We start from the raw sequence: 57,671 nt of genomic DNA, 5'->3' as shown, positions 1-57,671 counted from the left end.
GAAAGGTCGGCGACAGAGGCACCATCCGGATCGCCATTACCGTGTCCTGCAGTTCATGAGTCAATTTTTGCAGTTGCCGGGCCGATTTATAAAAGCTATCCAGCGGCAACCCTGCTAATTCGCGGTTCTGCGTTACCATTGCCTGGGTAATCACCAACTCGCCAACCACATCCATTAGCTTATCCAGCTTGTCCACGCTGACACTGATCATGCTTTGGCAAGTAAATCCGGCCGTATTCGTTTTGTCAATCCGGCAGACAGCACTCTCCAACGGGGCCTCCGGCTCATCCAGCAGAATCTGCCGCGGCGGTCCCGGCCGCCGGGACTGCTCCGGCATACCGTCCCATTCGCTTAGCTCCAGACGGCTGATAAAGGCCGTCTGCATCAGAGTCGTCTGCAGGTCCTTCTTATTCTGATCGGACGCAAACATCATCGTAAAACCGTTCTGCCTGATCACCTCGGCGCTGGCTTCATTAGCGATGATGTCCTCCGGATCGTAAACCAGGTCTTCCGTTACTCCCTTTAAACTGTGTACGATAGCAAAAGCCCGGACGTTTTCCATCTCACAACCGTCTTCAAAAAAGATAACGGCTTTATAGTATTGCTTGGCAGAAACCTCCTGCCGGTTCGACGGAATATAATACTGCTGCTTCGGGGAAGGTTCCCTCGGTCCAATCGGCAAGCCGCCACCGGGCTGACTGGCCTTTAGTTGCTCCAGAAATACCTTTACCGTATCCAACAGCGCCGTCGCCTCCCGGTCGCTCAGCCTGCCCTTTTGAATCTCGTCCATTTCCCCTTTTATGTAGTCAACACATTCCAGAACAATGTCGGTCAGGCCCGAATGGTCAATCGTATCCGGCTTATTCTCCCGGATAAAATAAAACAGGTCTTCAGTCGCATGAGCCAGGGAAGAAATGTTTTTAAACAGCATCATCGCAGCAGAGCTTTTGATCGTGTGCATAATACGAAAAATCTGGTTGATGGCCGCAATCGAGAATCCCTGATCCCGCTCACTGCTCAGCACTGCCTGCTCAAGCTGCTCCACTAACTGGACCGTTTCAAAAATAAACATTTCTAACATGGGCTCACGATTTATACCGTCTGACATCCAACCACCTCTCTGCTTTTCATCATCACGCGAACTTTTACAGGCTGCTCATGGTTTTCAGCACATGATCTTCCTTGAACGGTTTTACGATAAACCCCTTGGCACCGCAGCCAATGGCCTCCATCACACTACTTTGCTGGCTCATTGCCGTAATAACGACAATGGTTGCCGCGGCGTCGATGGCCTTGATCTTTTTGATCGCCGTAATTCCGTCCATTTCCGGCATGGTAATATCCATCGTCACAATGTCCGGGCGCAGTTCTTCATACTTTTGTATGCCAACCAAACCGTTTTCCGCCTCACCCACCACCTGATAGCCGTTTTTCTCCAGCATCAGCTTCAACGCATGCCTCATAAACAACGCGTCGTCTATAATTAGTACACTCTTCACAATTTCACCTCATCAGCTCATAATTTATTTACTGTCTCCGATCACTTGTCAACACCGGGCCAGCAGCTTTTCAAAGACGGTCAGCACCCGTGCCTTCAAAGAATAGCTGTACCGTTTCATTCGCCAGGCAACTACGCTGGCCTGGAAATAACCGTAAAGCACCTCGCCGAGTTCCTCGCTGGTAAAATAATCGCTTATTTCGCCGCGTGCCTGCGCCAGCTCAATCAGTTCAACAAAACAGGCCGCCCGCCGGTTGTAAATAGCCCGGCCAAATTCAGCCGTCGCCGGATTACTTAAGAACGAAGTGTAATAATAGTTGACTGCCGTAATGGCCGGATAATTCTCGTAGTATTCGGCATACATTTTAACAAAAAACAAAATATTCTCTTTTGCCCCGGCCTGATTCTCCCGAATAGTCGTGTGTATCAATTTATCAAACTTGGCAAAGTATTTTAGAATCTCCAGAAGAATGTCATCTTTACTTTTGAAGTGACGGTATAGTGCTGATTCGGCAATTTCCTGACGTAGTGCCAGTTCCTTGGTGGATAAGCCTGCTAGCCCTAACTCATCTATAATATCAATCGCACTTACAATGATTTTGTCCCTACGCGAAGGAAATTGTTTTGCTGCCATCGCTGCCTCCATTTTTAGTTAGTGAACACTCACTAACTAAATTTTACCCCAGAATATACCAACAAACAAGGCTATTATGTAAATGCTTCTATATTTTTCTAAAATTTTGGTCTCATAAAAACAGCTCTTCTGCATCGTCTAAACCCATGGATCAGTTTGCCGTCTTTTTTCACCCTGCTTCGTTGTTGCTGCCATACCGATGTCCTAATAGGACGACTTCGCCGCCTCGCAGGCAAAAAACCTGTACTTTATCTGATGCTTTACGGCCAGGACATATCTATGGAAGAAAAACATATCTTCCATAGATAATAAAAAGCAAAAAACCCGCCGGTCATAACGACCAGCAGGTATTTTTCGGTTATATGGCGGAGCGACAGGGATTTGAACCCTGGCGGGCCTTACGACCCCTAACGATTTAGCAAACCGTCCTCTTCAGCCACTTGAGTATCGCTCCGTAATGCTGCTAAAGCTACTTTTCAGTATAAAGTACCGCCACAAGCCTTGTCAATCATCATTTGTTGGGAATATGGCGGAGGGGGTGGGATTCGAACCCACGGTCCCTTGCGGAATCACTGGTTTTCAAGACCAGCTCCATAAACCACTCGGACACCCCTCCGTGTAGATACACAGGCTATTATATCAATCTGCCTTCTCCCTGTCAAGCCGCTGCCGCAGGTAAATAACCCCACTCTGCGCTTCCTGGCAGAGAGCATCCCGGTTATTACGAATTAATGCAAAATTAATCGAACTTTGCTTTTTATCAACTTGACTATCGGTTATAGTAAGAGTATATTTTAAAGTAAATTAAGGCTTTCGTTTAGGCAGGTGAGCAATATGGATGTAGACCGACCTAGATCGCATAGGTTCGCAAATTTATTCTATAATGGGGAAATATTCTGTTTTTTGCTGTTTAATCCTTCTTGATTCAAGCGGCAGAATGGGTGTCTCCCCACAGAAAGAGGGACATTCCAATGCTGACAATTTATAAAAGCAATTATACATCCATTCGCGAGTTAACCCAGGATACCATCGAAAAAGGAGCCTGGATTAACCTGGTCAACCCGACTACCGATGAAATACATCTGGTGACCGCCTTGGCCAATATACCCAACGACTTTCTCCGGGCGGCGCTGGACGAAGAAGAACGCTCCCGTACCGAAATTGAAGATAATGCGCTCCTGATCATCACCAATATTCCCATTATGCGCAACAATGATAGCTATGATACACTGCCGCTTGGCATCGTTCTAACACCGGAATACATCATTACCGTCTGCCTGGAACAAAATGATGTCCTGTCAGACTTCAATCCGGCTAACTCCCGCTTTTTCAGCACCTTCAAAAAAACCCGCTTTTTATTCCAGATTCTTTATAAATCGGCCACCCTATACCTCAAATACGTTAAGCAGATCAACCGCCGGACCGACGAGATTGAACGGCATCTGCGGAAATCGGCCAAAAACCAGGATATTTTTGAGTTGCTGGATTTGCAAAAGGCTTTCACCTATTTTACCGCTTCCCTGCGCTCCAACGGCATTGTTTTGGAAAAATTGCTGCGACTGCGCTCCAATATCCAGCTACAACACCTGATTACCATTTATGAAGAAGATGAGGATTTGCTGGAGGATGTTATCATCGAAAATAAGCAGGCTATTGAAATGGTGGAAATGTACAGTAACATCCTGAACGGCATGATGGACACCTTCGCTTCCATCATTTCCAACAATCTCAATATGATCATGAAATTTTTGACATCTGTCACCATATTGCTGGCCATTCCGACGATGATTTCCAGCTTTTTCGGTATGAATGTCGATATTCCCTGGGGCGGCGAGCTGAACGGGTTTGTCAACGTGACCGTGCTGGCCATCCTGGCCACCTGCGTGACCGCCTTCAGCCTCTGGAAAAAAAGATTTTTCTAGGGAGCCGCTGATTTAATGAGCCTGCCAGCCTGGCAGTGTGAATAAATCAGTGATCCCCTAACCATCAAACAAAAAACACGGACAAGACGGTTATGCCGCCTGGCCGTGTTTTTTTATTGTCTTCTATAAATGGGTGACCCTGTCGGCCAATTCAGCCTGCTTGGCATCGTTGAAACGGTCGTCAGTGCTCAAGTAGCCGGTGATCCTTCTAATCCGTCTGATCGGCGACTTTTCCAGGGACCGGATGATCAGTTCATCCCCCTCAATGGTGATCTGTATTTCGCCCAGCAGCTTGTGCTGCGCCGCCCAGTATTCTTTTTCCGCCGCTACTGCGCTCATCAGTTCTTCTTCCGTAACGGCTTCGTCAGCCATGACCCGGATACCGTCAATGATTTGTACCATTTCATTCTCCTCCAAGCTGCATCAATATGGTTTTATATTCTAATAATAACTATTATTTAAAAATAGTCAATAGGAATATGGTCTTGCTTTTTTACCGTTATACCGGACCTGCACCGATTGGCGGCTTGGCGCGGCGCTTATCTTTCCGCCAGGAATAACACATACTATGCTTATTGCTTACATCCTGCCCGCAAAGGAGCTGACCATTTTGTTGCTTGCTCTCATTTTGTTGTTAGTGCTGATCGGCCTCGGCATCGCCTATTGGGACCGGATTACCTCGTTTTGGCGCTAAACTTTTGTCCTATTTTTGTCACAAAAACCTGCTACACTAACCTACAGATATATTATATAGAAGGAAGGAATCGTCATGAGTGTTCACGTCTTGACCTTACTGACCGGTTTTGCCGGCTTTGGGCTGGCCCTACTCCTGCTCGACTATCGTCACTTATAACGGACTGATAAAAAACTCCGCCTTATTATTCTTTGTCAGCCGTAATTTCCCTTTAGGAAAAAAACCACTGTATGTTAGGGAAGCGCTACTTTAATAAGCCTGTCGACATGGCGAGAGAATGACGCTCCGGTACGGCAGCAAAACCTTGAAATAGCAGAAAGCTGTCAGGGTTTTGCCGTTGCAGCCAGGCAGAAAAAAATCCGCCACAACACACAGTGCGAATAAAGCGGTGGTTCCCTAGCATACCTGCCCTTTTCTTGCAGCATACTTCTGGTATACTAAAGTTAATTGTTTATCAGAACATAAACAGAGAGGGGTATTGATTTATGGCCTATTGGCTGCTTAAAACCGAACCGGAAACCTTCAGCTACGGAGATTTAGAACGCCTGCGGCGCGACCGCTGGAACGGAGTGAAAAATTTTGCTGCCCTGAAACACCTGCGGCAGATGCGCCCCGGCGACTTAGCCTTTATTTATCATACCGGCAAGGAAAAAGCCATTGTCGGCGTGGCTGAGATCGTTACCGAGGCGTATCCTGACCCGGCAGAAAGCGACGAACGCTTTATCGTAGCTGATGTTATCCCTCGCTACAGCCTGAAACGTCCGGTGACACTGAAAGAAATAAAAGCGGATTCCCTGTTTCAGGACTGGGAGCTTGTCCGCCTGTCCCGCCTGTCGGTTATGCCTGTGCCCGAAACACTTTGGAACGCTATTCTCTCCCTAGGTAACCATTGTTAACATGCCGTTAATTTATCATTAACAGCCTTCTCCCTTGGCAAGAACACAGGAAAATGTCAGTTTATGGCGAATTGTTTCCTGTAATAAGCAGTTATCTGCCTATATTATGAGGCCAAAGGAGGAGTTGACTGTATGCGCAAGACAACGATCCGTACCAAAACCTTATTGACCTTCATGCCTTTAGTAATTATCTCCTTATTAATCCTTTCATGGATTGGCTATCATTACTCCGCCCAGCTGATTGAAGAGGAAATCAATCAAAAAATGGAGGTCCAACTCGACAAAACCTTAACGCAATTCTACACACAATTAAACGCTCACAAAGCAATCGGCCAGACCATTGCCCGCTTTACCGAAACAGGCGGCAATGCGCTCAGCAAGGAACAGTACGCAGCCTTTTTGCAAAACGCCATTACCTCCAATGATCTCATTCTGGGGGCCGGTGTCTGGTTTGAACCCTTCCAGTACAAAGCAGATGCGCGTTATTTCGGTCCCTATGCCTACAAAGACCACGGAAATATCGTATTTACCACCGACTACGAAAAACCGGACTACGATTACCCCAGTCAGGACTGGTACAAGATGGCGACCAACACCACCCGGCCTGTTGTCTGGAGTGATCCCTATTACGATGCGACCACCAACATAACCATGGTCACCGCCTCATTCCCTTTTTATGACGGAAACAAAAAATTAAAGGGGATGGCCACGGCCGATATGGATTTGGCGCAATTGCAGAAGATAGTGTCCGACATTAAGGTCAGCCAGACAGGCTGGGCTTTTCTGCTGGACAAAAACGGTACATATATCTCCGACCGCGACAATGGCAAGGTCATGAAAACCAAAATCATCGAAGACACAGATAGCGGCCTGGCAGAGGCAGGCAAAGCGCTCCTGGCGGACCAGGATAAAACCGGCCATATTACCGCCATGCTAAACGGCGCCAAACATCTGATTTATTATGCCGCCCTGCCGGAGACCGGCTGGACACTGGCCTTGGTCGTGCCGGAGGCCGAATTGTACGCTCCGTTGAAAAACCTGTTGCTGGGACAAGTCTTAGCTGCTCTGATCGCTATTCTGGTTATTTCCGCCGTCATTGTCCGTTATAGCGGTATGATCACCCGCAATATAAACGAAATAAAGCGCCTCTCCGACAGTATGTCTCAGGGCAACCTGACCCAGGCGGTCACCGTTACCTCCCAGGATGAGTTTGGCGAGATGGGCACCAATTTCAACCGGATGACCCGCGATCTCCGGCAACTGATCAATAAGCTGATGGAGACCTCGGTACAGGTGGCCTCCCACGCCGATATACTGACGCAAACGGCGCGGCAAACCGCCGAAGCCACCGAACATATCACCATCGCGGTACAGGACATCGCCTCCACGGTGGAAACGCAAATCGCCAACACGGAAGGCACCACCCAGACCTTGACCGATATGTCCGGCCGTATTTCAGCCATTAGCCAGGATATGCAGCAAGTGACCGACATCACGCTGGATACGTCCAGCAAAGCGCAGGACGGCACCGCTGTGGTGGATAACGCCATCAACCAAATGCAAAAAATCAATAAGAATGTCAATACAGCGGCAACCGTTGTCCATACTCTGGGTGAAAAATCCCGCGAAATTGACAGCATCCTTTCTCTCATCACCGCCATTGCCGGCCAGACCAATCTACTGGCCCTCAACGCCGCTATCGAGGCCGCCCGGGCCGGAGAGCAGGGTAAAGGCTTTGCGGTGGTGGCCGATGAAGTACGCAAACTGGCCGAACAGTCGGAAACCGCCGCGAAACAGATCGGTTCGATCATCAGTGAAATTCAGCGCCAAACAGGCCATGCCATGCAAATCATGGATGAAAGCACCCATTCCGTCCAGGAGGGTATTCATCTGGTCAATCAGGCCCAACACTCGTTCACAGCCATTCATGACGCTATTGGCCACTCTTCGGCCCAAACCCAGCACATTGCCGCCGCCATTGCCGATATTGCCGATAACGCCGCCCAGATTGCCGCGGCAGTCGAAGCTTTAGCGGCAGCCGATAAGCAAACAGGCTCGCATATCGAAAGCGTGGCCGCCGCCACCGAAGAGCAGCATGCTTCCATGGAAGAACTGCAGGCTACCGCCACGCTGCTGGCCAAAGTGGCCAGCGAGCTGGACCGCTCCATTCACGCCTTTAAAGTGTAGCCTTCGTTTCTGTTTTTTACCGTTTGCGGCTACTCTGCCATACCATTCGCTGGTATGGCGTTTTTTTTCCGGTCAAGATGTTTTATAATAATAGGACAGGCATTATCTATACGAGGAGGATTCACTTATGCTTATCGGTGAAAAGGTAATCTTACGGACGATGAAGGAAAGTGATTTGCCATTGCTTTATGACCTGCTTAGCACGGTATACGATAAAGGCGATTACTGGCTGATTGATATTCCTGACGAACCCGGTTTTCGGCGGGCCTTTGAGAAAACAGGCTTCTGGCAGGAGGACTTCGGCCGGATGATCCTGACCGACCATGACGACAACCTGCTGGGCGAAATTTTCTACTCCCGCGTGTCCGACTATCGTACAGGCTATGAAATCGGCTACCAGCTTTTCCGCCCCCTGTCACGGGGCAACGGCATCATGTCGGAAGCGCTGCGGCTGTTTACCAATTATCTCTTTATGGTCCTGCCCATCCCCCGTCTGCAAATCACAGTCATTCAGGGCAACCTGCCCAGCCGCCGGGTAGCGGAAAAGTGCGGCTACGTCTATCGCGGCACACTGAGGAACGCCGTATTCCATACCGGCAGCTACCACGACCTGGAGCTGTTCGACCTGCTGCGGGAAGAATGGCAGCCCTTTCGTTTAATTACTTCTAACTAGATAACATTTTTGGACATAAACAGCCGGCAGGCGCCCTTGGGCGCCTGCCGGCTGTTTTATATTAGTATTCCACCAGAATGACATCTTCCAGATAGAACGAATAAATATATTTTTCCTTGACCGGCAGCTTCAAAATACCGGTCATTGCCCTGGCATACAGTTCCAACTGAATTTTGTACTGAGCGGCCAGCGCCTCCCGGTCCTTGCCCCGGTCGGTTTTATAATCGACGAGCACCAGTCCGTCCGGCTCGTCAAACAGCATATCCACCACACCCTGGACAAAGATGCCTTCCTCCTGCCCCGCCAGTTCGGGATAAAACTCGCCCGCCGGCAGCACCATGCTAAAAGGCAGCTCGCGCCGGACCCTGTCGGCGTGGCGCAGCCGCAGCCCCAGCTCGCCGTTAAAGAAGCCGGCAATGGCGGCCGACGGCACGGCAGCCGCCTGCTCAGCCAGCAATAACTGACAATGCACCATGGCTTCCACCTGAGCGGCAATACCGGCCGGGCTGACATCGCCCCGGTAATCGATATGCTGCATCACCAGATGAAGCAGCGTCCCCGCTTCGGCGGCCGTCAGTTTTTTCCCGGTCTGAATGAAACCGGGCCGGACAAAGGCCGGTTTCAGCCCCAGCAGCCGCTGCTGCCCTTCGCCGCCGTCTTCGGGTGAGTCAAAGCGCCGTTTAATCTCCGTTACCGACAGCTTGGCCGCTTTACCGACCACTGTCGCCTGCGGATAGCGCCATTCCAAACGGCGGGCCACCGTTGCCGGATCATCGCCGGCGGACACAGGGGCCAACTGCCGGACCTGTTCCATAAACGGCCAGGCGGCCGGATCCGTGGCCGTTGGATCAGTCAAAGCCGCCGCCGGATACAACTCCAGCTGCCAGTCGGACGGAATATCCGACCAATCGGCCGCCAGAACTCCCTCCCAACCGGCCAAGTCCCGCAGTTTCTCGCCCGCCGCATGGCGAACCAGCGCCGGGCCGAGCCAGTCCAGATAGGTTTTGGCCCCGGCCAGCAGACCGTCCGGCAATTGCCGTACAGCACTGCCGGCAGCCTGGCACCAAGCCTTGGCGCGCTCGGCCAGCTTATTGACCGTACCGACCAGCACGAGTTTCTCCCTGGCGCGGGTCAGAGCAACATATAAAATGCGCATTTCCTCCGCCTTGGTTTCCATATTGAGCTGGTGGGCAATCGCGTGTCTGGCCAGCGTTGGATACCGGTAACGCAGTTCGGGATTGGTCACAAACGGCCCAATCCCTAACGTCTTGTGGCAGAGCAGCAGGCCCCGGCTGTCCTGCAGATTGATCTGTTTGCCCAGGTCGGCCACAAACACCAGGGGAAATTCCAGACCCTTGCTTTTGTGAATGCTCATAATCCGTACGACATCCTCGCCTTCGCCCAGCGCCCGGGCCACTGCCAGATCGGTCCCCTTATCCTGCATCCGCTCAATAAACCGCAGGAAACGGAACAAGCCGCGGAAGTTGGTGGTTTCATACTGCCGGGCCCGATCATACAACGCCCGTAAATTAGCCTGGCGCAGCAAACCGCCCGGCATGCCGCCGACATAGTCATAATAGCCGGTGTCGCGGTAGATCTGCCAGATTAGTTCCGGCACCCCCTTGCGCCGCGACAGATTGCGCCAGCCCGCCAGACGCTCTAAAAAGGCCGCCAGTTTCTGCCGCAAAGCCGGGTCGTCGCCGCCGGCCGTTTCGGCATAAGCAGTTACGGCTTCCCACAATTCACCCGGCCGGACCAGACGTATCTTAGCCAGCTCGGCAGCACCCAGTCCGACCAGCGGCGAGCGCAGTACACCGGCCAGATGGATATCCTGGCGGGGATTATCAATAACCGACAGCAGGGACAGCAATACCTGCACCTCTATTTCCCGGAAATAACCGCCTTCTACCTCGGCATATACCGGTATATCGGCTTTTTTCAGCGTGTCCTGCAGCACGGCCGCCTTTCCCTTGACCGACCGGAGCAAGATGACAATATCCCGCCAGGCCAGTGGCCGGTAGGTCTGCAGTTCCTTATCGTACACCTGGTAACCGCCCTTCATGTACGAGGTAATCTGCCGGGCAATCAGACGGGACTCCAGTTCAAAACCGCTGGCCTCGTCCGGGCCGGCAGACTCCTCTCCGGCCGAGTCGGCCTCACCCGCTTCCGGCCGGCGGTCATCATCAGCCAACGGCTGACTCTCCCGGTCAATCAGGCAGACTTCCACCGGACCGTCCAGCACTTGACCGTCGGCCGGCGGATAGCCGGGACCCGGATTGAGCCGTTCGGCCTCGCCATACTCCAGCTCAGCTACCCGGGGAGCCATGATCTGACAGAACAAAAAGTTAATCGCCGCCAGCACACCGGGCCGGCTGCGGAAATTACGGGACAAATCAATGCGGCAGTAGCCTTCGCCCCGGGTCGGATAGGTCCGGTATTTTTCCAGAAACAAGCCCGGCTCAGCCAGCCGGAACCGGTAAATACTCTGCTTGACATCGCCGACCAAAAAGAGACCGGCCCCCTCGTCCCGCACCAGCAGCCGCAGGATGGTTTCCTGTACACCATTGGTATCCTGGTACTCATCCACCATGATTTCGGCAAACTTTTCCCGCAGCGCCTTAGCCGCTGGCGACGGCAGCACCTTACCGGGCGCGGCGCCGTCAGCCAGCAGCACCTGCAGGCATAGATGCTCCAGATCGTTAAAGTCCACAAGTGCCCGCTGCCGTTTAGCCTGGCTGTAGGCTTCGCCAAACTGCGTCACCAGTCCGGTCAAGGCCGTCACCAGCGGCGCCACACAGCGCAGGTCGGCCATAAATTCTTCGTCCGGCCGGGAAAAGTAAAGCCCCTGAATTTGCTGCACCGCGTCTTTCACCTTTTGCCGGCCCTTTTGATAGTAATCCCGGACCGCTTTGTCCAGCCCCTTGACCGACGGCAATTTGTCAAATTCACCGGCTGTCAGGCACTCGCGCAGGGCCGGCCAGGATTGCTTCGCCGCCCGGATGATATCATCCAACAGCTTTTGATCGGCCTCGAAGGTGTCCGCATAGGCGTCCGGCTGGCCCGGCTGTTCGGCTTCCCGGCTGAGCATTGCCAAAGCTTGCCGGGCCTGCTCCAGCTCCAGGGTGAACTTTTCCCGCAAAATCGCCGGCCAGGGCGTATTCTCCAGCCCGGCAGCATCGGGAAGACAAAAAGCCTGCTCCAAAGAACGCAGCCAGTACTCCGGCCAGGGATGGCTGCGGGAAAACTCATACAAAGTCAGCACCAATTGATATAGCCCGCTGTCGTCATGGCTGTCGCCGTAATGCTCCACAAATTGAAAGAACTCAGGATCATCGGCATTATAGCGCTGCTCAAACACCGCTTCCAGTACATCGGCTTTAAGCAGCCGGACCTCGGCCTCACCGGCCACCCGGAACTTGGGGTCCAGCTCCAGCAGATGGAAGTTCTGCCGGACAATGCTCTGGCAAAAAGCATGGATGGTGGAAATGGTGGCGGCATTCAAGAGCACCAACTGCCGCTGCAAGTGACTTGACTGAGGCCGTTCGGCCAGGGCCTTGGTTAGCGCCGCGCCGATGCGACCGCGCATTTCGGCCGCCGCCGCATTGGTAAAGGTTACAACCAGCAGACGGTCCAAATCCAAAGGCGCCGCCTCGTCCAGAACACGGCTGATAATCCGTTCAACCAGGACCGAGGTCTTGCCCGATCCGGCCGCCGCGGCTACCAGAATCTGTTTGTCTCTGGTGTTGATGGCCGCCAACTGTTCTTTTGACCAGCTCATGATGGCTCCCCCTCTCCGCCTAAATCGCGCCAAATGATTTCGTCGGTCACTGCCGGCAGCTTCCGGTACTGGTTTTCCGGCAGGCTTTCATCAAACTGGCAAACCGGACGGTAGCGGCAATAACCGCAGGGCGACTGCTGCTGAAGCTGATACGGTTCAATGCCGACCTGTCCGTCCATAATCGCCTCACCGGTACGGATCAGCACCTGCTCCATATGCTGCAACAGCAGGGCGAATTCGTCCTCGCTCCGTACATAGGCCAGACAGTTGCTGTAAACAGTGCCGTCTTTTTTCAGCGCCAGCTTTAAAAAGTCCGACCGGCTGTCCATCTGCCGGTCCAGCAGCCGGATGATCTCCGGGTCGTCGACTACCCAGCCCGGCATTTTAAGCTGCTGATTAAGCGCCTTTTGAATCTGCTCGGGCGACAGCGCCGTCTGACCCGCCAGGCTGGGATTTTTCAGGAAGTAATACAATACTCCGGCCGGCCGGCAGTCCTTACCGGCAAACAAAAGCTGTCCGGCGCCCCGCGCCGCTAATAGATAGGTCAAAAGCTGCAGCTTCAGGCCGTAATACACCTCGGGCAGGGTCAGCCAGGCGCCGCCCGATTTATAGTCAATGACCAGAATATAATAACTGTTGTTGTGAAGCGCGCAGTCCAGGCGGTCAATCTGCCCGACCAGCTCCAGCTCCAATCCGCCGGACAGAGAATAAACCAGTGCCGGCAGGTCGGCCTGGCCCTGGCCGAAAGACTGCTCCAGCGCCACCGGCTTAAAACCGCTGGCCCGGTCGAATTCCACCAGCCGCTGCACGGCCCGCTTGACCGTACCTTCCAGTCGACGGGTAATATGGCGGTATTGGCCGGTGCTTAACAAAATCTCATTTTGCAGCTTAGGAATCAGTTCCCCCACAATCCGGCCACAGATGGTCCGGCATTCATCATCACCGATCTCACCCCAGCCACGGCCGCTTTGTACCGCCTGCTCGCCAAAGGACTTTAACGCCGCATGCAAAAACTGACCCAGGTCGAGCGGCTGCAGGCGAAAAACGGCCCGTTCCTTAAGGGTAAGCCCATACCGGGCGAAATGGCGGAACGGACAGGCCCGGAAGCTTTCCAGTCGGGTCACGCTGCCCCGCAGCTTCTTGTTATGGGGATACAGTTGCCCGGCCAGTTCCCGGCTGAGCGGCAGCGCCTGATTGTTATGAAACAGCCCGGCCACCGCCAGCTCCAGATAAGAACGCAGTTCAGGCCGGCCCAGCGCCCAGTTGTAGACATCCCAGTACACCGGCTGAATGACCTCACCGGTTTTGAAGCGGCGAATGGCGGCAACCAGGGCTGCCACGCTGCGCTGTGGCTGGGCGATATACTCGCTGGCCCGCCCCTCCGGCGGCTCAGCCGGCAGCGTCGTCAGCGGCAAGCGGGGAAACAGCTGACGCAGACGCTTGATTAAGAGCGACGGCGTCAGCCCCTTGCCCTCTTCGTCAGCCAGCGGATAGCTCACCCACAAACGCTGCCGGCTCCGGGTCAGCGCGGTATAAACGGTATAGCGTTCGGCAAAATTATCGGCCGCCGCCCCCGGTGCCAGTTCAACCCCGGAGGACGCCATCAGCGCCCTGTCCTGGTCGCTTAAGAGCCCTTCGCCACGACCCCGGCGCGGTAAAACGCCGTCATTGACACCAAGTAGATAGACCGCCCGGACATTGTCCACCGTATTCTGTTCCAGATCGGCAATGGTCACATGATCGAGCCCCGGCGGAATAAGCTGCAGGCGCAGACTGTCCAAGCCGTCCTGCAGCAGCGCCAGAAAGTCTTCCGCCGTCATCGTCAAGTCACCGCAGGTTTCCACCACCTGCTCCAGGAGTTCCACTACAGCCGCCCAAATCTGACGGTGTTCCCGGGCACTGTCAAGTTCGCCGGCCTGTTCGTCTCTGACAGCCCAATTTTCCACTTGCTCGGGAACCTGCAGCTCCTCCAGAAAATAGTATACTGCCGCCGCCAGTTCACGCACCTGTCCGGCCTGCTTTAACCGGTCGGACAACGCCAGCAGCGGCGCTGACACCGCCAGCCGGCTGGCATGGATAGCGTCCAGGTAATCAAGCTGGCTGTCGTTCAGCTCAGCCTCCTCGCCCAGTGAGAAGCGCCGGACAAAACGCCATGGCTCCGGCTTGGTCCACAGAGAACCGCCGATGCCAAATTCCAGCACGTAGTTTTCCAACTGGTCAATCGCCTCGCGGGGCAGCGGAAAGAAATCGGTTTTCAGGCAGCGGAATACCGCCTCGTAGTTCCAGCGTCCGGTGACCGTCTCCAAAGCCGAACGGATAAGCTCGGCCAGCGGATGATGCACCGCCTGGCGATGCCGGTCGCTGAAAAAAGGAATCTGATAATCGGTCAGCACCGTTTCCACCAGTTCGGAGTAACTTTCCATATCCCGCAGCAGCACGGCCATCTCCCGCCAGCGGTAACCGTCCTCGCGGCACCGGGCGATCATATCCCGGGCCATGCCTTCCACCTCCACCCGGCGGTTGGCCGCTTCCGCCAGCAACAAAACCGGTGCCGCCTGCTGCCAGACCGGCGCCGGAAAGCGAAATAGGTGCTGCTCCAGATGAGCCAGCTCCGGCTGCGCCGCAAAGCGCCGTCCCGGCGGCAGCACCACTTCCCGGATGGGAATCCCGCATTCAGCGGCCAGCAGCCGCAGCTTATTCAACGTGTTCCACTGGCGGTGAAAGATGCCTGTCTCTTCTTGATGAGCTGCGGCACCAGGTTCAGGCAGACAAAGTGTCACCGTCACCGCGGCAGCCGTACGGCACAGCCGGGTCAGCACGGCCATTTCCCGGGGATTAAACCAGGAAAACCCGTCAAGCCAAGCCTCGGCTCCCTGAGCCAGCGAAGACCGCTCCAGATTGTCCGCCAGAAGCTGGAGAAAATCCTCCGGATCGGTATATTTTGATTGCATAAATACTTCAAAATCATGATAAAGCAAATATAAGTCCCGCAGTTTATCCGTCAGAGACGACGGCTGCAACCCCTGCTGCGCCGCCAAGAGCGCCTCCGGCTCGACGGCATAGGCCTTGAATTCTTTGATCATGCCGGCCAGCGTTTCGGCAAAAGACCGCTGACCGGCGGCCTGCCGGAAAACAGTCAGTTCATCCCGGTGCTCCCGCAGCAGCCTGCTCAGCACCAGTTTCTTGCCCAACTCGGTAATATGCGGCCGCACCGCACCGCCGGTCTCCAGGAGTACCCGATGGGCAAACCGGCGGAAACCCAGGACATGAGCTCTGGCAAAACCGAATAGACCGGGGGTTTTGGCCAGTTCCCACTCGGCCTGGAAGGTGGCATGTTCCGGCAACAAGAGCAGCAACGGCTGTCCCTCAGCCGACTGCCGCAATCGCTGGCGAATGGCTTCCCGGCACCAGCGGCTTTTCCCCGTGCCGGCACCGCCCAGCACAATTGTCATACCCATACATGGCTCCTCCTTCACCTGTCCTATCCTATGTTAAACTCTGCCCGGCTTCCCCTGGCAGCGCGGCTGATTTCCAGCCTGGCGTCAATCCGCTCCTTCAATTCGGGAACATGAGAGATAATGCCGACCAGCCGGCCGCCCTGCTGCAAATCCAACAAGGCTTTAATAGCAAAATCCAGCGTTTCCGGGTCCAGTGTCCCAAAGCCCTCATCGACTAGAATAGTATCCAGCCGGACGCCGCCGGCGTAAGACTGGACCACATCGGCCAGCCCCAGAGCCAGCGACAGCGAGGCTAAAAAAGTCTCACCGCCTGACAGGGTGCCGACCGGCCGGGCATGGCCGGTATGGTTGTCAAATACCTCCAGCTCCAGGCCGCCGGCGGCGTTTTTCCGGGCCCGTTCCATCGTCCGCTGCAAAAGATACCGTCCCCGGCTCATCATTTTCAGCCGTTCGTTGGCGGCTTCGGCCACATCATCCAGCAGCGCCCCCAACACGAACCGCTGGAAGGTCAGCTTATAATCGTTATTGCCGTTGGCCACTTCCGCCAGCCGGCCGATTAGTCCATAGCTTGCATTTAGTTCGGCCATGTCCGTCTCCCGTTTTGTCAGTTCCTGCAGCCACCGTTCTTCCCGCTCGGTCTGCAGGGCAACAGTCGTTCTTTTTGCCAGCAAATCCTGCTGGACAGCCTGCGCCGCCGCCGCTTCGCCAGCTAAAACCTCCAGGTCGGGAGCGGTCAGCCCGGCTATAACGGCTGCCGTCTGTTCAGCCCGTTCACAGGCAACGAGATATTCCTTATCAAAGGCTTCCAGCCTTTGCTGCAATTTCATCAGATAGTCGGGCGACTTCTTAGCCTGCCGGTATGCCTCGAAGGAGGTAAACCCGGCCTGGCGCAGCCGCTCGTCAAACGCCGCCTGGCCGGTTGCCAGCCGGGTTTCCGCCTGTCTCAGACTGTCCTGCACATAGGCCAGCGAGGTTTCCGCCTTGGCCAGCGCCGCTGCCAGCCGCGCCTTATCCTGCTGCGCCTGCTGCAGGCGCTCCGCCAACGCCCTGGCTGCCCTTTCCGCTGTGAGCCGGGCTGTCTGCAGCGCCCCATCGGGCCGGTAAGCCGCCGGCACCGCCGCTTCCCGTTCCTGCAGGATAGCCCCGGCCGCCTGCAGCGCCTGTCCGGCCTGACGCCAGGCTGCTTCCGCCGCTTCCAGCGCCTCTGCCGCTTTACCTCGTGCTGTTTCCCGCTGCTCCAGTTCCTGCCGCTCTACCGGCAGCCGGCGGCCAGCTGCCAGCGTCTCTTCATACTGCCGCTGCAGGTCCCGCTGCCGGACCTTAAGCTCGTCCGGATCGGCTTCCACCAGGTGTCCTAACTGCGTTCCCGCCTCCTGCTGCCGCTCCGCCAGCGACCGGTACTCAGCCTGGCAGGCCGCCAGCGCTTCCCGGGCGGCGGTTAGCTCCTTTTCCAGGGCGTTTGCCGTCATTTGCTGACGCTTTACAACAGTTTCATCCGGTATCGTCTGCGCCGCCACAGCCGGCCGGGGATGCCGGCACGAACCGCAAACGGGACAGGGAGAACTCTGCTCCAGCTTAGCCGCCAGCAAAGCAGCCTGTCCGTTCATCCAGTCCTCCTGCAACTCGGCCAGCAGGCTTTTGGCTGCTTCGTAAGACTCGGCCAGCCGGACGGCACCATGATCCGCCGCGACCTGCCGCTTTTCAGCCTGTGCGGCGGCAAGCCGGATTTCATCCCAGGCCAGCCGTCTGTCCAACAGGTATCTCACTTCCCGCAGGGCAGCTTCCAGTCCGGCAGTCTGCGCTGCCAGAGCAGCTTTTTCCTGACAAACAGCCTGCTGCGCTTCCACAAGCCCGGTCAAAGCGGTCGCTTGGCTTTGGCATGCTTCCCGCCAGGCAGTTGCTTTTTGTTCTGCCTGCTGGCGCTGCGCAACAAGCTGCCGCGCTTCGTTCAGCCTGTTCAGTTTCTCTTCCATCTGCTGCAGCAGCAGTACCTGCTGCGCCGCCTGGCTGCGCTCCTGCTCCCGGCCTTCTTCGGCTGCCAGCGCCAGCTCAGCCCGGCGATATTCCTGGCGCACCGCCGTAAGTGCCTGTTCCTGCTGCTTTTGTGCCGTCTGCAAGGCCAAGCAGTCCTCGCTGCCCTGACGCAGAGCGGCTTCCGCGTCCAACAGTTCGGCCGCCTTCTGTGCCTGGGCCAGTTCTTGCCGCTTTTCCTCCACCACAGGCACCTTGGCCGCCAGCTCGACTTTTTTTCGGTCGGCTGCTTCTTGCTCGGCAAACTTCTGGGCTACAAGCTGTGCCGCTGTGAGCCGTTCCTGAGTCTGCCGGACCAACCCGGCCGCTGCCTCACCATCCGCGTTTATGACCGCCAGTTCCTCCCGGTGCGCCGCCAGCCGGTCAGTCAGTGCCTCCCGGTCGTTCAGGCCGGCTTCCTGTAAAATCCAGCGCCATTCGGCATCCTGCCGGTCAAACTGCTTTTTTATCTCCTGGGCCTTTTGTTTCAGCTTTTCTTCAATAGCCCGGTACAAATCGGTTTTAAACAGGGTCTGCAAAATCTCCTGCCGTTCGGCGGAATTAGCTGTCAGTAATTTGCGGAACTCTCCCTGCGGCAGCAGCACCACCTGACGAAATTGACTGCTTTTAAACCCCAGCAAAGCCTCCACCTTCTGGGTAACATCACTCCAGCCGGCCGCCAGCAGGCGCTCCGGTTCGGCGTTTTCCTGCCATAGCTCGGCACCGGCATCCATGCGGGTAGTGCCGTCACCCCGTTTTTTAGGCCGCAGTTGTTCGGGATGGCGCCGGATGCGGTAGCGGTTTTCCCCTAGCGCAAAGGAAAAGCTCACTTCGGTAACCGATTCGGGCAGCGCGTAATCGCTGCGCAGTGATTTCCCCTCCCGCTGGCTGCCGCTGGCCGTCCCGTACAAGGCAAAGCAAATGCCGTCAAGGATGGTTGTTTTACCGGCGCCGGTAGGCCCGTGAATTAGGAAAAACGACCGCCCCTTTAGATCGGCAAAATCAATCGTCTGGCTATCGGCATAGGGTCCAAAGGCCTGCATGATCAACGCCAACGGTCTCATGACTTCACCTCCCGCAATTCCCGGTACAGTTCATCCAGCACCGTCCGGAAGCTGTGTTCCTGCTCTGCCGCCAGCCCGTCCCCCGTCATCTGTTCAAAAAAGGCCGCGAATAAATCACCTTCGTTCAGACGGCGATGGTCCGCAGCCGGACCCTTCAACTCGCCGCTGCGGTTTAATCGACTATAATCAAAGTCCAGCAGGTTTGGATAGACCGCATTGAGCCGACTGCGGGCGTCCAATACCGGCTGCCCGTCAGTCAGGGTAACCATCAGATAATCCTCCCGTTCCGCACTGTCGGGCGCGGCCGCCAAGAGCTGGGCAAAAGTTCCCTGCAAGCAGCGCACATCCCGGCGGGGCCGCAAGGACAGCCGCTCAACTTTTACGGCGCCGGCGGCATTCAGTTCTACCAGATTGATGCCCTTTTGCTGGCTGGCCTCGCCAAAGGAATACTTCAGCAACGAACCGGAATATAAAACACGGTCGCCGCCGGCCGGCTGGGAATTATGCAAATGTCCCAGCGCGGTATAGTGGAACGCGTCGAACAAGGCGGCGCTTACAGCACCGCTGCCGCCGACCGACAACGGCCGTTCGGACTCACTTTCCAGACCGCCGGCCACAAAGGCATGGGCAACGGCCACCTTGCGCGCCCTGGCCGGCACGGTTGCCAGGACATGACTGATCATCGTTTGCAGGGCCGCCTCATGGGAAGCCGCATCGCCTTGCCACACCGAGCGAACCATTGCCGGTTCGGCGTAGGGCAGCGGCGCAATATACACCGGCCCATGCTCATCGGCCAGGATGACCGGTGACAGATTTTCCGGCAAACTGCCTACCACATGCAGTCCCTGCTGCGCCAGCAGCCGGTTGCCAAAGCCCAGCCGTTCCGGGCTGTCGTGATTGCCGGCAATCATAATGACCGGTATCTTTAGCCCCAGCAGCAGCTCGGCCAACGTATCATCCAGCAGCCGCACTGCCTCGGTGGGCGGCACCGCCCGGTCGTATATGTCGCCGGCCAGCAGGATTGCATCGGGCTTTACCTCTTTGACCAATTGTAAAAACTGCTGCAGCACATAGGCCTGATCCTCCACAAGCTGCACCCCGTGGAAAATACGCCCCAAATGCCAGTCTGCCGTATGTAAAAACCGCATCGTTCCTCGCTCCTTGTCTTTTCTCTCATCGCCGGCCACTAAAACAACAGGCCGGCGAGAATGTCCCGCCGGCCTGTCCATCCTGCGGCCTGATACCTTATTAAGTCGAGCTCTGCTTTATGATCGGCACGGTACTGGTCGTCAGATACACGCCGCCGATAATGACACCGGCGCTGACAAGCTGCAGCCAGGTAACCGCCTCACCCAGAATCAATTGGGCCTGCAGCATGGTAAACACCGGCACAAGATTGATAAAAATGGCCGTTTTCGGCGCACCAATTTTTTGTATGGCGATAAGCTGGAATAAATACCCCAGCACCGAAGCAAACACGGCCATGTATAAGATCGCCAGCCAGCCGCCCCAAGTGGTAAAAGGCAAATAAGCCACCGGCCTTTCCCAAAGAACGAACGGCACCGACACCAGCGTGCACACCAGAAAGGTGTAGGCCGTCACCATCAGCGGCGTAAGCCCGTACTGCTTCATGTAGCCGCGGCTGAGCACCGAATAAACGGCCCAGCTCCAGACTGCGGCAAACATAAACATATCGCCGGTATTAAACTGTAAAGTGGCAGCCACCTGCCAGTCGCCACGGGTAATAGTCAAAAACACGCCGCCGAAGGATAGAAGAATCCCCGCCGTCCGGCGCCAGCCGAGCCTGTCGTGAAAAAAGGCGGCCGCCAGCAGGGCTGTTACCATCGGATTGGTCGCACCGATCAGCGACGAGTTGATCGCCGTCGTATAATGAAGGCTGGAAAAAAACAGTCCGTGATACAAAAAAGTTCCCACCGTGCCCAGCACCAGCAGCGGTCTCCATTGCCGCCGGCTGGGCAGCCAGTCCTGGCGCTGCTTTACATATAAAATGGCAAAAATAAAGGGTAAGGCAAATAAAAAACGAAAAAAAGTCAACGCAAAGGCCGGAAATTGCTGCACCGCCATTTTGCCGGTAATAAAAGCGCCCGACCAAAAAAGAGCGGTACAAACCATCAGCCCATATACGGCTTGTTCAGAAAGTCTCATTTCCTGTCTCCTGTTCTACATCTCCTTGCCATAGCGCATCCCCTGCGCGCCATAGCGCTGTAATAATTCGCCGGCAGGCATAATCCGGTAGCCCTGCCAGAGGATACGGGGCAGCAGCTTGTCCAGCGCGTCGGCGGACTGGGCGTCGTCCACCCGCATCCGAATCACCGCGCCCGGTTTAAGCTGCTGGAGTACCCGGCCGACAATGGCCTCCCCCTGCTGACCGCCATGATCAATGGCGTCGATTTCCCAGGCCAGTGACCGATAACCCAGTTCAGCCGCCGCCTGCAAGCCGGCTGGGGTAAACTGTCCGCCGGCCGGCCGGTACAGCCGAACTGTCACACCGGCAACCTTTTGAATTGCTGCCGCACTTTGGGCCAAATCCTGTTTCATGCCTTCCACCGTGCCACTTCGTTCCGGTTGATAGGCATAGCCATGATTCCCGAGTTCATGCCCGCCGGACACCAGTCGCATCGTCTCTTCCGGATAGGCCTCTGCCCACGGTCCAGAAATGAAGAAGGTGGCGTGGACGCCGTGCTTTTCCAACAGATCGAGTACCAACGGCACCCCGGAATTACCCAGGTTACTGTCAAAAGTCAGGGCAACGGCCGGCTCTGCCGCGGCCACGCCGGTAACCGGCAGCGCCGCCGGCGCCAGTTTAATCGCCGCAGGTAGCGGTTCCGGCGCTGTCGTCACCTCTTTTTTCAGCGGCTGAGCCGCTGTTTCCGCCGCCCGATTCCCCGGCCCCGTCTGGCGGTATACCCAAAACATCGTTCCCACCACACAGGTGGCAAAAAACAATACACAGAGCAGAAAAACCGGATACTTGTTGTTCATATGACCCTCCCCCGTTTCCGAAGCTTTTGCCACTGATAAGAAAAGCGGCTTACCAAACTGACGGCGCAGGCTGGTAAGCCGCTTGGTTGGTTCACTTGGCCTTGACTGCTTCGTGGGTCGCCGGCTGCAGCCCTGCCTGAATGACAGGCCAGATGGGTTCCCGCTCAAAGCCCTTGCGCCAGGAGGCAACACCGGCCAGGCGATAGGGGCCGACCAAAGCGACCTTGGCGGCAATTGACCGCTCATCTTCCAGCCAAATTCGATAGCGTTTATCCTGTTCGTAATACTCGGTATAATACTGCCCCTTATCTTCCAGCCACTGAAGGGTCAGGTTCTTTTCCCTAATCTTGCGTTCGGCGTCCGCCATCGACAGAGTTGTTGCCTTGGCAGGCCCTTGGCCGTCGGCCGGTTCCTCCCACTCACGCATATAAAAAGGCAACCCTAAAAGCAGTTTTTCCGCCGGTACTTCGGCCAGCGTGGCCTGAAGCCCCCGTTCCACCCAGTTCAATGAAGCCACCGAACCGCTCCGGGGACTGGAACGCCAGGTTTCGTCATAGGTCATGACCATCACATAGTCGACGACAGCGGCCAGACCCTTCCGGTCATAGCACTGGGACCAGGTATCCGATCCCTGCGGTACGGTCATGTCCAGCGATACCACCACTCCCTGCTCCCGAAGCACGGCAGCGATACGGCTGACAAACCGGGTCAGCTTATCCTTGTCCTCGCGGTATATATTTTCAAAATCCAGATTGATGCCATCCAGGCGATAAAGGCTGCTATACACCAGCATCTGCCTGATCACCCGCTCCTGGGCAGCCTCACTCTGCAAAATCTGCCTGGTCAGATCCTTGTCAAAGCTGTTATTAATCAGCGCCCACACCTTATAGCCCTTCCGGTGCGCCTCTTCCACATAAGCCGCGTCGGCCTTGCTGCTTACCAGTCCGCCTTCACTGCTAATGGAAAACCAGGTTGGGGACACAATATCCAGACCCGCTATTTTTTTCCCTTTCCCGTCGGCCGGAACTGTCGTGCCAAGCGCATCCCATACCAGATTAAGCTTCCCGGCCGGCTGCCAGGCAAGGCGTTTTTCCGCCAAACGGCGCTTTTTCCGCAGCTCCGGCGTTAGAGCAAGCGTCCCGTCATCCTGCGTTTCCACACGAATCCCCAGCAGGGTTTGCAGCCCTTGCAAATTCAGATAGTCAATCCCGTCAAGGCGCCGGGTCGGAAAATTCAAGGTAAGACCCTCAAACAGCCGGCCATCCAGTGCCGGTGTTTCCAGGCTGAACTCCGGATGGGGCAGATAAAGGTACATCTTCCTTTCGTCACTGTCAAAATACAGCCGTTGATCTATGTAGTTTGCCGCAAACCGCACCGGAACCAATAGCTCCTGTCCCCGGCTCAGCACCGTCTCCCTCGCCGGAACGGCACCGTTATATACAATCAATTGTTTCTTTTCCCATTTTTCCGGTTTATTGTCCTGGCCCCAGGCAACAGGCAACAGGAAGCCGGTCAGCAGGCAGAGCCATACCGTTACTTTTACCACCAATGATTTCACATAGGTCTCCTTTTGCGAAAACAAATATTCATTTTATATTTCGCCGGTAACGTCGGCAAATCCTTTATTATTCCCGTTCATCCTTTTACTTCCAGGCATACGGCCGTCACATCATCCCGCTGAACACCGGCTTCGGCCAGCTCCCGGAAATGGCCGCAAAAGACCTCGAAAGGTTCCCCTTTTGGCAACAGAAAATTTTCCGTCAGCACTTCGGCTATGCCGTCGGTGTAAAAACAGAACCGGTCGCCCGGCTGTACCGGCCGGCTTTTTACTTCAAAATCGGGCTGCTCGCTAATGCCGAGAAACATGCCTTCCGTAATGATGCGGCCCTGACCGGAGGCAGCCGCCAAATAGAATTCAGTAATGCCGGCCGCGGCATACCGCAGCTCCCACGCCGTAAAATCCAGCTCGAAGAAGAAGGCCGCCACCAAAAGATCCTCGTCGAGATAACGTCCCACCCGCTGGTTTAGCGTGCGAATTCCCTCTTCCAGCGACATGCCGGCAGCCGTGATTTCCCGGATCATAACCTGAATAGCCGCTGTCTGCAGCGCGGTAGCCGCCCCATGTCCCATTACATCAATCAGATAACCCCGCAGCACTCCTTCACCGCACCACTGATAGTCATAAGAGTCGCCGCTCACCAGCATGCAGGGTTCATATATGGGCTGTATCGACAGACGCTTCTCTTCAACAGGCTCCGGCAGCAGGCCTCTTTGCACCTTGCCGGCCTTGCTCAGCTCGGCGAACAGCCGCTGTCGCATAACCTGCTCGGTCTCGGTCCGCAGTTCCAGATCACGGGTCCGCTCCGCCACCCGGGCCTCGAGCTGGCCGACCAGCTCGGTCAGTTGCCGGGCGGTCCGGTTAAAGGACCGGCTGAGCTGGCCCAATTCATCCTGACGGTCATCGTCGGGCACCGGTTGATAGCGGCCGGCTGCCAATTCCCGGGAGGCATCATTCAGCCGCAGAATTGGCCGGGTAATCCAGCGCGAGGTCCAGGCCGACAGCGCCAGAAAAATCAGCATCGCCAGAAAAATAATCAGCACCGTGTACCCCAGCGCCTGGTTGATGCCTGCGAGAAAAACGCCGCTGTCCAGCACCACATAGGTTTTCCAGTTTAATCCGTATTCCTGAAAGGGTGCCATATTCACCAGATAATGACGGCCCTCCAGATCAAACTCAACCGCCGCCGCCTCCCTGCGGGCAGCCAAGGTACGGGCCGCCGTCCGCAGTACCAGATTATCCGCATTGATCGCCTGAATCCGTTCGATCTTGCCATGCTGCACAAAAAAGGTCTCCGCCATAACCGAAGCGGCAACCAGCCGCCCGTCTTCATCCGTCACGAATACCTGCCCGGCCGGACCGATTGCCAGTTTGTCCAGCAGCACTTCCAACCAGGACAAAGTATAATTGGCGGCGAAAACCGCCTGCAGTGTCCCGGCTTGATCGTAGAGTGGATATACGGCGGCAATGATTGGTTCACGCGAAAGTACCCCCCGATAGATTCCGCTGAAAACAGGATGTCCGGCCCCGGCTGCCGCTTCAAACCAGGGACGGGTCCGGGCGTCCAGCTGCACATACTGTTCTTTCCACTCCACGGCATCGCCCTGCCCGCTAACCGAGTAGAACCAGGAGCTGCCACCGGTCATCCGGTCGTTGCTGACCGCCTGAATCTGGCCGTCATCGATGCGCCGGGCGCCATAAAACGAACCGTCCGGCAAGCCGACAAAGGTCATATTCACTTCCGGGAAGGACCGGAGCAGGCTAACGAAATACCGGTTCCGGACGGACGGCTGCTGTAAGTCCAATTGTCCGTTATGCCAGGCCTCAGCCTGAAGGCGGTTAAGACTCATCGGTTCCCGCAGACGGCTGTCCAACTGCTCGTGCACCCGCTCCAGGGTTTGGCGGCGCAATTCGTCAACCACAAAATTGACCGATAGCTGCCCGCCATGAAGCAGTACAAAACTGATAATAGCCGTGGCGATAACAAACTGTACCGCAAAGGGCAGAAAAAAAACCTGCCTCAGCGACAGCCGCCGCCAACCGCGCACTAACACCTGTCTTAGCGCAAACTGATTATTCTCAGACTGCCGGACTTTCGGATTGTTCATACCGATACCTCATCTTCATTCATACTGTCCATATGTACTTTTAGCCAACAGCCGGACCGTCACGCCAGCACAAAAAGACGGTAATATTACCCGGCAATATTTTACAAATATTATACCATGAACCTAACGGGTATTTAGTTAATAATTTACAAATTTACAATCACTAATGGCATGATACTCTTTGTCGGTTACCAATAAAAAAAGTGCGGATTTTTTTACCAATTTATAGGATAAAGCAGGATTTCTTGGGATATTGTTGAATGTTAGAATTAATTATGTATTTTCTGGATATTCTGCCTTTTTATATTATTTAGCGATCCAGGGCGTATCTTCAAATTATCCAACCCTCCACTGACGGTGATCTTTACGCTATATTTCGTTGTACTCGCGGGAAATAAGCCTCATTAATTCCGGCGGATTTTTGCCTTGTCTGTCCGGAAATCACTCGTCACCGACTATTCGCTAATTTTGAAGACACACCCTATTTCCTGTCTATTTCATCTATCCCCTACTTGTACTTTAGTCCTGATTATGTACGAATCCCAGAAGGAGTTGCTGCTATGTATAAAGAAAAGCGCTCGCCTGCTTGGACGCTTCGGGCTGTTCTGATGTCCAACGCTGTTTTTTGCGTCTGTTTATCCAGTCATCTATCAACACATTGCTGTCTGGCCGGCTATTCCGGCTCGGTTTTCTTTGCTCCGCCGACGGGGTTGTCGGCCTTACTTTCCCCGGCGGAGAGGGAGGTAGCTTATGCCCAGGCATGCTAGCTTCTATTCCCGTCTTCCAGGCGCGCCGCACCGCAAAGAGACACTCCGCTGTACGAGGAACACACTGCTGCCGGCTATAGAATTTCCCAAACAGGCACCGGCTTTACCCGGTGATCCGCTGTCAATTACCCGCGACCAGTTGCACCGCAGCTACATGGAGTTGGAAGAACTGTACGGCCAGCTCGCCGCCACCGAGGAAGTACTGCGCAGCAAGGTGAGTGAACTGGAAGAGAGTCAAAGGGCCTTGGCCGAAAGCGAGGCAAAATACCGCCTGGCCATCGAAGCCTCCAACGATGCCATCTGGGATTGGGACTTAAAGAGAAACAACCGGACGCTCTCTCCCCACTGGGAGGAAAAAGTCAAATTAACCACGGCAGACCCTAATTTTCCCAGCCTATGGGAGGAGCGCATCCATCCCGAGGATAGGGCCCTGCGCAAAAAGGCGATCAAGGAGCACCTTCTGGGCGCCACAGCTTCTTATGATGCGGAATACCGCTTCCTGGTGCCGCCTAATCAATGGATCTGGATTCATGCCCGCGGCAAAGCGCTGTTCGGCAAAGACAGAACCCCGCTGCGCATGTCCGGCTCGTATACCGATATTACGTCGCGCAAGATTCAGGAAGAATATATTTGTCACCTGGCCTATCATGACCCGCTTACCAGCCTGCCCAACCTCTTCGGCTTCCGGGAAAAGCTGTCTGCCGCTATGGCCAGGGCGGCAGGTAATAACCATAACGGCTGTATTTTTTTGATTGATTTGGATAATTTCAAGCTGATTAATGCCTCCTGGGGCAATTCCCTGGGTGACAGCGTGCTGCTTGATGTGGCCAACCGCCTGCGCCATTGCCTGCCGCCGCAAAGCGAAATCGCCCGGATCGGCGGTGACGAGTTCGGTGTTATCATCAGTCCGCTTGGGCATTTCCCGATCGGTGAATGGGCCAAATGCATCCTGTCGAATTTTCAAAAACCCTTTGCCATCCGCGACAGCAGCTTTAATCTATCCTGCAGCCTCGGTGCGGCTGTGTTCAGCGACGGGGCAACAGCCGAACAGCTTATGCTTAACGCCAACAGCGCGTTATACCGTGCCAAGTCCTCGGGCCGCAAGACCTGGCGGCTGTATACCAAGGAAATGCAGCAAGCCCTGCGGGGCCGCGTACAGATGGAAACCGACCTTTATTCCGCCTTGACTGCCAATCAGTTCTGTCTTCACTATCAGCCGCAGATCGAATTATCCTCCGGCCGGGCCATCGCATTTGAAGCGCTTATCCGCTGGAACCATCCCGCTAAGGGGATGATCTCGCCGCTGTCATTTATTCCAATCGCCGAAGAAACCGGGTTAATCCTGCCTATCGGTGACTGGGTGCTCCGTTCAGCCTGCCAGTTCGGGCGGCTGATCAGCAGCCGCTGCCGGGAACCGGTCCGCATTGCCGCAAACATCTCGGCGCAGCAGCTTATGCAGACCGACTTTGCCCAACGGGTGGAACGCATTCTGGCGGAAGAAAATTATCCTGCCGACAGTCTGGAGCTGGAAATCACCGAATCAGTATTGATTGAGTCTTTCGATTTCTGCGTACAGCAATTAAAACGGCTGCGCCAGTTGGGACTGCGCATTGCTTTGGACGATTTCGGCACAGGCTATTCCTCGCTGACTTATCTAAGCCAACTGCCGATCGACACACTGAAGATAGACAAATCCTTCCTTCATCAGGCCTCCAACAGCCTGGCTTCGGCCGCCATTATCAGCACTATTATTCACCTGGCCCACCAGATGAATATCGCCGTAGTCGCCGAAGGAGTGGAAACGCCGGAGCAGCTTTATGCCTTGATCAACCTGAACTGTGACCATATTCAGGGCTATTTGGTCAGCCGTCCGCTACCGGAGCAAAACGCACTGGATTTGAATTTTAAAAATACCCCGCTTCCCCCAACCAACACCCTCCCGTGAAACAGGGGCTGCCGCAGGAAATGCTTTTTTACCGCAGACTTACATTCTGCGAAAAAAGCCCTCCCGCGACAGCCCCTTACCTGTTTTGCCGCCTGGCTAGCGCCCAACCAGGATAGCACCCTACCACTCTAATCCGGTGAATGCTGACAGTCTATATTCCGTAACCCGGCGCTGCCGTCACAGCAGCCTTTTCAAGGCGCCTAACGAAATAAGCTCGTTGACGTTTTCCACGAAGGGAATATTCTGTGGATTCCGGCTGGCAATCGCCCCCCGCAGCAAAATAGGCGTCAGATCAAGATCCAAGGCGCCGCGATAGGTGGACAACACGCAAAACTCGGCACAATAACCGGTCAGAATCACCGTGTCCACGCCCAGGGCGGCAAGCTCACCGGCCAGACCGGTCTTGGTAAAGGCATTGCCGTAGGTCTTGACAAAATGGGGATCATCGGGCCGGATGTTCAGATGCTCCGGCAGAAGAAATCCATCGGCACCGGGCACCACCCCGCTGGCTTCATTGTGATGCTGCACACAGATAACCGGCAACTGCCGGGACCGGAACAGGGCAATTGCCTCATTGGCGACCATAATGGCCTCCTCGAGCGATCTGGCCGTTTCGGGACTTCTTTTGAAAAACGCTTTTTGAATATCAATCACGATGAGCGCCGCTTTCATTCTTATCACCTCTTGATGTAATATGATTCATCTAGTCATATAGGAAACTTTAATACGACATGCCACCGGCAAATCCTGCCGCGACCTGAGTGCTCCGCCAACTTTGAAATTGCAGCTTCAGAAGTTGGTGAAGAACTAGGGAACCGCTGATTTAATGAGCCAGCCGGAAAAAGATCCGTCAGGATGTGCAGCGTGAATAAATCAGTGGTTCCCTAGAATGAATGCCTGCCGTTATACCGGCAGGCATCGTCAAATCATCTTCTATTCATTTCGGCACTCTAACCAAGTTCTCCTCTAAGGCGAGCCAATTCCGCCTGTGTTTCCGAATAATACCAGCGAACCGATTTACCAAAAACACAGCGCATGGCATCCACTTTACCTGCTTCGGCTAATTTGCGCATCTTTTTCACATCAAAACCATTAGAAGAAAAATAACCTGCCGCAATGAATCCTCGATTGTGCAGCCATTTTCGGTAGTAATCGTAATCCCTACTCTCCAACTCGACTCGCCAAATCGCCATGTGCGTCACGGCCTTTCTCTTAAGTTTGCCTCTATTATACACTATAAATGTACAATTGTAAATTTATATGGTGCATTTTTAACAGTATCTTCTCCAAAACTTTACTTTAGGTAAACATTGTAAAGGTGTTATGAAAATTAGATGGCATCCTGGACCTTAACCGGATTGAGGCTTAAGGTTAGTCCGGAAGGGCTTTTTTATCTTGTATGGCGGTGAAGCCGCACTTGCCGGACCTCTGTAAAGTGATGAAAACGGAACCGGCAGGAAAAAATCCGTAAGATAACCAGAGCTTTGCTTCCGTCAAGGGACTATGCCCCCACCGGCAGTATCGTCCAGCCGCCCCGGCCATCCAGTTCCAGCTTGGTTTGGTGATATTGGAACAGGGTGCTGCGATGACCGACACTGATTAAGATGGCCTGCGGCAGCCGCTCTTTGAGCAGGCGGTACAACTGCTGCTCGGTCGGTTCATCCAGCGCGGTAGTTGCCTCATCCAGGATAAGAATATCCGGCTGCTGCAGCAGCACCCTGGCGAAAGCCAGCCGCTGCTGTTCGCCCAGCGACAGCACCTGAGCCCAGTCCTCCATGTCGTCCAGGCGCCCCGCCAAAAATGACAGGCGGCACTCCTCCAGAACCAGCCGGAGCTGGTCATCCTCCACCGGGCGGGTCAGTCCCGGATAACCGATCGCCTGGCGCAGTGTGGCGATCGGAATATAAGACTTCTGCGGTAAAAAGAAAGCCTGTTTGTCCGCCGGGAAGGTAATCGTGCCCCGGCCAAACGGCCAGATCCCGGCCAGAGCGCGCAGCAGAGTACTCTTGCCGCAGCCCGAAGGGCCGCTCACCAACAGCGATTCTCCCGGCAATAAGCGCAGGCTAAAGTCGGCTAACAGACGATGCCCGTCCGGCCGCAGTACGTCCAGCTCTTCCACAGCCAGTTCCAGCTGGGCCTGACGGCGGATTTCCGGTTCGGCCACCTCATTGCGCAGGGTTTGCACTTTCTCCATATTGGTCGAAAATTGCCCCAACCGGTCGATAACCGCCTTCCACTCGGCAAGCTGGGTAAAACTGTCAATAAAGAAGGAAAGCGACGATTGCACCGTCCCATAGGCATCGGCAATCTGAAACATTTCACCCAGGCTGATCTTATTGGCAAAATAGCGCGGCGCGGCCACCAAAATGCCGAAGATGATCGAAAGCTGTCCATAACCGGCGGTAAACCAGGTCAGCCGCTTATTGAGGTTCATGAGTTTCCAGTAGTTTCCGAACACTTGCTGGAACCTGGCTATAAAGTTCTTCTCCTCTTCTTGCTGGCCTTTATACAAGGCCACGCTTTCGCTGTTTTCCCGCAACCGCATCAGGCTGAAACGAAAATCAGCCTCATAACGCTGCTGAATGAAATTAAGGCTGACCAGCGGTTTGCCCAGCTTTACGGTAAGCCAGGTTCCCAGGCCGGCGTAGGCAATGGCGGCCCACACCAGATAACCGCTGACCACGAATACCGTCTGTCCCAGCGGAATTTCCAACGTTCCCGACATGTGCCACAAAATGACAATGAAGGAAACCAGTGTTACCCCTTCTCGCAGCAGTCCGAGCGACAACGTCAACGCATGGGAAACAAAAAGATTAATATCTTCACTGATCCGCTGGTCAGGGTTATCGGTATTCTCACGGTCCACCAGCTTCATCCGGTAGAAGGTCTGATTGGACAGCCAGTCGCCCAGGTACTGCTTGGTCAGCCATTTGCGCCAGCGAATGGTCAGCATCATCCGCAGGTAAAGCTGATAACCGGCAATGACAATAAAGATACCGGCCAGCAGGCTAAAGTCGCCCAGAGCGCTGATAAAACCATCCTTGTTGCGCTCGTTTAATACATTGTAAAATGTGTTGCGCCACGCGTTGATTAAGACATTGATATAAACAATCCCCAGATTGAGTGCCACAATTGCGGCCAGCAGCCCTCTGGCCCGCCAGCGTTCCTCCGATACCCAGTAACCTTTGGCCAGCTTCCAGGCGTTTTTTAAGGTGGCAAGCTTTTCTATTCTCATCCTATCTCTCCTTGCGCGTTATCCCCTTACGTTTCACCACAGTCTTAGGACCCTTCGGCCAGTTTGCAGACAACCCTGGCGGGCAGTGAATGGTTTTCTTTATTCTCCGTCTTTTTTATAATTCCTGTTGCGGCAAAAAAGCAAAAAAGACAGCCGGCTCCGTCCGGCTGTCTTTTTTATTTGGTTCGGTTGCGTTCGGCCACTTTGGCAAACGCCTTGGCACTGGCGGCAATGGTGGCGGCAATGTCTGCTTCGCTATGGGCGGCCGACATGAACCCTGCCTCAAACTGGGAAGGAGCCAGGTAGATGCCATTTTCCAGCATGGTATGAAAATAGACAGCAAAAGCTTCCGTATCAGCCGTAGTGGCACTGTCATAATCGTATACCGGTTGATCGGTAAAGAATAGGCCGAACATGGAGCCAAGCTGATGAAACTGCAGGGAAAGGCCGTATCTTTCCGCCTGATTGCGCAATCCGACTGCCAAGGCGGCTGTTTTTCCGGTCAGCTTGCGGTACATGTCCGGGTCGGCGGTCAACGTCCGCAGCGTGGCAATCCCCGCCGACATGGCCAGCGGATTGCCGCTCAGTGTCCCCGCCTGGTATACCGGACCGGCCGGCGCAATATGCTCCATAATATCCCGGCGGCCGCCATAGGCGCCCACTGGCAAGCCACCGCCGATTACTTTGCCCAGGCAGGTCAGGTCGGGCTTAATGCCGAACAAGGCCTGCGCACCGCCGTAAGCGACACGGAAACCGCACATGACTTCGTCAAAGATCAACAAGGCGCCATAGGAGCTGGTAATATCCCGGACCTTCTGCAGGTAGCCTTCACAGGGCGGCACCAGTCCCATATTACCGGCCACCGGTTCAATAATCACGGCAGCGATATCTTCTCCGTATTGGGCAAACACCTGAGCCAGCGTATCGGCATCATTATAGGGAACACTGATGGTGCCGCCGGCCACGCTGGCCGGCACGCCAGGACTGTCAGGCACGCCCAGTGTGGCGGCACCGGAGCCGGCTTTGACCAACAGGCTGTCATGGTGTCCATGGTAGCAGCCGACAAACTTCACGATCCGGCTCCGCTTGGTATAAGCCCGGGCCAGTCGTAAAACACTCATGGTCGCCTCAGTGCCCGAATTTACCATCCGAACCAGCTCCATCGACGGAAAGGCAAGGCGAATCAACTGAGCCAGTTCTGTCTCCAGCAAGGTCGGCGCCCCATAGCTGGTCCCCTGCAATACAGCCTTCTGCAGCGCCGCGGTCACAGCCGGATGGGCATGGCCCAGAATCATCGGTCCCCAGGAACCGACATAATCGATATATTCATTGCCGTCTATATCATAGAGACGGCTGCCGGCCGCCCGGGCGATGAACGGCGGCGTACCGCCCACCCCGCGAAAAGACCGCACCGGACTGTTGACACCGCCCGGAATATATTCTTTTGCTTCAGCAAAAGCTGCCGCTGATTTCACAAACTGATATCCCATTCTTCTTTCCTCCCTCGCAGCACTCTGTGTCACTATAACCATTAGGTAAGGTTGCAAGGATCTTTTGTCCTGCATGTTGATCCATGAATTGACGCGGTACAGATTACTAAGCTTCTTCGCGCAGCCACCGGGCCGCATCCAGCGCATGGTAGGTAATAATGATATCGGCGCCGCTCCGTTTCATACTTAGCAGCGTTTCCAGCACAATCCGCCGTTCATCGACCCAGCCGTTGGCAGCAGCCGCCTTGACCATCGCGTATTCGCCGCTCACATTATATACAGCCACAGGCAGGTCAAAATTATCCTTCACCTGCCGGACAATATCCAAATAGACGAGAGCCGGTTTAACCATCAGAATATCGGCGCCTTCCTCCACATCCAGCGCCGCCTCGCGCAGCGCTTCACGGGCATTGGCGGGATCCATCTGATAACTTTTGCGGTCACCGGTCTGCGGCGCCGAATCGGCGGCATCGCGGAAGGGGCCGTAAAAAGCCGAGGCATATTTGACGGCATAGGACATGATAGAGACATCGGTGTACCCTTGCTGATCGAGTGCCTCACGGATGGCCAGTACCCGGCCGTCCATCATATCCGACGGGGCCACCATATCGGCTCCGGCCCGCGCATGACTCAGCGCGGTTTTCGCCAGCAGTTCCAGGGTGCTGTCGTTATCCACCGTCTGTCCTGCCAGATGGCCGCAATGACCGTGACTGGTATATTGGCACAAACAGACGTCGGTAATCACCGTAAGCTCCGGCAAGGCTGCTTTAATCCGGCGCACTGCCTCCTGCACGGGACTGGCGTCATCCCAGGCGCTGGACCCCTGCTCGTCCTTATAGGCAGGCAATCCGAACACCAGCACGGCCGGAATTCCCAGCTCATAGGCCTCCCGGGCCACAACCACCGCTTTATCCGAGGAATAATGGTATACTCCCGGCATGGAACCAATTTCTTCTTCCAGATTATCCCCCGGCACCACAAACAGGGGATAGACAAAATCGCCTGCTTGCAGCTCGGTTTCTCTGACCAATTTTCTGATCCCCACCGAAACTCTTAGACGCCGGGGACGAATAAACGGTGTAGTCATCGTGCTCCTCCTTCACTGACTGTCATATGATGACAGTCACATAAGTCGAAAAATCGGCAAAAGCCGTCACTCCGAGCCATGTGACTGTTGTTTATTATTGACCGTATTGTTCCAGCATGACGGCTACCAGGCCGTCAATGCTGTATTCCTTGGCAACCACATCCGGTTTGATGCCCTGCTCGGCGCAGGTGGTTGCCGTAATCGGGCCGATGCAGGCCACTTTGGTCTTTTGCAGCAGCGAGGCACCCTCGGGTCCCAGCAATTGCAGCAGATTGGTCACCGTCGATGAACTGGTAAAAGTCACCAGATCAATCTCGCCCGCTGCCAGCCGGCTGGCCAGGGCAGTCCCTTCCACATCACCGCTCACCGTCTGGTAAGCCGGCGCCACATTAACACTTACGCCCATTTCCCGCAGCCGTTCCGGCAGGACATCGCGAGCCACGGCGGCGCGGGGAATCAAGACCCGCATGCCGGCCTCAACCCGGCCCTGCAAGGCTTCGACCACACCTTCCGCCCGGAACTCGACAGGCACCAGATCAGCCCGGATGCCGTGTTCCCTTAGCCGGTTGGCCGTCGGGGTGCCGATGGCGGCGACCTTTAGGCCGCACAAAGCGCGGGCATCCAGGTCAAACTCGGCCAATCGCCGGAAAAAGTATTCCACACCGTTGACGCTGGTGAAAATAACCCAGTGATACTGGGACAATTCGCCGATGGCCTGGTCCAGCTTGGCATAACTGTCAGGCGGTATAAGCTTGATCGCCGGCGCTTCAAGGCACTCGGCCCCCAGGCTTTCCAGCCGGGCGCTCAGCGCGCTGGCCTGTTCCCGCGAACGGGTTACCAGCACCTTTTGCCCGAAGAGCGGCCGCTTGTCAAACCAGGCCAGCTTATCCCGCAAAGCTACGACCTCGCCTACGATAAAAATCGCCGGCGGCTTGATTTGCTGTTCGGCAACCTGCCGGGCCGCCTCGCCCACCGTAGTAACCAGCACCCGCTGCTCGGGCTTGGTCCCCCAGCGGATAACCGCTGCAGGCGTAGCAGCCGGCCGGCCGTATTCCTGCAGCTTGGTTGTTATGTAAGACAGATTTTCCACGCCCATCAAGAACACCAGCGTATCCACGCCGGTTGCCAGCTTATCCCAGCGGATGGTCGATTCGGCCTTGGTCGGGTCCTCATGGCCGGTAACGACGGCAAACGACGTGGCTACCCCCCGATGGGTAACCGGGATACCGGCATAGGCCGGCACCGAAATAGCCGAGGTAATGCCGGGCACCACCTCAAACGGGAGGCCGCTGGCCACCAGCTCCAAAGCCTCTTCTCCCCCCCGTCCGAACACAAAGGGGTCGCCGCCTTTTAAACGGACTACCGTCTTGCCGGCCAACGCCCGCTCCACCAGTACCCGGTTGATGTCCTCCTGTCTCATCGTATGAGCACTGGAAGCCTTGCCCACATAAATCAGCTCGGCTTCCGGCCGGGCATGAGCCAGCAGCCGCTCGTCGGCCAGCCGGTCGTAAACCAGCACGTCGGCCGCTTCGATGCACTCCAGAGCTTTGACACTAATTAATTTATAATCACCGGGGCCTGCGCCCACCAAATACACCATACCTTGTTTCATGCCTTACTCCTCCTATAACGCCGCCAGTATTTCACGGCCGCCGGCCGCCAGCATCCGTCTGGCCAATGTGATGCCCAGTTCGTCCGCCGCTGACGCCGGTCCGGTTACCGAATCACGAATAACGACTGTCCCGTCAGGCGATAAAATAACGGCCTGCAACCTGAGTCCGTCAGCTTCCAGCGTACCGTAAACACCCAGCGGAATCTGACAGCCGCCTTCCACTTCCTTGAGATAAGCCCGTTCCGACGTAGCGGCGGCCGCTGTGGACGGGTGGTTCAAAAACCGCACCGCCGCCAATACATCCCTGTCGGCGCTGCGCGTCTCAATAGCCAGCGCCCCCTGCCCGACGGCAGGCAGACAAATGTGCTTCGGCAGAATCTGGCTGATCCGCTGCTGCCAGCCCAGCCGAACCAGGCCGGCCACCGCCAGCACAATAGCATCCAGATCGCCGTTATCCAGTTTATTCAGGCGGGTGTCCAAATTGCCCCGCAAATCACAGATTCTCAGGTCCGGGCGATAGTTAAGCAATTGGGCCTTGCGCCGCAGGCTGGACGTTCCAACCCTGGCCCCCAGCGGCAGCTTGTCCAGTTCGCCATAGAGCGGGCTGATCAGCGCGTCGCCCGGATCGACCCGTTCGGTAATGGCCGCCAGTTCGAGCCCTTCGGGCAGCGCCGTCGGCATGTCCTTCAGGCTGTGGACGGCCAGGTCAATCTCCCCGGCCAGCATGGCATGCTCCAATTCCTTGGTAAACAGCCCCTTGCCGCCGATTTTAGCCAAAGGTACGTCCAGAATCTTATCGCCTGTTGTAACAATATGCTTTAATGTCACCTTGACTCCCGGATATTTCCCGGCAATAAGCCTGGCCACATGTTCAGCCTGCCACAGCGCCAGCTTACTTCCGCGCGTACCGATAATAAGTTCGTTCTTCACTGTGTCCGCCCTCTCCTATTGCGTCTAGTTTAAACAAGGTCCGCACTGCCTCCAGATACTGTGCCTCGTTTCCCGTCATCGCCGCTTCATTCATCCGCACCATGGGATCACGCAGCAGTTTTCGCACCAGCATCCGGGACATATTTTCCAGTACCTTGCGTTCCTCCGGGCTGCAGTCGGGCAGCTTGGCCAGCGCCCGTTTCACTTCCCGCTGCCGGATGGTTTCCGCTTTATCAGCCAATAAAGCCATAGTCGGCTGGTAGGACAGATAACGGAATTTGGCAACCAGGCCCGACAGCTCCTCGGCAATGATTTCTTCCGCCAGGCGGGCCTCCTGCTGCCGTTCATGGATATTGCATTCGACGACTGCCTCCAGATCGTCAATATTATATAAGCTTACCCCGGCGATTGCCGCCACTTCCGGCTCCACATCGCGTGGCACGGCAATGTCGATAAAAATAATCGGCCGTCCCTGGCGTTTTGGCATCAAATGAGCCACATCCAGCGTCCGGATAATATAGTGCGGCGCCCCGGTAGAGGTAATCACGATATCGGCCTTCACCGCGCTTTTCATAAAGTCTTCAAACGGAACGGCCACCCCTTTGAACTTGTCGGCCAGCAAGGTCGCCCGTTCCAATCGCCGGTTGGATACAAACACGGTATTAACGCCGTTTTCCACCAGATGGCGTGCCGTCAGCTCGCTCATTTCACCGGCACCCAGGAGCAGCACATTAACCGTCGACAGGTCGCCGATAGCATGCTTGGCCAGTTCCACGGCGGCATAACTGACCGATACGGCATTATAGGCAATCCTGGTTTGCGTGCGGACCTTTTTGCCCACCGCAATAGCCCGGTTGAACAAGGTGTTGAGCACCGTGCTGGTCATGCCTACCTCGCGGGCGATGCTATAGGCTTTTTTTACCTGACTGAGGATTTGCCCCTCGCCAATAACCAGGGAATCCAGACTGGACGACACCCGGAACAGGTGCTCCATACAGCGCTCTTCCGTATAAATATATAAATGAGGTTCCACCGACTCCTTGACCTCCGACATGCGCCGCAGCAGAGTCTGCATCACTTCCAAGCCGTCCTCCAGATCATCGACCACCGCATACATTTCGGTGCGGTTACAGGTCGATAAGATCACACATTCGGCAATTTCCTCCCGGGTGTCCATATGCCGGAGAGCCGCCTTGACCTGCTCTTCGGAAAAAGAAAAACACTCCCGGATATCCACCGATGCTGTTTTATGGTTTAATCCCACAACAACTAACTGCATGTTGTATCTTTTCCTCCGCTTCCTCAAACCTGCCTTGTTTCAGCAGCGTAAGTATTTCTTCGTCCAAAGCCTGACGCCAAAAAGCCTCCCGGTCTTTCGAGTCCGCCAGGACGGTTTTTATCTCCTCGCGCAGCGCAGTCAGCCGTTCCAGATACAGGCCGTATTCACTGCCGTAGCGTTCGGCCAGTTCTTCCCTGAGCCGTCGGGATAGCGCCGGACTTTTGCCGCCCGTCGATACGGTAAGCAGCAAATCTCCTCGCCGCACCTGAGACGGGATGGTAAAATCACTGCCTTCACCGTCATCGGCCAGATTGACCAGCGCGCCGGCTTGCCGCGCCGTCGCGGCCGCCAAACGGTTGACCTCCCGCCGGTTGGTAGTACAAAACACAAGAAAGTAACCGGTTAAAGGCTGTCCACTGTACGGGATGGCCCATTGCATAATGTGCCCCGCCGCCAGCCTGTCCTGCAGCCAGGAAGTCAGCACCGGACTGATGACCGTTACCCGGGCCTTTGCCTCCAGCAAGGCCCGCACTTTCCTCTCTGCCACACCGCCACCGCCGATCACGGCGCAGTGCCGTCCCTCCAGGTGCAAATTCACCGGATAGGCCACGAGAAATCACCTCGTCTTCATCCTGTTAAATATTCGCTATTTCAAATTATACTCCTCTTTAACTCATAAAATCCACTCTTAAATTTATAGCAAACGCCCATCGGTCCTGCCCAGGCCACAACCGGTGATCTCTTGCCACGCGCCGCTGGCAGTCAACTCCCATACAGGCTAAAATAACGTTCCAAAATAGCCCGGACTACCGGCGCGGCCGCCGCCGAGCCCTCGCCGCCCTCATCAATCAGCACGGCCACGGCAATCCGGGGCTGCTCCGCCGGCGCATAGCAGGCGAACCAGGAATGGGTAGTGCCGCGGCCGGTTTCGGCCGAACCGCTCTTACCGGCTATAGCCGGTTTAAAATCCTTAAATACCCCTGCCCCCGTGCCGGCCGCCACCACCTGCCGCAGCCCCTGCTGCAGCACAGCCCAGTGCTGCGGTGCCAAATAGACCGTCCGCAGCAGCTCCGGCGAATACGTCTGCTTCACCTGCCCGTCGGGACCGACCACCCGGTCAACCAGGCGAGGCCGGTATACCGGGCCACGATTGGCTACCGCCATAAGCAGCAACGCCTGCTGCAGCGGCGTCGCCAGATAATAGCCCTGGCCAATGGCGGCAATCAGCGTTTCGCCGGCATACCACTCTTCCCCGTAGGTGGCCTGTTTCCAGGCTATTGTCGGGACAATGCCCGCCACTTCACCGGACAAAGCGATACCGCTAAGCTCACCAAAGCCAAAAGTCCGGGCATAATCAGCCAGTCTGTCCACGCCAACCCGCCGGCCCAGTTCATAAAATACCGGATCACTGGACCAGGCCAGGGCATCGACCAGGGTCAGCTTGCCCAGGCCCTTGGTATCCCAGCCATAAAAACTCCAGCCTTGATAGACATATACTCCCTTGTCCCAAAAAACCTCGTCGGCATTGGTCTGACCTGTATCCAATGCGGCGCTCGCCGTGACAATCTTGAACACCGAGCCTGGCGGATATTCACTCTGAATAGCCCGGTTGGTCAGCGGATTATGGCTGTCCGTCACCAGCTTCTGCCACGCCTGGTTGCTAATACCGGCGGCAAAGGCATTGGGATCGAAGGCAGGTGTACTGGCCAGCGCCAACACCCCGCCGGTAGCTACATCCAGCACGACGGCACAGCCGCCCCGGGCCGGCTCGCCGCTGCCACGGCTGCGGGTTACCTGCGCCGCCAGCGCATCCTCGGCAGCCTTTTGTACATTAACATCCAGGGTGGTTATGAGATTGCTGCCGGGCCTGGCCGTCTTTTCACCCAGCCTGGCCACCTCCTCACCCTGCACATTCACTTCGATTTGCACTGCACCATCCACACCGCGCAGATCTGGTTCCCACCGTTCCTCCAGACCGCTTTGACCTACCACATCGTTCGGGCTATAGCCCTTGGCTTTGAGCCGCTCATACTCGTCATCACTAATGCTGCCCAGATAGCCCAGCACATGGGCAGCCAGTGACTGATACACGTACTGACGCACCGGCATAGCCTCAATGACCACGCCGGGCAGATATTGTTTGCGTTCCTGTATTTTGGCCAGCATGGCCGCATCGGCATCCCGCTTTAGACGAACCGGGTCATAGGCCTTATTCTGCCCCTTTGCCAGCCTGGCATTAATCTCATCCTCGGTCAGACCGGTGATAGAGGACAGCAACGGCGTTGCCTCGGCGGCATTGTCATACTCGGCGGGAACGATCGAAACGGCAAAGCTGGGGCGGTTGGCAACCAGAATATTTCCGTTGCGGTCATAGATCGTCCCCCGCGGCGCCGTCTGCGTAATATTGCGAATCCGGTTGCTTTCAGCCGTCTTTTTATACTGGGGCCCCTGGATCAGCTGCATCCAGGCCAGCCGCCCGATCAACAATACGGCTACGCCAATAATGATGACGATCAGTATCCGCAGCTTCTCCCGCTTTTCCAATTCCTGTTTATCCCACATAGCTGAATGCTCCTTCTTTGCCAGCTACTTTAAAAAGGAAGCTGATAGATATAGTATGACAAAAAAGGGCAAAAAAAATAGCCCTGCCGGGCTATCAAACAGGGCTATTTCCCTGCGAAATCCTTCCCAATGATGACCGTCGCTTGGGTGTCCTTGCTGTCATCTCTGGAAACCTGTAAAGAATAGTCAAAAGGCAAGCCGCTTAACCGGTTAATCACGGCGCTGTTCGCCGTGTTGGCAACCACCGTGGTGGTCTTATACGTATTGGTAATCGACGACACGCTGGTTACCTGTATGCCCTGGTTCCGGAGCAGAGCAGCCATTTTATCGCCCGCCCCGGCCACTCCGCTGGCATTGAGCACTTCCACCGACAACCGGGCCGGCGGCGGCAGCGTGGCTTTATCGGTTTGCTTGGTTCCGCCGGGTTTATCTTTATCCTTATCCGCCTTGGCGGTTGCTTTGTCCTTGTCACTTTCCTTATCATCCGTCTTGTCCACCGTCTTAACCGGCGGAGGATCAAGGACCTTCATCTCTTTCGGAATGGATCTTTCGTACTCGGAAGCTTCCTGTTTCGCGTTAGCCTGGTATTTAAGGTCTGTTTTCAGATCCATAATATTGGCCATATGCTGACGCAGGGCAACCAAATCGGGTATCCAGTAGCTGATATCGTCAATATAGGCCGGTCTGCCCGGTACCATGTCGGCATGCAGGCCCTGCTTGGACGCATCATTCAATATTTTGGCCAGATTAAGCATTTCACTGGCCGACATGTCGGTCTTAACGGCCGAGCTGAGCTCCTTAATCAACGACGGCAATTTAGGAATGACGGCCGGACTGGCCACCTCATCCATTAAGGCTTTAACAAACTTCTGCTGCCGGGCCACCCGACCGATGTCGCCCTCTTCATCACGGTAACGGACATATTGAATGGCTGTTTTGCCATCCATATGCTGCAAGCCCGGTTTCAGGTTGATCAAGAATCCGTCGCCATCATAGGGATCTTCATAGTACATCCGTTTTTCCACATTAATGTCGATACCGCCAACAGCATCAATAATTTTCTTAAACCCGGAAAAATTAATCAGGGCATAATAGTCGATCGGCATATCCAGAAGTCCCTCGACGGCCTTGATCGACAGTTCATGACCGCCTTCCGCATAGGCATGATTAATCTTATCCCAGCCATGGCCGGGGATTTTCACGCGGGTATCCCGCGGTACGGACAGCATGGACACCGACTTGGTATCCTTGTCCACGGTGATGACGAACATCGTATCGGAACGACCCACATCATCGCTACGCTCATCTACCCCAAGAACCAATATATTTACTTTTCCCGTCCCAGTCAGGGTGCTGCCTGCCCGTTTTGTTGCTTTTTCAAAATCGCCGCCGCTGACAAACCAGTAATAGGTGGCCATCGCTACCACGGCCATGCTGAATACGGCAGCCAGAAACAGCCAGACGGAATGCTTCTTCTTGCCACGCTGCTGGGAAAGGCGTTCCTCCAAACGTGCCATGACGCAACCCTCCTTTGCTCCCTAGTATCTCTATCGTATTACTATACAAAACTACTGTCACACCATAACTGCACTGAGCATTGGTTATGTTTATGCAATAAATAAGCCCCCAATGCAAGGGGGCTTTCTCTTTAACAGTATACAAAAAGTTACATAAACGGTCAAGCTTTTTTATTCTATTGTAAAATATTACTCAATATCTCAATGCGGGCTGCCAACCTTCTCCAAAACACCCTGGAAACACCTTTTTTACTCCATGCTTGTTCACTTTTCGAAATAAGGCCCTATGACTGCAAATCTCATCCCGTCCGGCCCAAAAATTACTCGTCATGGTACGGTTAGGTGAAACTATAAGCTAACTATGCTGCACCTCGTACACCTTGTAGCGTTCCTCCCGCGATAGCAGTGTTACGGCGATAGCCAGCGCCAGAACCAGCGCGGTGCCGATCAGCAGGACAACACCGCTCCAGCCGTTCCACACCAGAAAAGTCCCGCCCAGCGCGCCCAGCACGCTGGAGCCGATATAGTAGAGCAGCAAATAGAGGGACGATGACTGGGCCTTGCCAACCTTAGGGTTCTTGCCGACTGAACTGCTGGCTACCGAGTGGCTGCCAAAAAAGCCGAAGGTGAACACGGCAACCCCGATGATTTTAACATATAGACTGGGCGCCAGGGTCAAAACAACACCGGCCAGCATGCAGCTCAGCGACAGGCAAAGCACCTTATTGCTGCCCCGTTCATCGGCCAGCTTGCCCATAAAGGTCGAGCTAAAAGTACCGACCAGATACACAAAAAAGATGCAGCCGACCACCGTCTGGCTTAAATTATACGGCGCTGCCATGAGCGGATAGGCAATATAATTGTACAAGGTCACGAAGCTGCCCATAATCAAAAAGCCAATGCAATACAGGCAGCGAAGCTCGGTATCCTGCAGCGCCTGACCCAGGCCCTTCAGCACTGCCTGCGGCGCCAGCCGCTTAGGGCGAAAATTCTTCGATTCCGGCAGGCGAAGCCAGAACCACAGACTCATCAGCACACAAACAGCGCCCAATGCGCCTACCGCGAAACGCCAGGAAAAGAAATCAGTCAGCGTGCTGATTAAGAGGCGCCCTATTAAACCGCCCACCGAATTGCCGCTGACATAGATTCCGATCACCAGGCCGGTAATCGCCGGGCTGAATTCCTCATTGATATAGGCCATGGAAATAGCGGGAAACCCGGCCAGCAAAACGCCCTGCAGGGCTCGCAGCACCAACAGCAGGGTAAAATTCTGAACAAAGGCGGTAGCTATCGCCAGCACGGCCGAACCGACCAACGCCAAAGTCATCACATATTTTCGCCCCTTGACATCGGACAGCCAGGACATGAATATCATCGAAACAGCCAGTCCGCCGGTAGCGAAAGATACGGACAATCCTGCCGTAGCCGGCGGTATCTGAAATTCGCCGGAAAACACCGGAATGAGCGGCTGCAGGCAATAAAGCAGGGCAAAGGTTACAAAGCTGCCCAGAAACATGGCGGCAATCGTCTTCCAGTAACGCTGGTCCGACTGCTCGATATAGTTTGACATTGTTAAACCATCCCTTCTCTGGGAGCTCAGCTACACTAAAAACTATCAACTGTTTTTACCACAGATGATCCACCAGAAAAACAAATTCTTTTTATATAGTACTGCTAATTAAATTATAATTCCAATGCATTCTTATTATATAATTAATGCATAATGATTATATAGGAGTGGTTTGTATGGAATGGTACCAATTGGAGAACTTCCGGGCCGTGGCCAGAACGCAGCATATGACCGATTCCGCCCGTGATCTGTCCGTATCGCAGCCGGCGCTGAGCCGTTCAATTGCCAAGCTCGAACAGGAGCTGGGCTGTCCCCTGTTCGAACGCAACGGCAAGCACATCGTCTTAAACCGCTACGGTAAAATATTTTTGCGGCATGTGGACAGAGCCTTGCAGGAAATCGCTACAGGCCAAAAAGTGCTGGACGATATGCTGCATCCCGACCGCGGCACGGTATCGCTGGCTTTTTTGCATTCCCTGGGGACCAATGTGGTGCCTAGCCTGCTCGGCGAGTTTCACGAGCAATATCCGGACATTCAGTTCAAGCTGTACCAAAATTACACGGCCCTGCTCATTGATCAGCTGGAGGCCGGTGAAATCGACCTGTGCCTGTGTTCACCGGTCATTCCCGATGACCGGATCGGTTGTCAGACCCTGTTTCAGGAGGAACTGTTGCTCGCCGTCCCCATCGATCATCCCCTGGCCTGCCGCCGCGAAGTCAATCTGGCGGAAATAGCCGGCGAACCGATGATCACCTTCAAAAAGGATTACGGACTCCGGATCATCATGGACCAGCTCTTCTCCGCTGCCGGCCTGACGCCGGTCATCACCTTTGAAGGACAGGAAATACTGACCGTTGCCGGGCTGGTCGAAGCCAAGTTTGGTTTGGCGCTCATTCCCTACACCAACGGTGTGGAAAAAGCAAAAATTACCTTCCTGCATATTGCCGACACCGACTGCCATCGGTCCATTGAAATGGCCTGGATAAAAAACCGCTACATGTCACCGGCTGCTCAAAAGTTTAAGGACTTTGTCAGCAAAGCCTTTACCGGCCACTGAGTGTCCGGTCCTTACCCGCTCGTCCCCGGAGAATCCGCTCCGGGGGGGATAAAAATCCCCCCGCGGCCTGCCGGCTACGAAGGGGATCAAACACTCAGCGCTTCTTGGGAAACACGGTTCTGAGTACTTCCATAAGAATATTAAGATAAAAAGCATAAGACTCTATATTGTGATGCCAGTCCTTTACCTTGCTGGTCACCTGGCCCTGCCAGGATTCCATCGTACTGCTGGTCTGCTCCACAGTCGTCCTCACGCTGGCCGCCAACTCCTGTACCGAGGTTAAGGTGTCCGGCAAAACAGACAACGTCCGGCCCACCGGCTCCCGGTTGGCCTCCACTACATCCTGCACCTGTCCCAGCACGCGCAGCAACCGGCGCAACACGGCGATGAGATAGCCGCAGGCAATCACCGCCAGCATGAACAGCACGGTTTGTCCCAACTCAATGAATGATATGTACACAGCTATCCCTCCTGCCCCGAATTGTCCGACCAGCCAGCCGGGTTGTAGTTTTTAAGCGCCTCTCCCGCCAGACGGTCAGCCAGTTCATTACCGGCCACGCCGGTATGGCCGGCCACTTTATGAAACCGCACCCAGGACAAATGACGGCCAATAAAGGCGGCATAGCCTTGGGTCAGCGCATTGTTGGTTTTCCAGGACCCTGTGGCCCACTCCGAAATACCGCTGTAGTCGTGATGAATGGTAATTGCCGCCACGTCCTGTTTCTGCGCCCAGGTGACGGCCTCCATCGTCGCCTCCAGCTCGCCAGCCACATTGCGGAAGGCAACGGCGCTTTCATCGCGGCCCACGCCGCTGGCCGTATGAATCAGCTCATCGTCCCGGTAGGCGGCAAAGCCCCAGCTATACTGCCGCTTCCGGTGATCGTAGCTGCCGTCCACATATATATCATAATGACAGCCGGTCCGGACTTCCGCCCGGCTGTCGGCCGTAGCCGCGATGACTGGCGCCGCAATAGCTCCCTCACCACTCAGATAGGCGTCTGCCTCCTGCTTTGTCGGAAAACTTTTAAACAGCGCCCCCTTATAGCCAATCACCTGCTTTTGGCACTCCGCCCAGGTCTCATAAATCCCCGGCGCCCGGCCCGCCTTTACTGCGTAATACTTTTTTGCCGCCATAGTAAGCTGGATTCCCCCTACTTAATAATTCCCTTTTGTTTCATCTTGTCCTGATACATACAGAAATCGGCTTCCTTAATCAGCTCATTCGAGGACACGGCCGAACCGGGATTGTACTGGGCAAAGCCATGACTGAGGCTCACCTGAAAGTAAGACTCCGTTTTATTATACTCCAACGCCTGTGTGGCAATGCTCTGCCAGATCAGCGCGGCCAGAGGAATGGTACAGGACGGAAAGATAATCAGAAATTCGTCGCCCCCCAGGCGGGCCAGGATGTCGGCCGGCCGCAAAGCTTCCTTGATCAGTAGGCAGACTGTTTCGATCAGCCTGTCGCCCTGATGATGTCCCCATTGATCATTCACTCTTTTTAAATCATTAATATCGATAAAGCAAATCGTGCAAGGCTTGCCGGCCTCATCGGCCCTTACCAGCTGCTCTTCCAGGAATAGCAGGCCCGTACGGCGGTTGATCACGCCGGTCATGGTATCGGTCGTGGCATGCACTTTCAGCTCCTGCTCCACTTTTTTCCGCCCTATTATATTAACATAAAGGAAACAAATAGCAATCACCAGGAGAAAAATAAACAGGCCTACACCCCATACCAGCGTACGATATTGTCCGTAAAAAGATGCAGGCTGGTTCAACACCATGCTGCCTGGCGGCAATTTTTGAAGATCCACGCCGAACCTGACTAATTGACGGTAATCAAACATATAATTGTTGGGGCTTTGCCGCACGACCGGTATTTGTCCGGGCGCTTCGCCTCGCAGCATACGCAGTGCCAGCGTAGCGGCCAATTCCCCCTGCGAATAGCCGTCGGTTAAAAAGCCGCCTACCAGGCCATGATTCAGATAAAAGTCCCACAGACCGTAAATGGGGACCTTCGCCTTTTCCGCAATAAGATCCATGCTCTCTTCATAGGAAAATACATGATTGGCCTTATCCTGATTAAAAGTAAGCAGCAGAATCAGGCTGTCGTCACCCAGCCGGGATACATAGTCCCGCACCTCGGCCATCGTCATATCGTCCAGCAAGTCAAAGTGGATTCCGCGCTCCTGATAAGGCGGCATACTGTCCCGCAGCATGCGAAGGTTGGTTTGTCCCACCCCCGAATGATCATTGATCACCACAATATTGCGGACACGGGGATGCAGCCGCAGCGCCACATCCAGCGTGCCGGGAATATTCACATTTTCCACTACGCCGCTCACCCAATTGTGATTTGCGGCAAAGACCTGCTCGTTAAAATCATTGACCCCGCAAAACGCCATGGGAGTGCCCGGGAAAATCTCCTGATGATGGGTCAGGACAAAGTGGTAGGCATTATCATCGACCGTAATAATGGCGTCGAACTTCTTATTCCCGTATTTATACTTATACAGATCATACAATTGCTGAAGGTATTCCGGACTGGGATTGCGCTTGGTATCCATGTAGTCGAAATAGCATTCCACATCCGGCTCAGCTCCCAGCACGGCCCGGACGCCGGTATCCACACTATGTACCCAGGGCATATCCGAATGGTAGGACTGCAGGACCAGCACCTGCTTCTTAGCCGTATACGACTCATTGATAATCGTGCTGCCCTCCGGCAATTGGGCACGGTCAATCCCGTACCGTTTCATTTGCCGTTCGTCAAACATTGCACGATTCACATTGTCCTTTACGGGTGGGATATGGGCCGGCTGCTCCCCGGCCAGAACCCGCAGCGCCAGTTGGGCGGCCATAGCCCCCTGGGAATAACCGCTGGTCAGCACGCCGCCAACAATTCCATGGCCCAGATAAAAATCCCAAACGCCATAGATCGGTACCCGGCTGCCGGCGGCAATCAACGAGATACTTTCGTCATAATTAAAATGATCGCCGGCTGTGTCCTGAAAAAAGACCAGAAACAAAACCAGACTGTCAGCAGAAAGCTGCCGCACCTTGTCCTGGATTTCCGCCATAGGCAAGTCCTCCAGGGAAATAAAATTCACGTCCGGAAACTCCTTGGTCACCTCCAGCAAAGTACGCCGGACACCCTGCCCGGTTATGGTCTTGTCATTAATGACATATATATTTTTGGTAGCCGGATGGAGGCGCAGCGCCGCCTGGATCGTTCCACGGATATCGTACATTTCTACCACACCGGTGAACAACGGTTGATCCTTAAGCATCCCGTCCTCAAAATAATTAACGCCGCAAAAAACAACCGGCGTATCCGGAAACAGCTGCTGGTGAAACTGCTCCAGAAAATGAAAAGCCGCATCATCCGAGCAAATCACCAGATCAAATTTCCGGTCCTTAAACTTATAACGATATACTTCATACAGCTTGTTAAAGTATTCCTGATCAGCGGCTACCCGTTTGGTATCCATATCTTCCACCGTCAAATGAAGCTGCTGCCCCTCAGGCCCCAGTACGGAGAAGATTCCCTCCATAATATCATCCGTCCAGCGATAACCTTTATGATAGGAATTTAAAATAAGAATATTTCGGCTTTCCTGACGCCCCTTCGCCCAGGACAGACTGCCGGCAAACAGCATACTGCCTATGATAAAAATAATCAAACACGCAATACTCTTTCTCGCTTTAGCCGACTTCATAAAGTGAGAGCCACCTTTGCTGTGCTTTATATTGTACTAAATAAATACCTCAAACTTCGCCAAAATCCTGCCAAAAATTACAATTGCATAAGGTACTTGCCGGTTTATTCCTTACTTTTCAAACAGCCATAAAACCACTTTCTCCACCTTTCCAGCAAGTGAGGCTTCACCAAGTTCTCCCTATGTCGACACACGGAACAAACCATAAAAAGATAAAAGCTCATTTTAATTCTCACGTATATTCAAGCACCAACCCAACACCTACATCTTTAAGCTTTGCCACCCGCGATAACCATATTTTAGAATACAGATCCGTACAATGACACGCATGGATAGTGGCAATCTTATTTCCTTCAATGTATGTATTTGTATGAACCAGTTGGTTTTTACTTGGATTCAAAAGATGAAATCCGCCAATAATATCCCATATTCTATCCTCATGGCAGACCTTTTTCGCATATTCGATAATATTGCAAATCCCGGCATGAGAACAGCCTGTAATTATCACTAACCCTGCCCCGGACTTATACACTAACGCCGAATCATCCAGGACAAAGTCCTTTTGACATATATCATCCTTTATTGTTTCACCGATTGGATAGGTTGCTTCAAAGGAATTGTTTCTTTCAATTTCACCTAGAAATATTAGCTTGTCTGACAATGCAACCGGATTCTTACTAAGTTGCAGGGGAAAAATACTCTTTAATTGACTTGTTGAACATGTTGCCCCTATACTCAATCCATTTTCTCTTTTTTCTAAAAATGCCTCAGGATGTGCAATGATGGGTGGTATTCTCAAATTACGCTCTTTCAATGAGATTTTCGAATATAGTCGGACTAATTCATTCAATCCCCCGGTATGGTCATTATGGCCATGTGAAAGAACAATTGCATCCAGGTTTAAAAGATCTATTCCCATTTTGTTCGCGTTCTTTAAAAATAGGTCTGAATATCCTGTGTCAAATAAATATTGCTTCCCTTCACATTCTATAAAATAGGATACCGCCGGTTCACCTTGAAAATATTTATCAATTATAGTATTGTTATCGACTAAAACAGTTAGTTTCATATATATCCTCCCTATTTCTTTAACTTTATTCTCATAGGAAAAGGAGAATCCTTCCAGGTTTGGTTTAAAATTTCTGCACAAACAATAGAATGCCTGCCCTCATATGCATGTTTCTGCAGAAGTTACCGCTACCCCAAAAATAGAAATGCCCTGCCAGATTAACAGGGATAAGCTTATAGATACTCCTCATAAACAAAAACGCCAACCGCCAGTCAAAAAATAAAGACTGTCGGTCGGTTCGTGATTTTAAAAACTGATTATAGGGAGCTAATGTCTCCGGGCCTCGCTTTCCCGGAAATTAAGGCTTCTAGCAGCAGCCAACCTCCTCTCTTTTCATAATCCGTATTAATCAGTCAGCTAAGCTTAAACAATTGCTTATTGAAAAATGGTGAAACTACCGGAAAAGTTACTGCGAAAGACCGTTTTTATCGCCTCGCCATTCTTTGCTTTCACTGAAAAAATAGGCCCTGCTTAAACGAAAAAGGAGTGACAGTCCCCTAGCGGCACTATCGCTCCTTTTATCTTTCCCGCAGCCATTTGACAAGACGCAATAAACGGCCATCGCTCAGGCTTACCGCATCAGCCGGACATAATTCCTGACAGCAATAGCAGCGAATACATTCGCGGTAATCGATGACGGCTTTCCCCTGGATAATCCGAATGGCTTTAGGCGGACAATGCTCGGCACAGCGCCCGCAGCCAATACAGGCCCGATCAATAAGCGGCTTGGCCGTAAACTGATTTTGACTAAAGTCAACAAGCCAGCCCGGCAGCTTTCGTTCCAGACTGTCAAAGTTGCGTGGTTCCTTAAAGTGAAGGTGTTCGTCCTTGCCACTGCCAACCCGGTCAATCGCCGCTAAAGCCGGTGATAAGCCGGCCGCTAAGGCGGCCTGGGCAACCGGCATCTGCTCAGCGTCAAACCCCATGATGTCGGCCATAACCAAATCGACGGAAAACCCGCAACTGCCAGCCAGCAGCACCCCGCTCCGGACAACCTGTCCATTACGCGGACCGGCGCCCTCCATGCCGGTAATGCCATCAACAATAGACAGTACCGGCTTGATGGCCCTGTACAAATCAACCAGCATCCGGGCAAAATCAGTTCTGTGTTTCATGCGCAAATGGAATTGCGCCTTATCGGTGCCTACAAAAAGACCAAACAAATTTTTAACGGCTCCAGTGACTCCCATAAAAGAATGGGTCTTCATTTTGGCCAGTGAAATGACCTTATCTACCTCTGTAACGACATTAGCCACATTCAGCTTTTTGAGCAAAATCCCCTCGGGCAAAGCCAATTCGGCAATTTCATTAAAGGAAACCAGCAATACACCCTCCTCCTGACAAACCTGCCAAATCCCGCACTTCTCAGCCACTTTCCGAAGATTACCCACTCCCGGCGAATCCCCAACCACCGGTATCGCTCCTGCACTCTTTACCATCCGAACAACCGCCCTGACAACCTCCGGATGGGTAGTTACCCCGGACGCTTTATCCACCGCTTCTAACATGTTCGGCTTTACCAACACTCGTTCGCCAGCATTTATATACCTTTCTATACCGCCTAAATGGGCAAGCAAATCTTGCATGACTTGCTCAACTACTTGTGTATCGTAAGAGTTGGCTTTTACAATCACAACTTTAGTCATAAAGACATAGCTCCTTTATCTATACTCTGATTTTTCAGCTTATAATTTAGATAAGAATATTATTAATAATGTCGATGTAAAAGTGCGTCCCAATATGTACGTTTATATAATGATGTTGAATTTGCAAGTATTTCATTTGCACGATTTGCGACAAAACTCGTATCATTTAGATATGTAGGAGCAATCTTTTGCGCGTATGTCAAGTTAATACCGGCTATCGCCTCAAGAGCATCCGCTCTAAAAACTTCTTTTTCACTTTTATCCTGAAGAATATGTTCGAGAATAGTAATTGAATTATTATTACCTAAATGACCAAGAGCAGATATAGCATAGCGCCTTCTAGGAATTTCTTTTTTCAGTATTTCACGTTCTAGAAGGGGAACCATTTTAGGTCCGGCAAGAATTAAAGAGTCTATTAATTGATCTTCAGCAAGATCTTGCTCCGCATAAAACCGGGTTATAATATGTTCTGGTGCAGCAAATAATTTTAAATTAATAGCATCAAAAATACTTGGGCATCCAAGCAACAAATAAAATGCCAAAAGCAGGAATACAAAAAAAACTATCTTTTTCAAAAATCCCCCTCCTAAAGTTAAAATCTGAATATATTATACTATTACTCTTTCAGGAGGTATATAATCACTATAAATGAGTCTATTTCACTGAGAGATACTAAGCGTTGACATATTCCTGGTCGCTTGGAAAGAGCATATCATTTCTGACTTCAACTACCTTAACATTAATTAACCCGTCATGTTGCATAAGCACAGGAAATAGTTCTTGATCGTGTGTCCCAATATCTATACACCCAGCAGTTCCTGGGAAAAAGCCACCATGTAAGAATATTTCATCGCGATTCAACATGTTTGTGTCTTCCTCTGGTTTTAAAGGCACTCTATACATTCCCCAGTCTTCTCTTAACATTACATTTCTTTCAATGGCTTTCACAAGTCCACCCGATATTTCCCGTGGGTCTAAAGTATACGTACCTAAAGGAATCTGGCCTGCATCTTTAATAGACCTATCCGTTATTCCAATTCTACCTGATGTAGCCGGACATGAAAATATTTCATTTTTACTTCTCATCATAAAAAATTTAACAGTAGTTCATTATTTCAAGCTCATTTGTTTCTAAATAAACCATAATTTTTAATTAGAGCGGACACGGAGACGGTGCGCGCTGTCTTGCTATATCTTTTCAATAAATCCTTTCCTCAAGACACATCCACCGTCCCTGCGTCTTTTGGCGTACTATCGCAGAGGCTTTACGTCAAGAGGCCGGTGACAAACTACGGGTAACAAACGTTTCGCCTGGTTTTATTCGCACGAACTTTCCGGAATCCATGACAACTTCGGAATTGAAGGCCTCTACCATTGAAAAAATGGGTAAGATCGCAATCCCGCCAGATGCGATTGCTCGCGCCATTATGTTCGCTATAGAACAACCCGCCGATGTTGACGTGGGTGATATAGTTATACGTCCTACTGCACAGGATTAACCCCGCATCTGGCCAGGCAACGCACAACCTATACCCTCAAAAAACCAGTGGTAAGGCGGGAACCCTTTCGGTTCATCCATCTTCTTAAAACATTGTTGTTTCTCATCGAGGTAATATAAGTTTATATTGTTATCATACCATGTGATACGAGTACGCTATATCCCCCTACTCGAATTTTACTAACTACACCATTGTTTTTTTCAGCTTGGACAAAGAGCTTACTTGGCCGCCCTATTTCTAACCCTTGTTCAATTTCCAAACCAATATCTCCCTCAGCAAAAGTGGGTAATTGTCCAAGATAACCAGCAAATGCTGCGGCTGCAGAACCAGTGGCCGGATCTTCACCAAAACCTATGTCGGCTGCAAACATACGGGCATGGAACTGACAATCAGCATCTATTGTTTCATCGGTAAATAGATAAATTTGTTGTTCCCATTCATTCTTCAGACACTCTTTCCATATGAACGGGTTTACTTTTACTCGTTGTATTTCTTTCAGGGACTTAACAGGGACAAATAGAAACGGTAGTCCGCAACTCACTGCTTTAATGGGGTAATCTTTGACGACAATATCTGCTTCAGAAAGTGAAAAGATGGCAGCAATATCACCTAAGCTAGCTGCACATGATTTAAACTCCGGCTCTTTGGCGGTTGTAAACTCAGCGTATAGTTTTTCACCTTCTCTTTTTATCTTAACAGGTATATCGCCAACTTCTTCTTCAAAGACAATTTTCGTATCTTGTCCATCTAACGCAATATTACTGCTGGCCGCCAACACACAAGCAGTCCCGATGGTAGGGTGTCCAGCAAAAGGAATTTCTGATTCTGGGGTAAAGATCTTCAACCGCTTAGTATTACTACAATTTCTAGGAGGAAAGACAAATACCGTTTCTGAAAAATTAAACTCTCGAGCAATAGCTTGCATTTCTATAGAGCTAAGACCTTCCGCATTGGGAAATACAGCCAGTTGATTACCGCAAAACCGTCTATCGGTAAAAACATCTGCCGTATAATAAACCAATTCCACATTACCCCTTCTTCCCTCACTATATTAGTATTTCAATCACCTAAATGTAACTACTCTGCCTAAATGGGCAAGCAAATCTTGCATGGCTTGATATACCTCATAGGCAATATAATTAACGACAGTCGAAATGACGACGTGTATTTTGATTTTACTGGTAAAAATCCTTCCATATTTATACAAAAAATCGCAGGAGCTTTATTTAAATCAAGTATTTTTTAAAATTAACCAGACATTTTTGTCTTTATTGACATTCAATTATATTGAATCCCCAGATATATATTATAATCTTACCTACGATCCGCTTCAACAGCCTATTCCACTCCTGCACGCTCTCCAAATGCCACTAATTTTCTTTAAATACTTGCTTTAGCTTGTCCATCGAAGGTAGGCAGCTCTATTAAACCAACCCTCATCCACTGCCGTGCTCGACCGTAATCAACAGGTTCATCAACTCCTCAAAAATCCAATGTATTGCCAAGCGAAAAAAGAGCATACTCTCGCGGAAGCAACATAGATACGCAAGAGCTGTCATTAAACCAGAAAATAAAAAAATCGGAGCGCATATGCTCCGATTTTTTTATGCTTATTGCAAGTTGTTACTCTTTCACGCCAATTTCTTTTTATACACACATCTGCAACGATGGTCATATCATGTTGATTAATTCACTTGTAGAAATAATTGCACAATATTCATTATTCATATTGGCCAGTGATATTGCATGTATTTCGTCGGCGCTATAAATACGCCCCCTATAATCAGGCTTAGCAAACGTAAACGTGGCATCTTCTACTAGATATGTATTAAATCCTAGGTTTCCGGCGACTCTTACAGTACTTTCCACTGAATTGTTAGTTATAACTCCAAAAACCACCAGATTCGAAATATTTTCTTCGTTAAGTATTGACTCTAAGTTTGTTCTAATAAATGCACAATTAACATGCTTAATAATTATGTCTTCACCACTTACTGGTGTGACACATTCTTTAAACTCACATTCTGCAAAGCCAGGACGATACGTTGAATCAATCTCCTTTGATTCATGCTTTACATGAATTACCTTCCGGCCTGCTTGTCGCCATTTATTCAGTATCAATGCCATATTATCTTCAGCATTAAGATTATTTCTTTTACCATACTTAGACCATTGGGGATCATCTATGGCATTCTGTACATCCACTATAAGTAAGGCCGTTTCTTTAGGCAATGTATTATTCACAAATCATCCTCCAATAATGGTTTACTTGATTTTATATTTTCCCATTCATCTTCGTTATTTTCTGTTTTTACCCTTCTTCAGTATCGTACAAGAGGACATAGGACAGTGGTGCTGTCTTGCTATATTTTTTTCAATAAAGCCTTTCCGTAAGACACATCCACCGTCCCCGCGTCTTTCGATATTCTATTCATTCATAATTCTTATGAACCTTTTTCAATAGTTTATCATCCCGAATGCCATGATAGTGAAGATCCATAAAGTTAAATATCAGTTTTTTATAGCTTCTTCAAATACTTTACGTACAATATCTTTAGTAGTGCCACCTTCAAAGATTTTACGCTTTTCTACATAATAAGTAGGAACATAATAATAATTGTATTGCTTTGCAATCGCAGGATTCTTCTCTTCATCAATGATTTCCACTTTAATATCTTTATATTTCGGATTCTCTTGCTTTACTTCATCAATCCAAGCAATTGCTCTTTTACAATGTGGGCACCAATCTGTTATAAGTACAGTAACACTTTTCATCAGTCTCCACCCTTCTTCTAAATTATTACCTTCTTCTAACTGTAAAACAACTCTTGCCAAAGCCTTGTAGAAAATCACAGGGACGGTTTGCAGTGTTTCAAACATTCGGACACTGTCCTTTGACTGCACTAGCTTAGTATCGCTTCACCTAGAGAAATCTCTTTATAATTTTCTTACACGTATCTTTAGCATTGCCCTCTAATGCTATACACACTAACCCTTGCATCCCTTCCATATTCTCTAGTTATTGCTAATTTGCTTGCAAAAAGCAAAATTTCTTCCATATTCATACAAGTATAGCAGAAATCCAGAGTACCGGCACACTTTTCTTTACAGAGTTTTTGTGGTAAACTGCTGATCAAACATAAAATTTATATTAAAGGAGATACGGATTTATGTTTAAATATAGTCATTTGGAGTCGGTGTTATGCGGAGCAAAAGCTGTCGCATAACAAACCCACTGTGAGATAGCTTTTGCTCAATCCTAAAACTACAATTTTAGGAGGAGAATTATGGGCTACAAGAACGCTGGCAGTGTATTTCCCGCCGATTTGTTAGAAGTAATACAACAGTATATTGATGGTGAATATATTTACATTCCACGAAAAGCAGAGAATAAAAGGCGGTGGGGGGAAGTAAAAAACAGCTGCCAATATATTCAAGAACGCAACGAGATCATCTTTTCCCAATATCGGAACGGTATTTCTGTTCGCGATATTGCAAACTGTAATTACTTATCACCCAAAACAATCTACAAAATATTGGCTGATAGGAAAAATCAAGGCTAAAGTAAAAGCGACACGGTAATTTGCCGTTTCGCTTTTTTATTTCTGAGTTATCTTGCAGGGTGCATTGTAATAATATAACTACTATACTTTATTTATAGCAGCAAGTTAAAAATATTACCGGAGGAAGAAGTATGTACACATTTACAGATCAATTTATTTCCAGTCAAAATAACATGGAGTTTTTGAAAGCTGCCATGATGGGGCCTAATGCCATGCGAGTAGCAGAAGAATTAGCATCATATCTAAACGTCAATGAGAATATGCGTATACTTGACCTCGGTTGTGGGTGTGGTCTATCTACACTCTTGCTGACACAAAAATACGGCGCAAAAGTTTTCGCCGCCGACTTGTGGATTTCACCGACTGAAAACTATGAGCGTTTCAAATCTACCGGGATTGATAATAAAGCCGTTCCAATTTCAGTAGACGCGACCAAAGGATTGCCTTTCGCAAACAGATATTTTGACCTGTTATTTACCGTGGACGCTTACCATTATTTCGGTGATACTGCAGAAATGCTCCCTTCGCTCATTCCATATGTAAAAAAGGGAGGCTATATTGCAGTAGCGATTCCCGGCTTAAAATACGAATTCGGGAAAAATGTTCCCGCTGCTATGCAACCATTTTGGAATAGCGAGATGGAAAGAACCCTGCACTCTGTTGCTTGGTGGGAAGATTTGTGGAAAAGAGCCGAGGGCATTGAAATGGTAGACAGCCGCGAAATGGCCTCTTGCAGGCAGGCATGGAAAGAATGGCAGACCGGTTATCATCCCATTGTCGCTGAGGACATCAAAATGATGGAGGCTGAGGGAGGAAATTATTTTAATCTTGTTCAATTGATTGCGAAAGTCATCTGAGCCAAAGATGTAACTTCCCAATCAAATAAATTCACCTTTCAAACCATTTAGCCACTGTAAAAACAACATCTTTAGTCATTGCAATCGGTAGTGCAGAAAAAATTGTGTAAACCTCCATTGTCAGGTAAGATAAAAATGACAACAATGGAGGTTTTGTTATGGCAGGGAAAGAAAAAAGCAAGCTGCGGCAAATGATCGAGGAATATGGGATCAAGGATATGAATGATGTTCACGAATTTGTGAAAATGCTGACCGCCGAAACGATACAGGCGGCACTTGACGCAGAGCTTGACAGCGAGCTTGGCTATTCAAAATACGACTACAAAAACAAGCAAACGGACAACAGCCGAAACGGGTATTCCCAAAAGACCGTGCAGAGCAGCACCGGAGAAATGGAGATCAAGGTTCCGCGCGACCGTCAGGGCGAATATTCGCCGCAGCTTGTCAAAAAGCATCAGACCGACGTTTCCTCTATAGAGGACAAAGTCATCTTTTTGTACTCTCAGGGCATCTCTACCCGCGACATCCAAAGAACCATGCGGGAGATGTATGGCATCGACGTGGATGACAGTCGTGTTTCCAAGATAACCGACAAAATTCTGCCACTTATCAAGGAATGGCAGGAACGGCCGCTACAGAGCATCTACGCCATGATGATTCTGGATGCTGTGCATTATAGCGTCCGGGACAACGGGATCGTCACCAAAAAAGCAGCTTACGTCGCCATCGGCACCGATCTGGACGGCAAAAAGGATGTGCTCGGCATCTGGCTTGGCGCAAGCG

General features: G+C 52.6%; 44 protein-coding genes and 2 tRNA genes (1 of these 46 running past the window's edge). 10 read left to right on the top strand and 36 right to left on the bottom strand.

The window, feature by feature from the left end; translation table 11 throughout:
• From F3H20_RS11925 to F3H20_RS11905, 5 genes are all read right to left on the bottom strand, one after another.
• A protein-coding gene (locus tag F3H20_RS11925; RefSeq protein WP_149735142.1) for a chemotaxis protein CheA crosses the window boundary here: on the bottom strand, window positions 1-1,108 show its 5' portion. The gene continues 944 nt to the left of window position 1, outside the view; 1,108 of the gene's 2,052 nt are visible here — the first part of the coding sequence; the start codon lies at window positions 1,106-1,108; the stop codon falls past the left edge of the window.
• A 37-nt stretch (window positions 1,109-1,145) separates the two neighbouring features.
• The gene (locus F3H20_RS11920; protein WP_188128309.1) at window positions 1,146-1,502 is read right to left on the bottom strand and encodes a response regulator; all 357 of its coding nucleotides are present in this window, start codon (window positions 1,500-1,502) and stop codon (window positions 1,146-1,148) included.
• Window positions 1,503-1,547: 45 nt separating this feature from the next.
• Window positions 1,548-2,132 (bottom strand): TetR/AcrR family transcriptional regulator, encoded by a 585-nt coding sequence (locus tag F3H20_RS11915; RefSeq protein WP_188128308.1) that lies wholly within the window; start codon window positions 2,130-2,132, stop codon window positions 1,548-1,550.
• A 363-nt stretch (window positions 2,133-2,495) separates the two neighbouring features.
• Window positions 2,496-2,586, bottom strand: a tRNA-Ser gene (locus F3H20_RS11910).
• A 73-nt stretch (window positions 2,587-2,659) separates the two neighbouring features.
• Window positions 2,660-2,748, bottom strand: a tRNA-Ser gene (locus F3H20_RS11905).
• A 355-nt stretch (window positions 2,749-3,103) separates the two neighbouring features.
• On the opposite strand from F3H20_RS11905, the gene F3H20_RS11900 reads away from it, so the two are divergent.
• Window positions 3,104-4,054 (top strand): magnesium transporter CorA family protein, encoded by a 951-nt coding sequence (locus F3H20_RS11900; protein ID WP_149735139.1) that lies wholly within the window; start codon window positions 3,104-3,106, stop codon window positions 4,052-4,054.
• 123 nt (window positions 4,055-4,177) lie between these two features.
• Here the strand turns inward: F3H20_RS11900 and nrdD are convergent, their stop codons facing one another.
• The gene (gene nrdD, locus F3H20_RS11895; RefSeq protein ID WP_091746750.1) at window positions 4,178-4,456 is read right to left on the bottom strand and encodes an anaerobic ribonucleoside-triphosphate reductase; all 279 of its coding nucleotides are present in this window, start codon (window positions 4,454-4,456) and stop codon (window positions 4,178-4,180) included.
• 777 nt (window positions 4,457-5,233) lie between these two features.
• On the opposite strand from nrdD, the gene F3H20_RS11890 reads away from it, so the two are divergent.
• The 3 genes from F3H20_RS11890 to F3H20_RS11880 all read left to right on the top strand — a co-directional run bounded on the left by F3H20_RS11890 (window position 5,234) and on the right by F3H20_RS11880 (window position 8,504).
• Window positions 5,234-5,644, top strand: coding sequence for an EVE domain-containing protein (locus F3H20_RS11890; protein WP_149735138.1), 411 nt, complete (start codon window positions 5,234-5,236; stop codon window positions 5,642-5,644).
• Window positions 5,645-5,776: 132 nt separating this feature from the next.
• Window positions 5,777-7,831: a methyl-accepting chemotaxis protein gene (locus F3H20_RS11885; RefSeq protein ID WP_149735137.1), complete on the top strand. Its 2,055-nt coding sequence runs from the start codon at window positions 5,777-5,779 to the stop codon at window positions 7,829-7,831.
• 127 nt (window positions 7,832-7,958) lie between these two features.
• Window positions 7,959-8,504 carry a GNAT family N-acetyltransferase gene (locus F3H20_RS11880; protein WP_149735136.1) on the top strand — a complete coding sequence of 182 codons (546 nt, stop codon included), beginning with the start codon at window positions 7,959-7,961 and terminating at the stop codon, window positions 8,502-8,504.
• Between the two features lie 61 nt (window positions 8,505-8,565).
• Here F3H20_RS11880 and addA read toward each other — a convergent pair whose 3' ends face one another.
• The 8 genes from addA to F3H20_RS11840 form a co-directional block, all read right to left on the bottom strand.
• Window positions 8,566-12,282 (bottom strand): helicase-exonuclease AddAB subunit AddA, encoded by a 3,717-nt coding sequence (gene addA, locus F3H20_RS11875; protein ID WP_149735135.1) that lies wholly within the window; start codon window positions 12,280-12,282, stop codon window positions 8,566-8,568.
• Window positions 12,279-15,740 carry a helicase-exonuclease AddAB subunit AddB gene (gene addB / locus F3H20_RS11870; RefSeq protein WP_149735134.1) on the bottom strand — a complete coding sequence of 1,154 codons (3,462 nt, stop codon included), beginning with the start codon at window positions 15,738-15,740 and terminating at the stop codon, window positions 12,279-12,281. Before addB ends, addA begins: the two co-directional genes overlap by 4 nt.
• 23 nt (window positions 15,741-15,763) lie before the next feature.
• The gene (locus tag F3H20_RS20280; RefSeq protein ID WP_149735133.1) at window positions 15,764-18,814 is read right to left on the bottom strand and encodes an AAA family ATPase; all 3,051 of its coding nucleotides are present in this window, start codon (window positions 18,812-18,814) and stop codon (window positions 15,764-15,766) included.
• Entirely contained in the window at window positions 18,811-19,962 is a 1,152-nt protein-coding gene (locus F3H20_RS11860) for an exonuclease SbcCD subunit D (RefSeq protein ID WP_149735132.1), read from the bottom strand. Before F3H20_RS11860 ends, F3H20_RS20280 begins: the two co-directional genes overlap by 4 nt.
• A 100-nt stretch (window positions 19,963-20,062) precedes the next feature.
• Window positions 20,063-20,980: a DMT family transporter gene (locus F3H20_RS11855; RefSeq protein WP_223191743.1), complete on the bottom strand. Its 918-nt coding sequence runs from the start codon at window positions 20,978-20,980 to the stop codon at window positions 20,063-20,065.
• 15 nt (window positions 20,981-20,995) lie between these two features.
• Window positions 20,996-21,817 (bottom strand): polysaccharide deacetylase family protein, encoded by an 822-nt coding sequence (locus F3H20_RS11850; protein ID WP_188128307.1) that lies wholly within the window; start codon window positions 21,815-21,817, stop codon window positions 20,996-20,998.
• 91 nt (window positions 21,818-21,908) lie between these two features.
• Window positions 21,909-23,375 (bottom strand): glycosyl hydrolase family 18 protein, encoded by a 1,467-nt coding sequence (locus F3H20_RS11845; protein ID WP_149735130.1) that lies wholly within the window; start codon window positions 23,373-23,375, stop codon window positions 21,909-21,911.
• A 77-nt stretch (window positions 23,376-23,452) separates the two neighbouring features.
• Window positions 23,453-25,483 carry a SpoIIE family protein phosphatase gene (locus F3H20_RS11840; RefSeq protein ID WP_149735129.1) on the bottom strand — a complete coding sequence of 677 codons (2,031 nt, stop codon included), beginning with the start codon at window positions 25,481-25,483 and terminating at the stop codon, window positions 23,453-23,455.
• Window positions 25,484-26,043: 560 nt separating this feature from the next.
• Between F3H20_RS11840 and F3H20_RS11835 the strand changes: the two genes are divergently transcribed.
• Both F3H20_RS11835 and F3H20_RS11830 read left to right on the top strand, forming a co-directional pair.
• On the top strand, window positions 26,044-26,250 hold the full coding sequence (locus F3H20_RS11835) for a hypothetical protein (RefSeq protein ID WP_149735128.1): 207 nt from the start codon (window positions 26,044-26,046) through the stop codon (window positions 26,248-26,250).
• Window positions 26,234-28,195 (top strand): putative bifunctional diguanylate cyclase/phosphodiesterase, encoded by a 1,962-nt coding sequence (locus tag F3H20_RS11830; protein ID WP_149735127.1) that lies wholly within the window; start codon window positions 26,234-26,236, stop codon window positions 28,193-28,195. The genes F3H20_RS11835 and F3H20_RS11830 overlap by 17 nt, the downstream gene beginning before the upstream one ends.
• Window positions 28,196-28,372: 177 nt before the next feature.
• Here the strand turns inward: F3H20_RS11830 and F3H20_RS11825 are convergent, their stop codons facing one another.
• The 12 genes from F3H20_RS11825 to F3H20_RS11770 all read right to left on the bottom strand — a co-directional run bounded on the left by F3H20_RS11825 (window position 28,373) and on the right by F3H20_RS11770 (window position 43,477).
• Entirely contained in the window at window positions 28,373-28,867 is a 495-nt protein-coding gene (locus F3H20_RS11825) for a cysteine hydrolase family protein (RefSeq protein WP_149735126.1), read from the bottom strand.
• A 278-nt stretch (window positions 28,868-29,145) separates the two neighbouring features.
• Window positions 29,146-29,388, bottom strand: coding sequence for a hypothetical protein (locus F3H20_RS11820; RefSeq protein WP_091746977.1), 243 nt, complete (start codon window positions 29,386-29,388; stop codon window positions 29,146-29,148).
• Between the two features lie 308 nt (window positions 29,389-29,696).
• Window positions 29,697-31,430: an ABC transporter ATP-binding protein/permease gene (locus F3H20_RS11815; protein ID WP_149735125.1), complete on the bottom strand. Its 1,734-nt coding sequence runs from the start codon at window positions 31,428-31,430 to the stop codon at window positions 29,697-29,699.
• A 176-nt stretch (window positions 31,431-31,606) separates the two neighbouring features.
• Entirely contained in the window at window positions 31,607-32,920 is a 1,314-nt protein-coding gene (gene hemL, locus F3H20_RS11810) for a glutamate-1-semialdehyde 2,1-aminomutase (RefSeq protein WP_149735124.1), read from the bottom strand.
• Between the two features lie 106 nt (window positions 32,921-33,026).
• Entirely contained in the window at window positions 33,027-34,007 is a 981-nt protein-coding gene (gene hemB, locus F3H20_RS11805; protein WP_149735123.1) for a porphobilinogen synthase, read from the bottom strand.
• Between the two features lie 94 nt (window positions 34,008-34,101).
• Window positions 34,102-35,619, bottom strand: a complete 1,518-nt coding sequence (cobA, locus tag F3H20_RS11800; RefSeq protein WP_149735122.1) for a uroporphyrinogen-III C-methyltransferase — start codon at window positions 35,617-35,619, stop codon at window positions 34,102-34,104.
• A 12-nt stretch (window positions 35,620-35,631) separates the two neighbouring features.
• Window positions 35,632-36,549 (bottom strand): hydroxymethylbilane synthase, encoded by a 918-nt coding sequence (hemC, locus tag F3H20_RS11795; protein ID WP_149735121.1) that lies wholly within the window; start codon window positions 36,547-36,549, stop codon window positions 35,632-35,634.
• A complete protein-coding gene (gene hemA / locus F3H20_RS11790; protein WP_149735120.1) occupies window positions 36,512-37,828 on the bottom strand; it encodes a glutamyl-tRNA reductase in 1,317 nt (438 codons plus the stop codon). Before hemA ends, hemC begins: the two co-directional genes overlap by 38 nt.
• On the bottom strand, window positions 37,797-38,438 hold the full coding sequence (locus F3H20_RS11785; protein ID WP_149735119.1) for a precorrin-2 dehydrogenase/sirohydrochlorin ferrochelatase family protein: 642 nt from the start codon (window positions 38,436-38,438) through the stop codon (window positions 37,797-37,799). Before F3H20_RS11785 ends, hemA begins: the two co-directional genes overlap by 32 nt.
• Window positions 38,439-38,590: 152 nt before the next feature.
• Window positions 38,591-40,390, bottom strand: a complete 1,800-nt coding sequence (gene mrdA / locus F3H20_RS11780; RefSeq protein ID WP_149735118.1) for a penicillin-binding protein 2 — start codon at window positions 40,388-40,390, stop codon at window positions 38,591-38,593.
• A 104-nt stretch (window positions 40,391-40,494) separates the two neighbouring features.
• Window positions 40,495-41,907 (bottom strand): LCP family protein, encoded by a 1,413-nt coding sequence (locus F3H20_RS11775; RefSeq protein WP_149735117.1) that lies wholly within the window; start codon window positions 41,905-41,907, stop codon window positions 40,495-40,497.
• 355 nt (window positions 41,908-42,262) lie between these two features.
• Window positions 42,263-43,477 carry an MFS transporter gene (locus F3H20_RS11770; protein WP_149735116.1) on the bottom strand — a complete coding sequence of 405 codons (1,215 nt, stop codon included), beginning with the start codon at window positions 43,475-43,477 and terminating at the stop codon, window positions 42,263-42,265.
• Window positions 43,478-43,653: 176 nt separating this feature from the next.
• Here F3H20_RS11770 and F3H20_RS11765 point away from each other — a divergent pair, with 176 nt between their 5' ends.
• A complete protein-coding gene (locus tag F3H20_RS11765) occupies window positions 43,654-44,535 on the top strand; it encodes a LysR family transcriptional regulator (protein WP_149735115.1) in 882 nt (293 codons plus the stop codon).
• A 94-nt stretch (window positions 44,536-44,629) separates the two neighbouring features.
• On the opposite strand, the gene F3H20_RS11760 is transcribed toward F3H20_RS11765, so the two are convergent.
• The 10 genes from F3H20_RS11760 to F3H20_RS11710 all read right to left on the bottom strand — a co-directional run bounded on the left by F3H20_RS11760 (window position 44,630) and on the right by F3H20_RS11710 (window position 55,348).
• On the bottom strand, window positions 44,630-44,995 hold the full coding sequence (locus F3H20_RS11760) for a hypothetical protein (protein WP_149735114.1): 366 nt from the start codon (window positions 44,993-44,995) through the stop codon (window positions 44,630-44,632).
• Between the two features lie 2 nt (window positions 44,996-44,997).
• The gene (locus tag F3H20_RS11755) at window positions 44,998-45,669 is read right to left on the bottom strand and encodes a ribonuclease H1 domain-containing protein (protein WP_149735113.1); all 672 of its coding nucleotides are present in this window, start codon (window positions 45,667-45,669) and stop codon (window positions 44,998-45,000) included.
• 17 nt (window positions 45,670-45,686) lie between these two features.
• Window positions 45,687-48,254 (bottom strand): ABC transporter substrate binding protein, encoded by a 2,568-nt coding sequence (locus tag F3H20_RS11750; protein ID WP_149735112.1) that lies wholly within the window; start codon window positions 48,252-48,254, stop codon window positions 45,687-45,689.
• A gap of 232 nt (window positions 48,255-48,486) precedes the next feature.
• Complete coding sequence (locus F3H20_RS11745; RefSeq protein ID WP_149735111.1) at window positions 48,487-49,323, bottom strand: MBL fold metallo-hydrolase; 837 nt, start codon at window positions 49,321-49,323, stop codon at window positions 48,487-48,489.
• A gap of 518 nt (window positions 49,324-49,841) precedes the next feature.
• The gene (locus F3H20_RS11740) at window positions 49,842-50,969 is read right to left on the bottom strand and encodes a DUF362 domain-containing protein (protein WP_149735110.1); all 1,128 of its coding nucleotides are present in this window, start codon (window positions 50,967-50,969) and stop codon (window positions 49,842-49,844) included.
• A gap of 62 nt (window positions 50,970-51,031) precedes the next feature.
• Entirely contained in the window at window positions 51,032-51,544 is a 513-nt protein-coding gene (locus tag F3H20_RS11735; RefSeq protein ID WP_149735109.1) for a HEAT repeat domain-containing protein, read from the bottom strand.
• A 97-nt stretch (window positions 51,545-51,641) separates the two neighbouring features.
• Window positions 51,642-51,917, bottom strand: a complete 276-nt coding sequence (locus F3H20_RS11730; RefSeq protein WP_394349569.1) for a hypothetical protein — start codon at window positions 51,915-51,917, stop codon at window positions 51,642-51,644.
• Between the two features lie 672 nt (window positions 51,918-52,589).
• Window positions 52,590-53,495, bottom strand: coding sequence for a PhzF family phenazine biosynthesis protein (locus F3H20_RS11720; protein ID WP_149735107.1), 906 nt, complete (start codon window positions 53,493-53,495; stop codon window positions 52,590-52,592).
• 644 nt (window positions 53,496-54,139) lie between these two features.
• Complete coding sequence (locus F3H20_RS11715) at window positions 54,140-54,712, bottom strand: cysteine hydrolase family protein (RefSeq protein WP_149735106.1); 573 nt, start codon at window positions 54,710-54,712, stop codon at window positions 54,140-54,142.
• Between the two features lie 267 nt (window positions 54,713-54,979).
• Window positions 54,980-55,348, bottom strand: coding sequence for a glutaredoxin family protein (locus tag F3H20_RS11710; protein WP_223191742.1), 369 nt, complete (start codon window positions 55,346-55,348; stop codon window positions 54,980-54,982).
• Between the two features lie 407 nt (window positions 55,349-55,755).
• On the opposite strand from F3H20_RS11710, the gene F3H20_RS11705 reads away from it, so the two are divergent.
• From F3H20_RS11705 to F3H20_RS11695, 3 genes are all read left to right on the top strand, one after another.
• The gene (locus tag F3H20_RS11705; protein ID WP_149735105.1) at window positions 55,756-56,031 is read left to right on the top strand and encodes a CD3324 family protein; all 276 of its coding nucleotides are present in this window, start codon (window positions 55,756-55,758) and stop codon (window positions 56,029-56,031) included.
• Between the two features lie 131 nt (window positions 56,032-56,162).
• Window positions 56,163-56,888 carry an SAM-dependent methyltransferase gene (locus F3H20_RS11700; protein WP_149735104.1) on the top strand — a complete coding sequence of 242 codons (726 nt, stop codon included), beginning with the start codon at window positions 56,163-56,165 and terminating at the stop codon, window positions 56,886-56,888.
• A 158-nt stretch (window positions 56,889-57,046) separates the two neighbouring features.
• A partial coding sequence (locus tag F3H20_RS11695) for an IS256 family transposase (RefSeq protein ID WP_188128306.1) occupies window positions 57,047-57,671 on the top strand: 625 nt, incomplete at its 3' end.

The organism is Propionispora hippei DSM 15287 (assembly GCF_900141835.1).
Classification (GTDB): Bacteria; Bacillota; Negativicutes; order Propionisporales; family Propionisporaceae; genus Propionispora; species Propionispora hippei.
This window is presented reverse-complemented; position numbering and strand designations above follow the sequence as displayed.

Coding starts and splice junctions, on each gene's coding strand:
- F3H20_RS11915 (WP_188128308.1), bottom strand. CDS start 2,132: ATGGCAGCAAAACAATTTCCTTCGCGTAGGGACAAAATCATTGTAAGT.
- F3H20_RS11900 (WP_149735139.1), top strand. CDS start 3,104: ATGCTGACAATTTATAAAAGCAATTATACATCCATTCGCGAGTTAACC.
- nrdD (WP_091746750.1), bottom strand. CDS start 4,456: ATGGTACAAATCATTGACGGTATCCGGGTCATGGCTGACGAAGCCGTT.
- F3H20_RS11890 (WP_149735138.1), top strand. CDS start 5,234: ATGGCCTATTGGCTGCTTAAAACCGAACCGGAAACCTTCAGCTACGGA.
- F3H20_RS11885 (WP_149735137.1), top strand. CDS start 5,777: ATGCGCAAGACAACGATCCGTACCAAAACCTTATTGACCTTCATGCCT.
- F3H20_RS11880 (WP_149735136.1), top strand. CDS start 7,959: ATGCTTATCGGTGAAAAGGTAATCTTACGGACGATGAAGGAAAGTGAT.
- addA (WP_149735135.1), bottom strand. CDS start 12,282: ATGAGCTGGTCAAAAGAACAGTTGGCGGCCATCAACACCAGAGACAAA.
- addB (WP_149735134.1), bottom strand. CDS start 15,740: ATGGGTATGACAATTGTGCTGGGCGGTGCCGGCACGGGGAAAAGCCGC.
- F3H20_RS20280 (WP_149735133.1), bottom strand. CDS start 18,814: ATGAGACCGTTGGCGTTGATCATGCAGGCCTTTGGACCCTATGCCGAT.
- F3H20_RS11860 (WP_149735132.1), bottom strand. CDS start 19,962: ATGCGGTTTTTACATACGGCAGACTGGCATTTGGGGCGTATTTTCCAC.
- F3H20_RS11855 (WP_223191743.1), bottom strand. CDS start 20,980: ATGAGACTTTCTGAACAAGCCGTATATGGGCTGATGGTTTGTACCGCT.
- F3H20_RS11850 (WP_188128307.1), bottom strand. CDS start 21,817: ATGAACAACAAGTATCCGGTTTTTCTGCTCTGTGTATTGTTTTTTGCC.
- F3H20_RS11840 (WP_149735129.1), bottom strand. CDS start 25,483: ATGAACAATCCGAAAGTCCGGCAGTCTGAGAATAATCAGTTTGCGCTA.
- F3H20_RS11835 (WP_149735128.1), top strand. CDS start 26,044: ATGTATAAAGAAAAGCGCTCGCCTGCTTGGACGCTTCGGGCTGTTCTG.
- F3H20_RS11830 (WP_149735127.1), top strand. CDS start 26,234: ATGCCCAGGCATGCTAGCTTCTATTCCCGTCTTCCAGGCGCGCCGCAC.
- F3H20_RS11825 (WP_149735126.1), bottom strand. CDS start 28,867: ATGAAAGCGGCGCTCATCGTGATTGATATTCAAAAAGCGTTTTTCAAA.
- F3H20_RS11820 (WP_091746977.1), bottom strand. CDS start 29,388: ATGGCGATTTGGCGAGTCGAGTTGGAGAGTAGGGATTACGATTACTAC.
- F3H20_RS11815 (WP_149735125.1), bottom strand. CDS start 31,430: ATGAGAATAGAAAAGCTTGCCACCTTAAAAAACGCCTGGAAGCTGGCC.
- hemL (WP_149735124.1), bottom strand. CDS start 32,920: ATGGGATATCAGTTTGTGAAATCAGCGGCAGCTTTTGCTGAAGCAAAA.
- hemB (WP_149735123.1), bottom strand. CDS start 34,007: ATGACTACACCGTTTATTCGTCCCCGGCGTCTAAGAGTTTCGGTGGGG.
- cobA (WP_149735122.1), bottom strand. CDS start 35,619: ATGAAACAAGGTATGGTGTATTTGGTGGGCGCAGGCCCCGGTGATTAT.
- hemA (WP_149735120.1), bottom strand. CDS start 37,828: ATGCAGTTAGTTGTTGTGGGATTAAACCATAAAACAGCATCGGTGGAT.
- mrdA (WP_149735118.1), bottom strand. CDS start 40,390: ATGTGGGATAAACAGGAATTGGAAAAGCGGGAGAAGCTGCGGATACTG.
- F3H20_RS11775 (WP_149735117.1), bottom strand. CDS start 41,907: ATGGCACGTTTGGAGGAACGCCTTTCCCAGCAGCGTGGCAAGAAGAAG.
- F3H20_RS11770 (WP_149735116.1), bottom strand. CDS start 43,477: ATGTCAAACTATATCGAGCAGTCGGACCAGCGTTACTGGAAGACGATT.
- F3H20_RS11765 (WP_149735115.1), top strand. CDS start 43,654: ATGGAATGGTACCAATTGGAGAACTTCCGGGCCGTGGCCAGAACGCAG.
- F3H20_RS11755 (WP_149735113.1), bottom strand. CDS start 45,669: ATGGCGGCAAAAAAGTATTACGCAGTAAAGGCGGGCCGGGCGCCGGGG.
- F3H20_RS11750 (WP_149735112.1), bottom strand. CDS start 48,254: ATGAAGTCGGCTAAAGCGAGAAAGAGTATTGCGTGTTTGATTATTTTT.
- F3H20_RS11745 (WP_149735111.1), bottom strand. CDS start 49,323: ATGAAACTAACTGTTTTAGTCGATAACAATACTATAATTGATAAATAT.
- F3H20_RS11740 (WP_149735110.1), bottom strand. CDS start 50,969: ATGACTAAAGTTGTGATTGTAAAAGCCAACTCTTACGATACACAAGTA.
- F3H20_RS11710 (WP_223191742.1), bottom strand. CDS start 55,348: ATGTTTGAAACACTGCAAACCGTCCCTGTGATTTTCTACAAGGCTTTG.
- F3H20_RS11705 (WP_149735105.1), top strand. CDS start 55,756: ATGGGCTACAAGAACGCTGGCAGTGTATTTCCCGCCGATTTGTTAGAA.
- F3H20_RS11700 (WP_149735104.1), top strand. CDS start 56,163: ATGTACACATTTACAGATCAATTTATTTCCAGTCAAAATAACATGGAG.